The sequence below is a fragment of the Bacillus sp. SH5-2 genome, from assembly GCF_008368905.1.
In the GTDB taxonomy this organism is placed as follows: domain Bacteria; phylum Bacillota; class Bacilli; order Bacillales; family Bacillaceae_G; genus Bacillus_A; species Bacillus_A luti.
The window spans coordinates 572,953-630,623 of sequence record NZ_QOSD01000020.1; the positions used below are offsets into that span (position 1 = coordinate 572,953).

General features: G+C 37.0%; 50 protein-coding genes, 2 pseudogenes and 1 riboswitch (1 of these 53 running past the window's edge). All 52 genes and pseudogenes read left to right on the forward strand.

Annotated elements, in window-relative coordinates; genetic code table 11:
* On the forward strand, window positions 1-469 hold the 3' portion of the coding sequence (gene pyrH / locus DN410_RS18225) for a UMP kinase (RefSeq protein WP_000042663.1). The gene continues 254 nt to the left of window position 1, outside the view; the window shows 469 of its 723 coding nt (coding positions 255-723); the start codon falls outside the window, past its left edge; the stop codon is at window positions 467-469.
* Between the two features lie 2 nt (window positions 470-471).
* Window positions 472-1,029 (forward strand): ribosome recycling factor, encoded by a 558-nt coding sequence (frr, locus tag DN410_RS18230; protein ID WP_000531501.1) that lies wholly within the window; start codon window positions 472-474, stop codon window positions 1,027-1,029.
* An 85-nt stretch (window positions 1,030-1,114) separates the two neighbouring features.
* The gene (gene uppS / locus DN410_RS18235) at window positions 1,115-1,891 is read left to right on the forward strand and encodes an isoprenyl transferase (protein ID WP_149177517.1); all 777 of its coding nucleotides are present in this window, start codon (window positions 1,115-1,117) and stop codon (window positions 1,889-1,891) included.
* A gap of 17 nt (window positions 1,892-1,908) precedes the next feature.
* Window positions 1,909-2,700: a phosphatidate cytidylyltransferase gene (cdsA, locus tag DN410_RS18240; RefSeq protein WP_149177518.1), complete on the forward strand. Its 792-nt coding sequence runs from the start codon at window positions 1,909-1,911 to the stop codon at window positions 2,698-2,700.
* A gap of 23 nt (window positions 2,701-2,723) precedes the next feature.
* Window positions 2,724-3,866: a 1-deoxy-D-xylulose-5-phosphate reductoisomerase gene (dxr, locus tag DN410_RS18245; RefSeq protein WP_149177519.1), complete on the forward strand. Its 1,143-nt coding sequence runs from the start codon at window positions 2,724-2,726 to the stop codon at window positions 3,864-3,866.
* A gap of 16 nt (window positions 3,867-3,882) precedes the next feature.
* Window positions 3,883-5,139: an RIP metalloprotease RseP gene (gene rseP, locus DN410_RS18250; RefSeq protein WP_149177520.1), complete on the forward strand. Its 1,257-nt coding sequence runs from the start codon at window positions 3,883-3,885 to the stop codon at window positions 5,137-5,139.
* Window positions 5,140-5,248: 109 nt separating this feature from the next.
* Window positions 5,249-6,949 (forward strand): proline--tRNA ligase, encoded by a 1,701-nt coding sequence (locus tag DN410_RS18255; protein ID WP_149177521.1) that lies wholly within the window; start codon window positions 5,249-5,251, stop codon window positions 6,947-6,949.
* Window positions 6,950-7,073: 124 nt separating this feature from the next.
* Window positions 7,074-11,375 (forward strand): PolC-type DNA polymerase III, encoded by a 4,302-nt coding sequence (locus DN410_RS18260; RefSeq protein ID WP_149177522.1) that lies wholly within the window; start codon window positions 7,074-7,076, stop codon window positions 11,373-11,375.
* Between the two features lie 336 nt (window positions 11,376-11,711).
* Window positions 11,712-12,182, forward strand: coding sequence for a ribosome maturation factor RimP (rimP, locus tag DN410_RS18265; protein ID WP_000359095.1), 471 nt, complete (start codon window positions 11,712-11,714; stop codon window positions 12,180-12,182).
* A gap of 17 nt (window positions 12,183-12,199) precedes the next feature.
* Window positions 12,200-13,306, forward strand: a complete 1,107-nt coding sequence (nusA, locus tag DN410_RS18270) for a transcription termination factor NusA (RefSeq protein ID WP_000102601.1) — start codon at window positions 12,200-12,202, stop codon at window positions 13,304-13,306.
* A gap of 11 nt (window positions 13,307-13,317) precedes the next feature.
* The gene (gene rnpM, locus DN410_RS18275; RefSeq protein WP_000071127.1) at window positions 13,318-13,590 is read left to right on the forward strand and encodes an RNase P modulator RnpM; all 273 of its coding nucleotides are present in this window, start codon (window positions 13,318-13,320) and stop codon (window positions 13,588-13,590) included.
* Window positions 13,591-13,902: a YlxQ family RNA-binding protein gene (locus DN410_RS18280; RefSeq protein WP_001286523.1), complete on the forward strand. Its 312-nt coding sequence runs from the start codon at window positions 13,591-13,593 to the stop codon at window positions 13,900-13,902.
* 4 nt (window positions 13,903-13,906) lie between these two features.
* The gene (infB, locus tag DN410_RS18285) at window positions 13,907-15,967 is read left to right on the forward strand and encodes a translation initiation factor IF-2 (protein ID WP_149177523.1); all 2,061 of its coding nucleotides are present in this window, start codon (window positions 13,907-13,909) and stop codon (window positions 15,965-15,967) included.
* Entirely contained in the window at window positions 15,964-16,245 is a 282-nt protein-coding gene (locus tag DN410_RS18290) for a DUF503 domain-containing protein (protein ID WP_000582364.1), read from the forward strand. The genes infB and DN410_RS18290 overlap by 4 nt, the downstream gene beginning before the upstream one ends.
* A gap of 15 nt (window positions 16,246-16,260) precedes the next feature.
* Window positions 16,261-16,617 (forward strand): 30S ribosome-binding factor RbfA, encoded by a 357-nt coding sequence (gene rbfA / locus DN410_RS18295; RefSeq protein WP_000776443.1) that lies wholly within the window; start codon window positions 16,261-16,263, stop codon window positions 16,615-16,617.
* A gap of 86 nt (window positions 16,618-16,703) precedes the next feature.
* On the forward strand, window positions 16,704-17,627 hold the full coding sequence (truB, locus tag DN410_RS18300) for a tRNA pseudouridine(55) synthase TruB (protein WP_000399353.1): 924 nt from the start codon (window positions 16,704-16,706) through the stop codon (window positions 17,625-17,627).
* 43 nt (window positions 17,628-17,670) lie between these two features.
* The gene (gene ribF / locus DN410_RS18305; RefSeq protein WP_098662724.1) at window positions 17,671-18,642 is read left to right on the forward strand and encodes a bifunctional riboflavin kinase/FAD synthetase; all 972 of its coding nucleotides are present in this window, start codon (window positions 17,671-17,673) and stop codon (window positions 18,640-18,642) included.
* A 100-nt stretch (window positions 18,643-18,742) separates the two neighbouring features.
* Complete coding sequence (gene rpsO, locus DN410_RS18310) at window positions 18,743-19,012, forward strand: 30S ribosomal protein S15 (protein ID WP_001229392.1); 270 nt, start codon at window positions 18,743-18,745, stop codon at window positions 19,010-19,012.
* Window positions 19,013-19,172: 160 nt separating this feature from the next.
* Window positions 19,173-21,311 carry a polyribonucleotide nucleotidyltransferase gene (gene pnp, locus DN410_RS18315; protein ID WP_000076762.1) on the forward strand — a complete coding sequence of 713 codons (2,139 nt, stop codon included), beginning with the start codon at window positions 19,173-19,175 and terminating at the stop codon, window positions 21,309-21,311.
* A 151-nt stretch (window positions 21,312-21,462) separates the two neighbouring features.
* Window positions 21,463-22,362 (forward strand): polysaccharide deacetylase family protein, encoded by a 900-nt coding sequence (locus tag DN410_RS18320; protein ID WP_149177524.1) that lies wholly within the window; start codon window positions 21,463-21,465, stop codon window positions 22,360-22,362.
* A gap of 86 nt (window positions 22,363-22,448) precedes the next feature.
* Window positions 22,449-23,690, forward strand: coding sequence for a M16 family metallopeptidase (locus DN410_RS18325; protein ID WP_149177525.1), 1,242 nt, complete (start codon window positions 22,449-22,451; stop codon window positions 23,688-23,690).
* Window positions 23,691-23,819: 129 nt separating this feature from the next.
* Window positions 23,820-24,071: a YlmC/YmxH family sporulation protein gene (locus tag DN410_RS18330; protein WP_001239744.1), complete on the forward strand. Its 252-nt coding sequence runs from the start codon at window positions 23,820-23,822 to the stop codon at window positions 24,069-24,071.
* 169 nt (window positions 24,072-24,240) lie between these two features.
* Window positions 24,241-25,143 carry a dipicolinic acid synthetase subunit A gene (gene dpaA / locus DN410_RS18335; RefSeq protein WP_088230108.1) on the forward strand — a complete coding sequence of 301 codons (903 nt, stop codon included), beginning with the start codon at window positions 24,241-24,243 and terminating at the stop codon, window positions 25,141-25,143.
* Window positions 25,140-25,739: a dipicolinate synthase subunit B gene (gene dpaB / locus DN410_RS18340; RefSeq protein ID WP_001049475.1), complete on the forward strand. Its 600-nt coding sequence runs from the start codon at window positions 25,140-25,142 to the stop codon at window positions 25,737-25,739. The genes dpaA and dpaB overlap by 4 nt, the downstream gene beginning before the upstream one ends.
* Before the next feature lie 150 nt (window positions 25,740-25,889).
* On the forward strand, window positions 25,890-26,936 hold the full coding sequence (gene asd, locus DN410_RS18345) for an aspartate-semialdehyde dehydrogenase (protein WP_000414854.1): 1,047 nt from the start codon (window positions 25,890-25,892) through the stop codon (window positions 26,934-26,936).
* A gap of 23 nt (window positions 26,937-26,959) precedes the next feature.
* A complete protein-coding gene (gene dapG, locus DN410_RS18350; protein WP_149177526.1) occupies window positions 26,960-28,192 on the forward strand; it encodes an aspartate kinase in 1,233 nt (410 codons plus the stop codon).
* 11 nt (window positions 28,193-28,203) lie between these two features.
* On the forward strand, window positions 28,204-29,082 hold the full coding sequence (gene dapA, locus DN410_RS18355) for a 4-hydroxy-tetrahydrodipicolinate synthase (RefSeq protein ID WP_149177527.1): 879 nt from the start codon (window positions 28,204-28,206) through the stop codon (window positions 29,080-29,082).
* Window positions 29,083-29,462: 380 nt separating this feature from the next.
* A complete protein-coding gene (locus tag DN410_RS18360) occupies window positions 29,463-31,133 on the forward strand; it encodes a ribonuclease J (protein WP_088230088.1) in 1,671 nt (556 codons plus the stop codon).
* A 103-nt stretch (window positions 31,134-31,236) separates the two neighbouring features.
* Window positions 31,237-31,986, forward strand: a complete 750-nt coding sequence (tepA, locus tag DN410_RS18365; protein WP_149177528.1) for a translocation-enhancing protein TepA — start codon at window positions 31,237-31,239, stop codon at window positions 31,984-31,986.
* Window positions 31,983-32,186 carry a YlzJ-like family protein gene (locus DN410_RS18370; protein ID WP_149177529.1) on the forward strand — a complete coding sequence of 68 codons (204 nt, stop codon included), beginning with the start codon at window positions 31,983-31,985 and terminating at the stop codon, window positions 32,184-32,186. Before tepA ends, DN410_RS18370 begins: the two co-directional genes overlap by 4 nt.
* A gap of 210 nt (window positions 32,187-32,396) precedes the next feature.
* Window positions 32,397-34,778 (forward strand): DNA translocase FtsK, encoded by a 2,382-nt coding sequence (locus tag DN410_RS18375; RefSeq protein WP_149177530.1) that lies wholly within the window; start codon window positions 32,397-32,399, stop codon window positions 34,776-34,778.
* 204 nt (window positions 34,779-34,982) lie between these two features.
* A riboswitch (purine riboswitch) is annotated at window positions 34,983-35,084 on the forward strand.
* Between the two features lie 231 nt (window positions 35,085-35,315).
* Entirely contained in the window at window positions 35,316-36,041 is a 726-nt protein-coding gene (locus DN410_RS18380) for a GntR family transcriptional regulator (protein ID WP_149177531.1), read from the forward strand.
* A 94-nt stretch (window positions 36,042-36,135) separates the two neighbouring features.
* Window positions 36,136-37,212: a BMP family lipoprotein gene (locus tag DN410_RS18385; protein WP_149177532.1), complete on the forward strand. Its 1,077-nt coding sequence runs from the start codon at window positions 36,136-36,138 to the stop codon at window positions 37,210-37,212.
* Window positions 37,213-37,320: 108 nt separating this feature from the next.
* A complete protein-coding gene (locus DN410_RS18390) occupies window positions 37,321-38,853 on the forward strand; it encodes an ABC transporter ATP-binding protein (protein WP_149177533.1) in 1,533 nt (510 codons plus the stop codon).
* Window positions 38,846-39,904, forward strand: coding sequence for an ABC transporter permease (locus tag DN410_RS18395; protein ID WP_149177534.1), 1,059 nt, complete (start codon window positions 38,846-38,848; stop codon window positions 39,902-39,904). Before DN410_RS18390 ends, DN410_RS18395 begins: the two co-directional genes overlap by 8 nt.
* Entirely contained in the window at window positions 39,905-40,864 is a 960-nt protein-coding gene (locus DN410_RS18400) for an ABC transporter permease (protein ID WP_149177535.1), read from the forward strand.
* Between the two features lie 209 nt (window positions 40,865-41,073).
* Complete coding sequence (gene yfmF / locus DN410_RS18405) at window positions 41,074-42,348, forward strand: EF-P 5-aminopentanol modification-associated protein YfmF (RefSeq protein ID WP_149177536.1); 1,275 nt, start codon at window positions 41,074-41,076, stop codon at window positions 42,346-42,348.
* Entirely contained in the window at window positions 42,349-43,635 is a 1,287-nt protein-coding gene (gene yfmH / locus DN410_RS18410; protein ID WP_149177537.1) for an EF-P 5-aminopentanol modification-associated protein YfmH, read from the forward strand.
* 100 nt (window positions 43,636-43,735) lie between these two features.
* A complete protein-coding gene (gene ymfI, locus DN410_RS18415; protein WP_149177538.1) occupies window positions 43,736-44,449 on the forward strand; it encodes an elongation factor P 5-aminopentanone reductase in 714 nt (237 codons plus the stop codon).
* A gap of 75 nt (window positions 44,450-44,524) precedes the next feature.
* Window positions 44,525-44,773: a DUF3243 domain-containing protein gene (locus DN410_RS18420; protein WP_000114444.1), complete on the forward strand. Its 249-nt coding sequence runs from the start codon at window positions 44,525-44,527 to the stop codon at window positions 44,771-44,773.
* A gap of 139 nt (window positions 44,774-44,912) precedes the next feature.
* Entirely contained in the window at window positions 44,913-45,698 is a 786-nt protein-coding gene (locus DN410_RS18425) for a DUF3388 domain-containing protein (protein ID WP_000574107.1), read from the forward strand.
* Between the two features lie 21 nt (window positions 45,699-45,719).
* Window positions 45,720-46,646, forward strand: coding sequence for a helix-turn-helix domain-containing protein (locus tag DN410_RS18430; RefSeq protein WP_149177539.1), 927 nt, complete (start codon window positions 45,720-45,722; stop codon window positions 46,644-46,646).
* Between the two features lie 63 nt (window positions 46,647-46,709).
* Window positions 46,710-47,288 carry a CDP-diacylglycerol--glycerol-3-phosphate 3-phosphatidyltransferase gene (pgsA, locus tag DN410_RS18435; protein WP_088230073.1) on the forward strand — a complete coding sequence of 193 codons (579 nt, stop codon included), beginning with the start codon at window positions 46,710-46,712 and terminating at the stop codon, window positions 47,286-47,288.
* A 20-nt stretch (window positions 47,289-47,308) separates the two neighbouring features.
* Window positions 47,309-48,547: a competence/damage-inducible protein CinA gene (gene cinA, locus DN410_RS18440; RefSeq protein ID WP_149177540.1), complete on the forward strand. Its 1,239-nt coding sequence runs from the start codon at window positions 47,309-47,311 to the stop codon at window positions 48,545-48,547.
* Between the two features lie 144 nt (window positions 48,548-48,691).
* A pseudogene (recA, locus tag DN410_RS18445) lies at window positions 48,692-49,300 on the forward strand (recombinase RecA); the annotation flags it as partial.
* 327 nt (window positions 49,301-49,627) lie between these two features.
* A pseudogene (locus tag DN410_RS18450) lies at window positions 49,628-50,050 on the forward strand (recombinase RecA family protein); the annotation flags it as partial.
* Between the two features lie 481 nt (window positions 50,051-50,531).
* Window positions 50,532-52,094 (forward strand): ribonuclease Y, encoded by a 1,563-nt coding sequence (gene rny, locus DN410_RS18455; protein ID WP_000099774.1) that lies wholly within the window; start codon window positions 50,532-50,534, stop codon window positions 52,092-52,094.
* Between the two features lie 318 nt (window positions 52,095-52,412).
* The gene (locus DN410_RS18460; protein ID WP_003199419.1) at window positions 52,413-53,207 is read left to right on the forward strand and encodes a TIGR00282 family metallophosphoesterase; all 795 of its coding nucleotides are present in this window, start codon (window positions 52,413-52,415) and stop codon (window positions 53,205-53,207) included.
* Window positions 53,208-53,356: 149 nt separating this feature from the next.
* Window positions 53,357-53,617, forward strand: coding sequence for a stage V sporulation protein SpoVS (spoVS, locus tag DN410_RS18465; protein ID WP_000404341.1), 261 nt, complete (start codon window positions 53,357-53,359; stop codon window positions 53,615-53,617).
* Window positions 53,618-53,676: 59 nt separating this feature from the next.
* The gene (locus tag DN410_RS18470; RefSeq protein WP_149177541.1) at window positions 53,677-54,600 is read left to right on the forward strand and encodes a dipeptidase; all 924 of its coding nucleotides are present in this window, start codon (window positions 53,677-53,679) and stop codon (window positions 54,598-54,600) included.
* 226 nt (window positions 54,601-54,826) lie between these two features.
* Window positions 54,827-56,584, forward strand: a complete 1,758-nt coding sequence (locus DN410_RS18475) for a 2-oxoacid:acceptor oxidoreductase subunit alpha (protein WP_071713261.1) — start codon at window positions 54,827-54,829, stop codon at window positions 56,582-56,584.
* Window positions 56,571-57,437, forward strand: a complete 867-nt coding sequence (locus DN410_RS18480) for a 2-oxoacid:ferredoxin oxidoreductase subunit beta (RefSeq protein WP_149177542.1) — start codon at window positions 56,571-56,573, stop codon at window positions 57,435-57,437. The genes DN410_RS18475 and DN410_RS18480 overlap by 14 nt, the downstream gene beginning before the upstream one ends.
* Window positions 57,438-57,671 lie beyond the last annotated feature (234 nt).

Here is a 57,671-nt window from a genome sequence, read left to right on the forward strand (position 1 = left end):
GTTAGCACTTCAAGATAGCTTGGAGAATATCGGAATCCAAACTCGCGTACAAACTTCAATTGAAATGCGTCAAGTGGCAGAACCTTACATTCGTCGTAAAGCAGTTCGTCACTTAGAGAAGAAACGTGTTGTTATCTTTGCAGCAGGTACAGGTAATCCTTACTTCTCTACAGATACAACGGCAGCATTACGCGCAGCTGAAATCGAAGCTGATGTTATTTTAATGGCGAAAAATAATGTGGATGGCGTATATAATGCAGATCCATCTATTGACCCGACAGCTACGAAGTACGAAACACTTACTTACTTAGATGTATTAAAAGAAGGTTTAGGTGTAATGGATTCTACAGCTTCTTCTTTATGTATGGATAACGACATTCCATTAATTGTATTCTCAGTTATGGAAAAAGGTAATATTAAGCGCGCCGTTTTAGGTGAAAATATTGGAACAGTTGTAAGGGGGAAATAAACATGGGACAACAAGTATTGAAGTCTTCGAATGAAAAAATGGAAAAAGCAGTTGCTGCTTATTCTCGTGAATTAGCAACAGTTCGCGCTGGCCGTGCAAACGCGTCTGTATTAGATAAGGTACAAGTTGATTACTATGGTGCACCAACACCAGTTGTGCAATTAGCGAATATTACAGTTCCAGAAGCACGTTTACTTGTAATTCAACCTTATGATAAAACTTCTATCGGTGATATTGAAAAAGCAATTTTAAAAGCAGATTTAGGCTTAAACCCTTCTAATGATGGAACTGTAATCCGTATTGCATTCCCTGCATTAACAGAAGAGCGTCGTCGCGATCTTGTAAAAGTTGTAAAAAAATATGCTGAAGAAGCAAAAGTTGCGGTTCGTAACGTACGTCGTGACGGAAATGATGATCTTAAGAAGCTTGAAAAAGCTGGCGAGATTACAGAAGATGATTTAAGAGGATATACTGAAGATATCCAAAAAGAAACAGATAAATATATTGCAAAAGTTGACGAAATCGCAAAAAACAAAGAAAAAGAAATCATGGAAGTGTAATAGCGATACCTTCGCAAATATGACCCTCTTCTTAAGGGGGTCTTTTTACACTTTTAGGCATACGTCTGCTTGCTGGAGGGTATGAATGATGTTTAAAAACTTTCCTTTTTTTAAAGGTAAAAAGGACACATCGTTTGATCATCTCGTTGAAGAAGTGAAAAAAGGATACATCCCAGAACATATTGCTATCATTATGGATGGTAATGGAAGATGGGCAAAGAGGAGAGCAATGCCTCGTATTGCGGGACATCATGAAGGTATGCAAGTTGTAAAGAAAATTACAAAATTTGCAAGTAAACTTAATGTGAAAGTATTAACTCTCTATGCTTTTTCAACTGAGAACTGGAAAAGACCGAAAAAAGAAGTTGATTATTTAATGAAGCTTCCGGAAGAATTTTTAGGTACATTTTTACCAGAATTGATTGAAGAGAACGTACAAGTCCGAGTAATAGGGCAACAAGATCGTCTTCCTACGCATACACGCAGAGCGATGGAAAAAGCCATGGAAGATACGAAAGAGAATACGGGATTAATTCTTAATTTCGCGTTAAACTATGGAAGTCGAGATGAAATCGTTTCTGCTGTGCAACATATGATGAAAGATCGTGAGGAAGGAAAGGTTCGTGTTGAAGATGTAAGTGAAGAAATGCTTTCTTCCTACTTAATGACAAGTTCTTTACCTGATCCAGAGTTGTTAATCCGTACGAGCGGAGAGTTACGTATTAGTAATTTCATGTTATGGCAAATTGCATATTCGGAGTTTTGGTTTACAGATGTGTATTGGCCAGACTTTACAGAAGAGCATTTGCTAAATGCGATTACAGACTTTCAGCATAGAGGGCGCAGATTCGGAGGCGTGTAGAAAGAGAGGGTTTGGTAGTGAAACAGAGAATTATTACTGGAGTGGTTGCTGCCGCGCTATTCATTCCCATCGTAATTTACGGTGGCGTGCCTTTTACGGTTTTAGTGTATGCACTTGCTTCTATAGGTTTATATGAATTAATTCGTATGAATAAGCTTACGCTTATTTCAGTACCAACAGTTTTAGCTGCAATATTATTATGGATTATTTTAATTCCAAGTAGTGCATCAGAACTGTTTACTTGGATTGGATTAGGTAAATTAGAAATCACATTTGTGATTGTTTTATTACTTTTATCATATACAGTCCTTTCTAAGAATACATTTACTTTTGACAATGCTTCATTTTTACTAATGGCAACAACATATGTTGCAATGGGATTCTTATATTTGAATGAAACGAGAATTTTAGGAATTAAATATGTGTTTTGCGCATTATTTGTTATATGGGCTACTGATTCAGGTGCATATTTCGTAGGAAAAGCATTAGGAAAGAGAAAATTATGGCCAGAAATTAGTCCAAATAAAACGATTGAAGGTTCATTAGGCGGCATCGTTTGTGGAATTATTGTGGCGCTTGTTTATAACATGTTCTTCCCAGTGGAAGCGAATGTAGTAATTTTAATTGTGCTGACAATTATCATTTCTATTTTTGGACAAATTGGTGATTTAGTACAATCTGCATTTAAACGTCATTATGGCGTAAAAGATTCAGGTACAATTTTACCTGGACATGGTGGTATATTAGATCGAACAGATAGTTGGTTATTCGTTTTACCAATTCTCTACTTCTTATTACAATACAATTAATAAATGAACGAGGGGTTGGAGTCATGAAAAACATTAGTTTATTAGGTGCAAGCGGATCAATTGGCACACAAACTTTAGATGTATTACGCTCGCACCCAGACCAATTCCGTCTCGTTGCTTTTTCTGTAGGGAAAAATATTGACTACGCAGTAAAGGTCATTCAAGAATTTTCTCCGCAAATTGTCTCTGTGCAAAGAGAGGAAGATGTTTTAAAATTACAAGCTGTCTCTGGTAATACAAAAATTGTATATGGTAGTGAAGGACTTTTAGAAGTAGCATTACATCCAGATGCGGAGATTGTAGTAAATGCTGTTGTAGGTAGCGTAGGGTTGTTACCAACACTTCGTGCAATTGAGGCGAAAAAAACAATTGGAATTGCAAATAAAGAAACGTTAGTAACTGCAGGGCATCTTGTAATGGAAGCAGCGCGAAAACATAATGTTTCGTTACTTCCAGTAGACAGTGAACATTCAGCTATTTTTCAATGCTTGAATGGTGAAAATGAAAAAAGAATTTCTCGACTAATTATAACGGCTTCTGGTGGAAGTTTCCGTGATAAAACGAGAGATGAATTGCATCATGTGACCGTAGAAGATGCGCTTCGACATCCAAACTGGTCAATGGGTTCGAAAATTACAATTGATTCTGCTACAATGATGAATAAGGGGCTAGAAGTAATTGAAGCACATTGGCTTTTTGGTATCCCTTATGAGCAAATCGATGTTGTTTTACATAAAGAAAGTATTATTCATTCTATGGTTGAATTTGAAGATTGTAGTGTGATGGCACAGCTTGGCTCACCTGATATGCGAGTACCAATTCAATACGCACTTACATATCCTGATCGATTACCTCTTTCAGACACAAAGCAGTTAAATTTATGGGAAATGGGTACATTGCATTTTGAGAAAATGAATCAAGAACGTTTCCGTTGCTTGCGTTTTGCGTATGAAGCTGGAAAAACAGGTGGAAGTATGCCAGCTGTAATGAATGCAGCGAATGAAGTAGCTGTTGAAGCTTTTTTACAAAAGAGAATTGGTTTCTTAACAGTGGAAGACCTCATTGAAAAAGCAATGAACCATCACAATGTCATTGCACGTCCGAGCTTAGAGGAAATTCTGGAAATTGATGCAGCCACAAGACGGTTTGTGATGGAACAAATTTAGCAAAGGTGGTATGGAATTGAATACAGCGATTGCCTTTATATTAATTTTCGGTGCACTCGTATTTTTCCATGAGCTAGGGCATCTATATTTCGCAAAAAGAGCAGGTATTTTATGCCGTGAGTTTGCGATTGGTTTTGGTCCGAAAATATTCTCATTTGAAAAGAATGAAACAGTGTATACGATTCGATTACTGCCCCTTGGTGGCTATGTAAGAATGGCTGGCGAGGATGCGGACACAGTTGAATTAAAGCCTGGGAAAAAGGTTGGCCTTGTATTAAATGAAAAAGACGAAGTTGTGAAATTGGTTTTTGATGGATATGAAAAGTATCCAAATGTTCGCGTTATTGAAGTCGAACAAGCTGAATTAGAACATAATTTAACTATTTCGGGCTATGAAGAGTACGAGGAAGAGCTGCAAACATTCCGAGTGAATGAAAAGGCTCGTATTATTACTGCTGGGGAAGAAATACAAATTGCTCCGTACAATAGGCAGTTCGGCTCTAAAAAATTGGGTCAACGCGCTTTAACGATCTTTGCGGGTCCGGCAATGAACTTCATTTTAGCATTTGTTATTTTTGTGATTCTTGGATTTGTACAAGGTGTTCCTGTTGACAAACCAATGGTCGGAAAAGTGATGGAGAATAGTGCAGCAGAGCAAGCTGGATTAAAAGAAAATGATACAATTCAAGCTATTGATGGGAAAAACACAAGTACATGGAAAGAGGTTGTTACCATTGTACGTGAAAACCCGAATAAAGAAATTACGTTACAAGTAAAGCGTGATAGTGAACAGTTTAATGTGAAAGTAACGCCAACGCTTGATAAAGAAGGTAAAGAAGAAATTGGTAGAATTGGTGTTTACACTCCAGTAGAGAAAACAGTAATGGGCTCTATTAAATCAGGTTTTGAACAAACATACTATTGGACGAAACTAATTTTTGAGTCTCTTGTGAAATTAGTAACTGGTCAATTCTCTATTAATGAGTTGTCAGGTCCAGTAGGAATTTATAATCTTACAGATCAGGTTGTAGATTATGGATTTACGCGTGTATTAAATTTAGCAGCAGTTTTAAGTATTAACCTTGGTTTATTTAATTTATTACCAGTTCCTGCTTTAGACGGTGGACGCTTGTTCTTCTTCTTAATTGAAGCATTGCGTGGGAAACCAATTGATCGCCAAAAAGAAGGAATGGTTCACTTTATTGGTTTTGCATTATTAATGTTACTTATGTTAGTTGTAACTTGGAATGACATTCGTAAGTTTTTCTTGTAAAATAAAGTGAAACTTATAATGAAATAGAGCTCGTAGAATAAAATCCCTCACCTAACTCGAGGTGAGGGGTTTTACTGCGTGTAAGAGTAAAATGAAGAGGTGCGAATAAATGAAACAAAGTATGGTATTCAGTCCTACATTACGTGAAGTTCCAGCTGATGCTGAAATTAAAAGTCATCAATTATTACTTCGCGCAGGTTTTATGCGTCAAAATGCTTCTGGTATTTATAGTTTTCTACCATTCGGTTTAAAAGTACTGCATAAGGTAGAGCGTATCGTTCGAGAAGAAATGGAACGTGCAGGAGCTGTAGAATTATTAATGCCGGCTATGCAAGCAGCAGAATTATGGCAAGAATCAGGCCGTTGGTATTCTTACGGATCTGAATTAATGCGTATGAAAGATCGTAATGCTCGTGAATTTGCATTAGGAGCTACACACGAGGAAGTAATTACTGATCTTGTACGTGATGAAGTAAAATCATATAAAAAATTACCGTTAACATTATATCAAATTCAAACGAAGTTCCGCGATGAACAAAGACCTCGTTTCGGTTTATTACGTGGAAGAGAGTTTCTAATGAAAGATGCATACTCTTTCCATGCTACACAAGAGAGCTTAGATGAAGTATACGATCGCTTATACAAAGCGTACTCTAATATTTTTGCTCGTTGTGGTTTGAATTTCCGTGCAGTCATTGCTGATTCTGGAGCAATGGGCGGAAAAGATACACATGAATTTATGGTATTATCTGAAGTTGGTGAAGATACTATTGCATACTCTGATACATCTGATTATGCAGCGAATATCGAAATGGCTCCTGTTGTAGCTACGTATACGAAGAGTGACGAAGAAGAAAAAGCACTTGAAAAAGTAGCGACACCAGACCAAAAAGCAATTGAAGAAGTATCTGCATTCTTAAACATTGAAGCTGACAAGTGCATTAAGTCTATGGTATTTAAAGTAGATGAGAAATTAGTAGTTGTACTTGTTCGTGGTGATCATGAAGTCAACGATGTAAAAGTGAAAAATGTATACGGCGCTTCAGTTGTTGAGCTTGCTTCTCATGAAGAAGTAAAGGAACTATTAAATTGTGAAGTTGGTTCATTAGGACCGATTGGTGTAACAGGTGATATCGAAATTATCGCTGACCATGCTGTAGCATCAATTGTCAACGGATGTTCAGGAGCAAACGAAGAAGGATTCCATTATGTAAATGTAAATCCAGAACGTGACTTTAAAGTAAGTCAATATACGGATCTACGCTTCATTCAAGAAGGAGACCAATCTCCAGACGGAAACGGAACAATTCTTTTCGCACGCGGAATTGAAGTTGGTCATGTATTCAAATTAGGAACTCGTTATAGTGAAGCAATGAACGCAACATTCCTAGATGAAAACGGGAAAACACAACCACTTATTATGGGTTGTTACGGTATTGGTGTATCTCGTACAGTGGCAGCAATTGCAGAGCAGTTTAATGATGAGAGCGGTTTAGTTTGGCCTAAAGCTGTCGCACCGTTCCATGTGCATGTAATTCCAGTAAACATGAAATCTGATGCACAACGTGAAATGGGTGAAAACATCTACAACTCATTACAAGAGCAAGGTTATGAAGTATTATTAGATGACCGTGCAGAACGTGCAGGTGTTAAATTTGCAGATGCAGATTTATTCGGCCTTCCAGTTCGTGTTACAGTTGGTAAAAAAGCAGACGAAGGCATTGTAGAAGTGAAAGTACGTGCTACAGGCGAGTCTGAAGAAGTGAAAGTAGAAGAACTTCAAACATATATTGCTAATATTTTAAAATAAGAAGAGGTACCTCGTAATGAGGTACCTTCTCTTTCTTTGTAAACGTATTTTGTAAAAGAAGGAGGGAGAAATCTTTCTTTGTAGTACGTTTCAATTTATAATAGCAAATGGAAGGAGAGTGCTTATGTCTTTAACAAATGAACAACAAGAGCGATTTCAAATTTTGCTCCAGCAGTTGCAAATACCAGAAGACCTTATAAATCAATATTTACATGGCGGTGGTATTGAAAAGTTAGTTATCGATAAAGTAAATAAAAGTTGGCATTTTGACTTACAAGTGCCACGTATTTTGCCGACAGAATTATATGAATTGCTAGAAACAAAGCTTAAGCAATCATTTTCGCATATTGCAAGAACAACATTTGCATTAGAAACAGAGAATAAACAATTTACAGAAGAAGAAGTGAGGGCGTATTGGCCACTTTGTACGGAACGAATTACATTCTCACCTATGTTTGCGTACTTAAAAAAACAACTTCCGCAAGTGAATGGCGTGAAGTTGCTAATAAATGTGAATAATGAGCTAGAATCTACTGCTCTAAAGAAAAACGTTGCGAAACCAGTAGGTGAACAATATGAAGCTTTTGGATTTCCACGTTTTCAGTTAGACACACATATAAAACAAAATGTAGAAGAAATGCAAAAGTTTCGTGAGCAAACGCAGCAAGAAGACCGCGAGCGTGTTATACAAGCTATGGAAGAAATGGCGAAGAAGCAAGCTGAAGAAAGCAGCGTTGTGCATGAAGGCCCGATCACACTCGGGTATCTTATTAAGCCAGATGAAGAGATTACACCGATGCGAGAAATTCAGGATGAGGAAAGAAGAAAAACGGTGCAAGGATATGTCTTCCATGTGGAAACAAAAGAGCTTCGTAGTGGACGTACGTTATTAACTTTAAAAATAACGGATTATACAGATTCTATTATGATCAAAATGTTCTCACGTGATAAAGAAGATATTCCAATGCTACAATCCTTGAAAAAAGGAATGTGGGTGAAGGCTCGTGGTTCTGTCCAAAATGATACATTCGTTCGAGATTTAGTAATGATTGCAAATGATATCAATGAAATAACAGGACCGTCTCGTAAAGATAAAGCGCCAGAAGGCGAAAAACGTGTAGAGCTTCACCTTCACACTCCAATGAGTCAAATGGATGCTGTTACGCCTGTTTCCAAGCTTGTTGCCCAAGCAGGGAAATGGGGGCATGAGGCTATTGCGGTTACTGACCATGCTGTAGCTCAGTCTTTCCCGGAAGCATATTCTGCGGGTAAAAAGGCTGGGGTTAAAGTTATATACGGTGTAGAGGCAAATTTAGTTAATGATGGTGTACCGATAGCATATAACGAAGCGCACCGTTTACTGGCAGAGGAAACATATGTTGTTTTCGACGTTGAGACGACAGGTTTATCAGCTGTATACGATACAGTTATTGAGTTGGCGGCTGTAAAAGTAAAAGGTGGCGAAATTATTGACCGCTTTGAATCTTTCGCAAATCCACATCAACCACTATCGGCGACGATTATTGAATTAACAGGTATAACAGATGATATGTTAACAGATGCTCCAGAAGTGGACGAAGTGTTTAAAAAGTTTGAGGAATGGATGGGCGACCATACACTTGTTGCTCATAACGCAAGCTTCGATATGGGCTTCATTAACGTAGGATTTAAAAAGGCGGGGTTAGAAAAAACGAATAACCCAGTTATTGATACGTTAGAACTTGCACGATTCTTATTCCCAGAAATGAAAAATCATCGATTAAATACGATGTGTAAAAAGCTTGATATTGAATTAACACAACATCACCGTGCGATTTATGATACTGAAGCAACGGGATATTTACTTGTGAAAATGTTAAAAGATGTGATTGAAAAAGGATTTGAATATCACGATCAATTAAATGATAGTATGGGACAAGGGGATGCATATAAACGTGGACGTCCAAGTCATATGACATTACTTGCTACATCAGACGTTGGATTGAAAAATTTATACAAACTTGTTTCTTATTCTCATCTTAATTACTTTTACCGTGTACCCCGTGTACCAAGGTCACTATTAAAAAAATACCGTGAAGGAATTTTAGTAGGAACAGCTTGTGATAAAGGTGAAGTGTTTGAAGCAATGATGCAAAAAGCTCCTGAAGAGGTAGAAGAAATTGCACAGTTCTATGATTACATTGAAGTAATGCCTCCAGAAGTGCTACGTCATTTAGTAGAACGTGAACTTGTTCGAGATGAAGGGCAATTAAAAACAATTATTTCTAACTTAGTAAAACTAGGTGAGACGTTAGATAAACCAGTTGTCGCTACAGGAAACGTGCATTACTTAGACCAAGAGGATGCAATGTATCGTAAAATTTTAGTTAGTTCGCAGGGCGGAGCAAATCCGTTAAACCGACATTCGTTACCGCCTGTGCATTTCCGTACAACAGATGAAATGTTAGAGTGTTTCTCATTCTTAGGTGAAGATACAGCGAAAGAAATTGTTGTCACGAATACACAAAAAATCGCATCATTAATTGGCGATGTTCATCCAGTAAAAGATGATCTATACACACCGAAAATTGAAGGTGCAGATGATGAAACGCGTGATATGAGTTATAAAATGGCGCGTAGTATTTATGGTGAAGAGCTACCTGAAATTGTAGAAGCGCGCTTAGAAAAAGAATTGAAAAGTATTATTGGCCACGGATTCGCCGTAATTTATTTAATTTCACATAAGCTTGTGAAAAAATCGTTAGTAGACGGATATTTAGTAGGTTCGCGTGGATCGGTAGGTTCATCATTCGTTGCAACGATGATGGAAATTACAGAGGTAAACCCATTACCACCGCATTATGTATGTCCGAAGTGTAAGCAATCCGAATTCTTTAATGACGGTTCTGTAGGTTCTGGTTTTGACTTGCCAGATAAAAGTTGTCCAACATGTAATGTTCCTTATGTAAAAGATGGACATGACATTCCGTTCGAAACGTTCCTAGGATTTAAAGGAGATAAGGTACCCGATATCGATTTGAACTTCTCCGGGGAATACCAACCACGTGCCCATAACTATACGAAAGTACTGTTCGGTGAAGATTATGTATATCGTGCAGGAACGATTGGTACAGTTGCGGAAAAAACTGCTTATGGATATGTAAAAGGTTATGCAAATGATCATAACTTAACGATTCGAAATGCAGAGATTGACCGCTTAGTAGCAGGATGTACTGGTGTAAAACGTACAACCGGACAGCATCCAGGTGGTATTATCGTTGTGCCAGATTATATGGACATCTTTGATTTCTCACCAATACAGTTTCCGGCAGATTCAATAGGGGCTGAGTGGAGAACGACACACTTTGATTTCCACTCGATTCATGATAATTTATTGAAACTTGATATACTAGGACACGATGATCCGACAGTTATTCGTATGTTACAAGATTTAAGTGGTATTGATCCGAAAACAATCCCAACGGACGATCCAGAAGTAATGAAAATTTTCTCAGGACCAGAATCGTTAGGCGTAACAGAAGAACAAATTAACTGTAAAACAGGTACACTTGGTATACCAGAGTTTGGTACGAAATTCGTAAGGCAGATGTTAGAGGAGACGAAACCGACCACATTCTCAGAGTTAGTCCAAATTTCTGGACTATCACATGGTACGGACGTATGGCTTGGTAATGCAAATGAGTTAATTTATAACGGTACATGTACGCTGAGTGAAGTTATCGGTTGTCGTGATGACATCATGGTATATTTAATCTATCAAGGTTTAGACCCATCATTAGCCTTCAAAATCATGGAGTCGGTACGTAAAGGTAAAGGTGTACCAGAAGAATGGGAAGAGGACATGAAAAGTAATAACGTACCAGGTTGGTATATTGATTCATGTAAGAAAATCAAGTACATGTTCCCTAAAGCCCATGCGGCTGCTTACGTACTTATGGCTGTACGTATTGCATACTTTAAAGTACATTTCGCGCTTCTATTCTATGCGGCTTACTTTACAGTTCGTGCAGATGACTTTGATGTAGAGGCGATGGCGAAAGGCTCGGCATCTATACGTGCGAGAATTGATGAAATTGCGCAAAAGGGACTCGATGCTGCGCCAAAAGAGAAAAGTTTATTAACAGTACTAGAAATGACACTTGAAATGTGTGAACGTGGATACTCATTCCAAAAGGTTGATTTATACCGCTCACATGCAACAGAATTTATTATTGATGGCGATTCTTTAATTCCTCCATTTAATGCGGTGCCTGGTCTAGGTACGAACGCTGCTTTAAGTATTGTAGAAGCACGTAAAAATGGAGACTTCTTATCGAAAGAAGACTTACAGCAACGCAGTAAGGTTTCGAAAACGATAATTGAGTATTTAGATAGTCAAGGTTGCTTAGGAGATTTGCCGGATCAAAACCAGTTATCACTGTTCTAATAGGTAGGAAAAGTCTTTGCAAATCAATATTTCCTATGATATACTATTAACCGAGATAACCATGTCATGTATATTTTGCAAAGAGAAGAGTGGGGAAACCCACTCTTTCGTGTTACTATCTATGTTTTATCTACGTAGGTAGGTGAGACATTTCTGTCGTATATACATATTTTGTTACAAGTTTTACTTCTTAAATTTGGTAATACTAAGACAGATAATCCCTGCTGAACAGCAGGGGCTTTTGTTAGCTAACGAGAAAGAATAAGATAGACCGTTTTTATATGGATGGAGTCTTTTTCTTTTAAATGGTACATGGCGGCAGGAAGGAGGCTGTTTATGGATAAGAAAGTCACAGAAGTTGTAGAAGCATTTGCGCAGCCGATTGTTGAAGAGTTAAATCTTGAACTTGTAGATGTAGAATATGTGAAAGAAGGACAAGACTGGTTCTTACGCGTATTTATCGATTCTGAAAAGGGAGTCGACATTGAAGAATGTGGTGCGGTAAGTGAACGTTTAAGCGAAGCTTTAGATAAAGAGGATCCAATTCCTCATCTTTACTTTTTGGATGTATCATCTCCTGGAGCGGAACGCCCATTAAAGAAAGAGAAAGACTTCCAGCAAGCGGTAGGAAAACAAGTGGCAATTAAAACATATGAGCCAATTGACGGTGAAAAAATGTTTGAAGGCAAACTGCTTTCTTACGATGGTACAACAATAACATTATTATTAACAATTAAAACACGTAAAAAAGAAATCCAAATTCCAATGGATAAAGTTGCAAATGCGCGACTTGCTGTTACGTTTTAGTTAGAAGGGGGATCTTCATGAGCACTGAGTTATTAGATGCTTTGCTCGTATTAGAATCTGAAAAAGGCATTAGCAAAGACATTATTATTGATGCGATTGAAGCAGCTTTAATCTCTGCTTATAAGCGCAATTTTAATCAAGCACAAAACGTTCGTGTGAGCTTTAACCCAGAAGTGGGAACAATTCAAGTTTTAGCACGTAAAGACGTAGTAGATAATGTGTTTGATCCACGTCTTGAAATTTCTGTAGAGGAAGCAAGACAAATTAATCCAAACTACCAAGATGGTGACGTACTAGAAATCGAAGTAACACCAAAAGATTTCGGTCGTATTGCGGCACAAACTGCTAAACAAGTTGTAACACAACGAGTGCGCGAAGCAGAGCGCGGTGTTATTTACTCTGAGTTTAGTGACCGTGAAGAAGATATTATGGTAGGTATTGTGCAACGTCAAGATGCTCGTTTCATCTATGTAAGCTTAGGGAAAGTAGAAGCTTTATTACCTGTAAGTGAGCAAATGCCTAACGAACAATACAAACCACATGATCGTATTCGCGTATTCATTACAAAAGTAGAAAAAACAACAAAAGGCCCACAAATTTACGTATCACGTACACATCCTGGTCTTTTAAAACGTTTATTCGAAATGGAAGTTCCTGAAATTTATGATGGAACGGTAGAGATTCGCTCTGTAGCACGTGAAGCTGGCGATCGTTCTAAAATCTCTGTATATGCAGAGAACATTGATGTGGATCCAGTAGGTTCTTGTGTAGGACCGAAAGGACAACGTGTACAACGCATTGTAGACGAATTAAAAGGTGAAAAAATTGACATCGTTCGCTGGTCAAATGATCCAGTTGAATATGTTGCAAATGCTTTAAGCCCATCACAAGTTGTTAAAGTACTTGTAGATGAAGAAGAAAAAGCGACAACTGTTGTTGTTCCAGACCACCAGCTATCATTAGCTATCGGTAAGCGTGGACAAAATGCGCGTCTTGCGGCTAAATTAACAGGCTGGAAAATTGATATTAAGAGTGAGTCTGATGCGAAACAACTTGGTATTGTAACAGAAGAAGATAGCGTAATCGCATTCGGATTCGATTCTGTTGAAGACGAAATCGAATAGAGGTGATGAGTATGAGCAATCGAAAAGTTCCGTTACGAAAATGTGTTGCGACGCAAGAAATGAAATCAAAACGAGAGCTCGTTCGCATTGTTCGTTCCAAAGAGGGAGAAGTGTCCATTGATTTAACTGGAAAAAAATCAGGACGAGGTGCATACTTGTCAAAAGATAAAGAAAGCATTCTTCAAGCTCAAAAGAAAAATGTTTTGGAACATCATCTAAAAGCGAAAATCGACGGTTCTCTATATGAAGAGCTTCTTGAGCTTGTTGAGAAGGAGTCGAAATAAGTGTCCGATTGGAAATCGTTTTTAGGACTAGCAAACCGGGCTCGAAAAATTATTTCGGGTGAAGAACTCGTTTTAAAAGAAGTACGAAGTGGCAAAGCAAAACTTGTATTGCTATCTGAAGATGCGTCAGTGAATACTACAAAACGCATCACGGATAAAACGACGTACTACAACGTACCAATGAGAAAGGTCGAAAATCGACAACAATTAGGGCATGCGATTGGGAGAGATGAGCGAGTCGTTGTAGCTGTGTTAGATGAAGGCTTTGCGAAAAAGCTGCGTAGCATGCTCGATACAAATTACCGGGGGTGAAGGTATGAGTAAAATTCGAGTGCATGAATATGCAAAACAACATAATATCTCAAGTAAAGATCTTATGACAAAACTAAAAGAAATGAATATCGAGGTTTCGAATCATATGACAATGTTAGACGATGAAGTAGTAAACAAATTAGATAATGAATATCAAGCAGAAAAACCTTCTGTTGCAGATGAGTTTGAAGTAGAAGAAAAGGTTGTTCGTAGTAAAAAGAACAGCAACAAGAAAAAGAAAAAAGGTAAAGGTAACGAAGACAAGCGTCAAGATAACTTTGCTGGAAGACAACAAACACAAACTGTAGAAACACCAGATAAAATTACTTTCTCTGGAAGCCTTACAGTAGGTGAGCTTGCTAAAAAATTAAGCAAAGAGCCATCTGAAATTATTAAGAAACTCTTCATGCTAGGAATTATGGCAACAATTAACCAAGACTTAGATAAAGATACAATTGAGTTAATTGCTACTGATTACGGTATTGAAGTAGAAGAAGAAGTAATTGTCAGCGAGACTGAATTTGAAACATTCATCGATGAGCAAGATGATGAAGAGAACTTAAAAGAACGTCCAGCTGTAGTTACAATCATGGGACACGTTGACCATGGTAAAACAACATTACTTGACTCTATTCGTAACTCAAAAGTAACTGCTGGCGAAGCAGGTGGAATTACTCAGCATATTGGTGCATACCAAGTTGAAGTAAATGATAAGAAGATTACCTTCTTAGATACGCCTGGTCACGCGGCATTTACAACGATGCGTGCTCGTGGTGCGCAAGTAACTGATATTACAATCCTTGTTGTTGCAGCTGATGACGGTGTTATGCCACAAACAGTTGAAGCGATTAGCCATGCGAAAGCAGCTGGAGTACCAATTATTGTAGCTGTGAATAAAATGGATAAACCAGCAGCAAATCCTGATCGCGTAATGCAAGAATTAACAGAATATGAATTAGTTCCAGAAGCATGGGGTGGAGATACGATCTTCGTACCAATCTCTGCGATTCAAGGCGAAGGAATTGACAACTTACTAGAAATGATTCTTCTTGTAAGTGAAGTAGAAGAATATAAAGCAAATCCAAATCGCTATGCAACTGGTACTGTAATTGAAGCACAACTTGATAAAGGTAAAGGAACTATCGCGACATTACTTGTTCAAAACGGTACACTTCGAGTTGGAGACCCAATCGTTGTTGGTACATCATTCGGACGTGTTCGTGCAATGGTAAGTGATATTGGTCGTCGTGTAAAAGTTGCTGGTCCATCAACTCCTGTTGAAATTACAGGTTTAAATGAAGTACCACAGGCTGGAGATCGTTTCATGGCATTCGCTGATGAGAAGAAAGCTCGTCAAATCGGTGAATCACGTGCACAAGAAGCGTTACTTGCACAACGTGGTGAGAAATCTAAATTAAGCCTTGAAGATTTATTCCAACAAATCCAAGAGAGCGATGTAAAAGAAATTAACTTAATTGTAAAAGCAGACGTACAAGGTTCTGTAGAAGCAATGGCAGCATCACTTCGTAAAATTGATGTTGAAGGCGTAAAAGTTAAAATCATTCACACTGGTGTAGGTGCGATTACAGAATCTGATATTATTTTAGCTTCTGCATCTAATGCAATTGTAATTGGATTTAACGTACGTCCAGATGTGAACGCGAAGCGTACAGCTGAATTAGAGAACGTTGATGTTCGCTTACACCGTATTATCTACAAAGTAATCGAAGAAATTGAATTAGCAATGCAAGGTATGCTTGATCCAGAATTCGAAGAAAAAGTAATCGGTCAAGCGGAAGTTCGTCAAACGTTTAAAGTAACAAAAGTTGGAACAATCGCAGGTTGTTACGTAATAGACGGTAAAATTACACGTGATAGTGGCGTTCGTATTATCCGCGATGGTATCGTAATTTTCGAAGGACAACTTGATACGTTAAAACGTTTCAAAGACGACGTAAAAGAAGTTGCACAAAACTATGAGTGTGGTATTACAATTGAGAGATATAATGATCTTAAAGAAGGGGACATTATTGAAGCATACATTATGGAAGAAGTGAAGCGATGATTATCGCTTCACTCTCATTCGAGTGTATGATTTACGATGTGCATTCTTTAAAAGAGAAACGAGCAATTTTGCAACGGGTGCTAACTCGTGTGAAGCAGCGTTATAACGTAGCTGTTTCAGAAGTAGGGCATCAAGATGTATGGCAACGTACGGAAATTGCAATTGTTTCTGTATCCTCCAATCGTGTTATTTGTGAAAAAGAAATGAATCGTGTACTTGAGTACATCGATTCATTTCCTGAAATTGAACGTACGATAACACAATTGGAATGGTATTGAATGAGGTGAAGAGTTATGAAATTACGTGCAAACCGTGTAGGCGAGCAAATGAAAAAAGAATTAGGCGACATCATCAGTCGTAAAATTAAAGATCCACGTGTCGGATTTGTTACTGTAACAGATGTACAAGTGAGTGGAGATTTACAAATTGCTACAGTGTATATTTCTGTTTTAGGTGATGAAGAACAGAAAGAAAGTACGCTAAAAGGTTTAGCGAAGGCAAAAGGCTTCATTCGTTCAGAAATTGGCCAACGTATTCGTCTTCGTAAAACGCCGGAAATTTCCTTTGAGTTTGATGAATCTATCGGATATGGTCATCGAATTGATACACTTTTACATGAAATTAATAAAGAAGGTAAACGTGAAGAATAATGGATAGACATTTGTCTATCCATTTTTTCAATGTAAAATAAGTTTTAGGTAATGATTATGAAAGAATTACGATGAGGTGAACATATATGGAAGGTGTAGTACTATTACATAAGCCAAAGGGCATGACATCACACGATTGTGTATTTAAATTAAGAAAGATACTGCGTGAAAAACGAATTGGTCATACAGGAACATTAGATCCAGATGTAACAGGAGTATTACCTATTTGTGTTGGACGAGCGACGAAGATTGCGCAATTTTTAACAAGTGAAACGAAAACGTATGAAGGTGAAGTGACACTAGGTTTTTCAACAACAACTGAAGATGCTTCGGGTGAAGTTGTGGAAACGAAAAATGTAGATCGTGTTATTACTCGTAAGGAAGTGGAAGAGGTTCTTGCGGCATTAACAGGTACGATTGAGCAAATGCCTCCGATGTTTTCGGCTGTAAAAGTTAACGGAAAAAAATTATATGAATATGCAAGAGCAGGACAAGAGGTTGAACGCCCAGTTCGTACAATTACAATTCATGAATTTGTATTACTAGATGACCGTGAAGTTTTTGAAGGAGAAAATATTTCATTCCGTTTCCGTGTAACGTGTAGTAAAGGAACATATGTAAGAACATTAGCGGTAATGATCGGTGAAAAACTTGGTTTTCCATCACATATGTCTCACCTTGTAAGAACGGCTTCGGGTGAATTTTTATTAGAAGATTGCATATCATTTGAAGAAATTGAAGAAAACGTGCAAAATGGAACAGTAGAGTCTATCTTCATTTCAATTGATGAAGCATTAAGCAAGTTCCCGAAAATGGTTGTAGATGAAAAGCAAGCAGAAAAAATAAAGAATGGTATGTTCTTAAAAAATGAATTGCAAATAACGGCGCCATTTATAACAGTGTTTGATAAAAACGATCGCTGCCTTGCAATTTATGAACACCATCCAAAACACCCTGGTATGCTAAAGCCGATGAAAGTACTTGTGAATAATCAAGAACTAAAGCTATAATGAATTATTGGAAGGATTATTACAGAAAAAGGTGAATTCAAGCGTGAAACTTATTCATTTAACTCATCCACATGAACAAAATAAATTAGAATTACCACCTACTGTAATGGCATTAGGATTTTTTGATGGCATTCATTTAGGACATCAATGTGTGATTCGAACTGCGAAGCAAATAGCAGATGAGCGGGGATATAAAAGTGCAGTGATGACATTTTATCCACATCCATCTGTTGTTTTAGGTAAAAAAGAAGCGCATGCCGAGTATATTACACCAATGTGTGATAAAGAAAAAATAGTCGAGAACTTAGGAATCGATATATTATATGTTGTTAAATTTGATGAATCATTTGCAGGCTTATTGCCACAACAATTTGTAGATGATTATATTATTGGTTTAAATGTAAAGCATGTAGTAGCGGGATTTGATTATTCATATGGACGTTTAGGAAAAGGAAAGATGGAGACTTTACCATTTCATGCAAGAGGGGAGTTTACACAGACTGTGATTGAAAAAGTTGAATTTCAAGAAGAGAAAGTAAGTTCTACAGCATTACGAAAGTTAATTCGAAATGGCGAAATGGAACAAATTCCATCTATTTTAGGTAGAGCGTATACAGTAGGGGGAACGGTTGTACACGGTGACAAACGTGGACGTCAAATTGGTTTCCCGACAGCTAATGTAGGTTTAAGTGATGAGTATCTATTACCACCTGTAGGTGTTTATGCAGTGAGATTAAAAGTTCACGATGAATGGTACGATGGTGTATGTAATATTGGATATAAACCAACCTTTAAAGAAGATGAGCGTCAACTATCTATTGAAGTGCACTTATTTGAATTTAACAAAGACATATATGATCAAAATGTTACAGTAGAGTGGCATATGCGTATAAGAGAAGAGAAGAAATTCAATGGCATCGATGAGTTAGTTGAACAAATCGCAAAAGATAAGAAAACAGCACAAGAATATTTTGCGAACGAAAAGAATATACTTGCTTTTTCAAATGAAAAGTAGTATTCTATGTTATGTACTTTATGACAACCATTGCTTGGCATTGCGACTCACCGACGCTTGCTAGGTAATTGGGGGTTTAATTATTAGGAGGTGAAATAGGATGGCTTTAACACAAGAGCGTAAAAATGAAATCATTGCACAATTTAGAACTCATGAGACTGATACTGGTTCTCCAGAGGTTCAAATTGCTGTCCTAACGGAGCAAATTAACACTCTAAACGAGCACTTACGTACTCACAAGAAAGATCATCATTCACGTCGTGGTCTATTAAAGATGGTTGGTAAACGTCGTAACTTACTAACTTACCTTCGTAATAGCGATATCACACGTTACCGTGAATTAATCACAAAGCTTGGCTTACGTCGATAGTCAGAGAAGCGGGAATATTCCCGCTTTTTTGTTAGGTAAAAATATATCTTCTACTCTTTATAGCTTGCTTCATTTTCGGTAATACTAGAGGTAGAATATTGTGATATACTATCCATTTACATAGAAGAATTGAATACTTTAAATTGAGAGGGGTACTTAAATGAGTCAAGAAAAGCAAGTCTTCTCGATAGATTGGGCTGGTCGTCAGCTAACAGTTGAAACAAGTCAGCTTGCAAAGCAAGCGAACGGAGCAGTATTAGTAAGATATGGCGATACAGCGGTTCTATCTACAGCAACTGCATCAAAAGAAGCTAAAAATGTAGATTTCTTCCCACTTACAGTAAACTATGAAGAGCGTTTATATGCAGTCGGAAAAATCCCTGGCGGTTTCATTAAACGTGAAGGTCGTCCAAGTGAAAAAGCAATTTTGGCAAGTCGTTTAATCGACCGTCCAATTCGTCCACTTTTCGCAGATGGTTTCCGTAACGAAGTACAAGTTGTCAGCATTGTAATGAGTGTTGATCAAGATTGTTCTTCTGAAATGGCAGCTATGCTTGGTTCTTCATTAGCGTTATCGATTTCAGATATTCCATTTGAAGGTCCAATCGCGGGTGCAACAGTTGGTCGTATTAACGGCGAATTCGTTATCAACCCAACAGTAGAACAGCAAGAACAAAGTGATATTCACCTTGTTGTAGCTGGTACGAAAGATGCAATTAACATGGTTGAAGCAGGAGCAGATCAAGTGCCTGAGGAAACGATGTTAGAAGCGATTATGTTTGGTCATGACGAAATTAAACGTCTCATTGCATTCCAAGAAGAGATTGTACAAGCTGTAGGTAAAGAGAAATCAGAAGTGAAACTTTATGAAGTTGACGCTGATCTTAATCAAGCTGTACGTGAAATGTCTGAGAAGGATATGCATTCTGCAATTCAAGTACATGAGAAACATGCACGTGAAGATGCAATTAACGAAGTGAAAAAGCGTGTAATTGAGCATTACGAAGCGCAGGAAGCTGACGCTGATACATTAGGACAAGTAAATGAGATTTTATATAAAATTGTAAAAGAAGAAGTACGTCGTCTTATTACAGTTGAAAAAATCCGCCCAGATGGCCGTAAAGGTGACGAAATCCGTCCATTAGCATCAGAGGTTGGTATTTTATCTCGTACACACGGTTCTGGTTTATTCACACGTGGACAAACACAAGCATTAAGTATTTGTACATTAGGTGCATTAGGCGATGTGCAAATTTTAGATGGTCTTGGTGTAGAAGAATCAAAACGCTTTATGCACCATTACAATTTCCCATCATTTAGTGTTGGTGAAACAAGACCGATGCGTGGACCAGGTCGTCGTGAAATCGGTCACGGTGCACTAGGTGAACGTGCTCTTGAGCCTGTAATTCCATCTGAAAAAGATTTCCCATACACAGTACGTCTTGTATCTGAAGTTTTAGAATCAAATGGTTCTACTTCACAAGCAAGTATTTGTGGTAGTACTTTAGCAATGATGGATGCGGGTGTTCCACTTAAAGCTCCAGTTGCAGGTATTGCAATGGGTCTAGTTAAATCAGGTGAGCATTACACAATTTTATCTGATATTCAAGGTATGGAAGATCATTTAGGTGATATGGACTTTAAAGTAGCAGGTACAGCACAAGGTGTAACTGCACTACAAATGGACATTAAAATCGATGGTCTATCTCGTGAAATTTTAGAAGAGGCATTACAACAAGCGAAAGTTGGTCGTGTGCACATTCTAAATCATATGTTATCTGTTATTGCAGAGCCACGCACTGAATTATCAGCGTACGCTCCAAAGATTATTACAATGACAATTAACCCAGATAAAATCCGTGACGTTATCGGACCAAGCGGTAAACAAATCAATAAAATTATTGAAGAAACTGGCGTTAAAATTGACATCGAGCAAGATGGTACAGTATTCATTTCTTCAATAAATCAAGAAATGAACGACAAAGCTAAGAAAATTATCGAAGATATCGTTCGCGAAGTACAAGTAGGTGAAATCTACGAAGGAAAAGTGAAACGTGTTGAGAAATTCGGTGCTTTCGTTGAATTATTCAGCGGTAAAGATGGATTAGTTCACATTTCTGAACTTGCACTTGAGCGTGTAGGTAAAGTAGAAGACGTTGTGAAAATCGGTGATGTAATTACAGTTAAAGTTATCGAGATTGACAAGCAAGGTCGCGTGAATTTATCTAGAAAAGTATTGCTAAAAGAAGAGCAAGAAAAAGAAGCTGCTAAAGAAGAAAACAAACAAGAGCAGCAATAAGTAAAAGCCAGTATAACTGGCTTTTTTTGTTATGTAAAAATATGATTTACATATATTTTTATGTCAGTATAGGTATAGTTTTCATTATAACGCTCAAATTAACAAAGATAAGAAGAAAATGTTTTTTTATATAGTTAATGGGAGGGTTTATATGAAAGTTCGTATATTGGCATACATATGTATATTCTTTTTATATGTCAGTGTAGGCTCTTATTCCGTTTTTGCACAGGATAACTTATATGAAGAAATTCAAAAGCATGCAAAACAATATGAGATTGCACCGCAAAATGCGATGATTGATAAAATATGGAAAGCAACACCTGGATATAATGGAAGACAGGTGGATATTGAAGCATCGTATAATAATATGAAAAAGCTAAAGAAATTTGATCAAAAACATCTTGAATTCAAGGAAGTATCACCAAGTGTCCATCTAGAAGATCTATCACCGGCCCCAATTTATAGGGGACATCCAAATAAAAAGATGGTGGGATTAACAATAAATGTGGCATGGGGAAATGAGTATTTACCTCGTATATTAGAGATTTTGAAAAAACATGATGTGAAGGCGACTTTCTTTTTAGAAGGACGTTGGGTGAAAGAAAACTTACGATTTGCAAAAATGATTGTTGATGCAAATCAAGAAGTTGGAAATCATTCTTACACACATCCAAATATGAAAACGCTAGCATCGGATGAAATACGAGATCAGTTACAAAAAACAAATCGAATGATAGAAGCCGCTACGAATCAAAAAGTGAGGTGGTTTGCCCCGCCAAGTGGTAGCTTTCGGGATGAAGTAGTGAAAATTGCAGATGATTTTCACATGGGCACCATTATGTGGACAGTAGACACAATCGATTGGAAACGACCAGAACCAGACGTATTATTGCAGAGAGTGATGCGAAAAATACATCCAGGTGCTATTGTATTAATGCATCCTACCTCGTCTACAGCAGAAGCATTAGACACAATGATTACAAAATTGAAGGAACAAGGATATAAAGTAGGGAATATAACAGAATTACTGGATGAAAAACGTGTAGATTAAATACATTTGCATGACATTCATCCTTAAACTTGTTATCATTAAATAATAGCATTTATTTAGAGAAACTGGCAGTAGGAGGAAAGTTTTTGATTAAAAAATATACTTGTAAAAATGGTGTAAGAATAGTTATGGAGAATATACCAACTGTAAGATCGGTTGCTATTGGTATTTGGATCCATGCAGGATCAAGAAATGAAAATGAAAAAAATAATGGGATTTCTCACTTCTTAGAGCACATGTTCTTTAAAGGGACAGAAACACGTAGCGCACGAGAAATTGCAGAATCATTTGATAGCATTGGTGGGCAAGTGAATGCTTTTACTTCAAAAGAATATACATGTTACTATGCGAAGGTGTTAGATGAGCATGCTAAATATGCTTTAGATGTTTTAGCAGATATGTTCTTTAATTCAACATTTGATGAAGAAGAACTGAAAAAAGAGAAGAATGTCGTATGTGAAGAAATTAAAATGTACGAAGATGCTCCAGATGATATTGTACATGATATGTTAACGAAAGCAACATATGAAACGCATCCACTTGGATATCCTATTTTAGGAACAGAAGAAACGCTTGATACGTTTACAGGTGATACGTTACGTCAATATATAAAAGATCATTACACGCCTGAAAATGTAGTTGTATCAATTGCAGGAAATATTGATGAAGCGTTTTTACAAACAGTAGAGCAATATTTCGGTAGTTATGAAGGAACGACAAACCGTGAACAAGTACATAGTCCAATTTTCCATTTTAATAAGGTAGCACGTAAAAAGGAAACAGAACAAGCTCATTTATGTTTAGGATATAAAGGCTTGCAAATGGGACACGAAGATATTTATAACTTAATTGTATTAAATAATATTTTAGGCGGCAGTATGAGTAGTCGTTTATTCCAAGAAGTACGTGAGCAACGCGGATTAGCTTACTCAGTATTTTCTTACCACTCTTCTTATGAAGATACAGGTATGTTAACACTGTATGGTGGAACAGGTAGTCAACAATTAGATACGCTGTATGATACAATGCAAGAAACGTTAGAGACATTGAAAAATACAGGTATTACAGAAAAAGAGCTTATCAATAGTAAAGAGCAATTAAAAGGAAACTTAATGTTAAGTTTAGAAAGTACGAATAGTCGTATGAGCCGTAATGGTAAAAATGAATTGCTTCTTCGTAAGCATCGTTCACTTGATGAGATTATTGAAAGTGTTAACACTGTAACAAAAGAAAATGTAGACGGTTTAATTCGTAACATGTTTACAGATGAGTTTTCTGCGGCGCTGATTAGTCCGGATGGAAAACTTCCAAAAGGAATTAAACTATAATTGTTTTTCATAATATATTCGAAAATAACCGTACCTCTTTTAAAAGAGGTACGGTTATTTTTTTTAGCCATACAGAATAGGTACTAAATATAGATAGCTTACATGAAAAATTCGATAGGAGGAGAGTATATGCGATTAAGTGAATTAAGTGGTAAAGAGATTGTAGATTTAGAAAGAGCAGAAAAAATGGGGGTTTTAGGCTATGTGGATTTAGAGATTAATGAGGGAGATGGACAAATAGAAGCGCTTATTATACCTGCTGGAAAATGGGGAGGTTTTAAAAAGGAACCACAAGAAATAAGGGTAGCGTGGAGGCAAATTAAGAAAGTGGGACATGATATGATCCTTTGTGATATTACAGATCATTCAAATTCGAAATGAATGACGGCCATTATGGTCGTCTTTTTTATATCTACATATAAAGCTGATAAATCATATGTGCTTTTCGTTTTTCAATCACCTAAAACTCGTACATTACATATGATGTGGAGGAAAAAGAAAAAGTAGGCACTTTTCTTATAAATGACAGAAAAAGAAGGTGAATTAGGGAATGTTGACTGAGATGCATATTGCTATCATAGGAGGAGATGCAAGACAGCTAGAAGTAATTCGCAAGCTAGTCGAATTGGATGCAAAACTTTCATTGATAGGGTTTGATCAGTTAGATCATGGTTTCACAGGGGCAGCAAAAGAAAGTATACAAAATTTAGATTTCACTTCTGTAGATGCAATTATTTTGCCAGTTGCAGGTACAAATGCCAAGGGAGAAGTCGATACTATTTTTTCAAATGAAAAAGTTTCTATAACGAAAGAACAAATTGAAAATACACCAGAGCACTTTACTATATATTCAGGTATTGGTACGCCTTATTTGGAAAATCTCGTATCTACTACGAACCGAAAGCTTGTTAAATTATTTGATCGTGATGATGTGGCAATCTACAATTCTATTCCGACTGTAGAAGGTACATTAATGATGGTAATTCAACATACCGACTATACAATTCATGGGTCCAATGTAATGGTTTTAGGATTTGGTAGAACAGGGATGAGTGTTGCCAGAGCATTTCAATCATTAGGAGCCCACGTCAAAGTTGGAGCAAGACGATCTGAACATATTGCACGTATTACAGAAATGATGTTTTCTCCTTTCCATATGCAAGATATTGAGAAAGAAGTAGGAAATATCGATATTGTGATTAACACAATTCCGCATCTCGTTGTGACAGCGAATGTTATTTCAAAAATGCCAGCTCATACGTTAGTAATTGATTTAGCTTCTAAACCAGGTGGTACCGACTTTAGATATGCGGAAAAAAGAGGAGTTAAAGCGTTGTTAGCACCTGGTTTGCCGGGCATTGTTGCTCCGAAAACGGCAGGGCAAATTTTAGCGAACGTTCTTTCTCAGTTATTAACAGCAGACGCAATCGCAAAGGGGGAGGAAAAGAAATGAATTTGAAAGGGAAACGAATCGGTTTCGGATTTACAGGTTCACATTGTACGTACGAGGAAGTTATGCCGCACCTAGAAAAATTAATTGCCGAAGGGGCGGAAGTACGCCCTGTTGTTTCTTACACTGTTCAATCAACAAATACGAGATTTGGAGAAGGAGCAGAGTGGATTAAAAAGATTGAAGAAATAACAGGTTTTAAGGCGATTAATTCAATCGTTGGAGCAGAACCACTTGGGCCTAAAATTCCATTAGATTGCATGGTAATTGCTCCTTTAACAGGAAACTCTATGAGTAAATTTGCGAATGCAATGACAGATTCTCCTGTACTAATGGCAGCAAAAGCGACGCTTAGAAATGGCAAACCTGTCGTACTGGCTGTTTCGACGAATGATGCGTTAGGATTAAATGGCGTCAACTTAATGCGCCTAATGGCAACCAAAAACATCTACTTCGTCCCATTTGGCCAAGATGCACCAGAGAAAAAACCGAACTCAATGGTAGCTCGTATGGAGCTGCTTGAAGATACAGTATTAGAAGCACTGCAAGGAAAGCAATTGCAACCAGTTGTCGTAGAAAAATTCAGATATATGAATTAAAAAACGAAAAAAAACGGACAATTTTTGATGAAACCATCATTCTTACTGTAGAATATGATAAAATTAACGTTATTAAGATTAGAAGGGGTATTGTATACTCCTTCTGATTCTAAGTTATAGAAGGATTGGTATCTAGAAAGGGGCATAGTGATGGAAAAGCAAAAAACTTTTCATGTCGCTGTAGTTGGAGCAACCGGCGCAGTTGGTGAACAAATGTTAAATACTTTAGAGAAACGAGAATTTCCAATCGGGAAATTAACGTTACTTTCATCTAAACGATCTGCAGGTAAGAAACTTGTATTTAAAGGTGAAGAATTTACAGTTCAAGAGGCAACTCCTGAAAGTTTTGAAGGAGTAGATATCGCACTATTTAGTGCTGGTGGATCTGTATCGAAACAATTAGCGCCAGAAGCAGCAAAACGCGGTGCGATTGTTGTTGATAATACAAGTGCATTCCGTATGACAGAAAACGTGCCACTTGTTGTACCTGAAGTAAATGAAAACGACTTAAAAGAACATAATGGTATTATTGCAAATCCAAACTGTTCTACGATTCAAATGGTAGTAGCTCTTGAACCAGTTCGTCAGCAATATGGTTTAAAACGAGTAATCGTTTCCACATACCAAGCTGTATCAGGTGCTGGTGCGGCAGCGATTGAAGAACTTCATGAACAATCACAAGCAATCTTAAATGGGGAAGAAGTTAAAGCGAATGTTTTACCTGTATCAGGTGACAAGAAGCATTTCCAAATCGCTTTTAATGCGATTCCACAGATTGATAAATTCCAAGATAATGGATTTACATTTGAAGAAATGAAAATGATTAATGAAACGAAAAAAATTATGCATATGCCAGAACTGGAAGTAGCTGCGACATGTGTACGTTTACCAGTCGTATCAGGACATTCTGAGTCTGTTTACATCGAAGTAGAAAAAGAAGGCGTAACAGTAGAAGAATTTAAGAGCTTACTTGCAAATGCGGAAGGTATTGTTCTGCAAGATAACCCAGAAGAGCAATTATATCCAATGCCAGCTACTGCAGTAGGTAAAAACGAAGTATTCGTTGGAAGAATCCGTAAAGATTTAAATAACGATAAAGGGTTCCATCTTTGGGTCGTATCTGATAACTTATTAAAAGGCGCTGCATGGAATTCTGTTCAAATTGCAGAGCGCTTAGTAAAATTACAATTAGTGTAAACGGCTAAGAGAAGGTGCAAAATATGAAAATAATTGTTCAAAAATTTGGTGGCACGTCAGTACGTGATGAAAATGGACGTAAGCATGCGCTTCATCATATAAAAAAATCGTTAGATGCAGGTTATAAAGTAGTTACTGTCGTATCTGCTATGGGCCGTAAAGGTGAACCATATGCTACTGATACTTTGTTAAATCTTGTAAATCAAGAGGAATCTACTATTTCTAAACGTGAGCAAGATTTATTACTATCATGCGGAGAATTAATCTCAGCAATCGTTTTCTCTAACATGTTAAATGAGAACGGTATAAAAGCAGCAGCATTAAATGGTGCACAAGCTGGTTTTGTAACAAATGATGATTTTACAAATGCTAAAATTATTGAAATGAACTGCGATCGTGTACATGAAGAGTTACAAAATGTAGATGTAATCGTTGTTACAGGATTCCAAGGACAAACGAAAAAAGGTGATACGACAACACTTGGACGCGGCGGTAGCGATACTTCAGCTTCAGCATTAGGTGTTGCGCTTCATGCTGAATATATCGATATCTTCACAGATGTAGAAGGTGTGATGACTGCGGATCCTCGTATTGTAAAAGATGCACGTCATCTTCAAACTGTAACGTACAATGAAATTTGTAACATGGCTTATCAAGGTGCAAAGGTCGTTCATCCACGTGCAGTTGAAATTGCAATGCATGCAAAAGTACCGCTTCGTGTACGTTCTACGTATTCTGATAGTGAAGGTACTCTCATTTCAGCATCTGATGGTGCTACAAAAGGCCGTGATGTAGAAGAACGTCCTGTTACAGGTATCGCTCATGTATCTAATGTGACGCAAATTAAAGTGCTTGCAAAAGAAACGGCATACGATTTGCAGCAGCATGTGTTTAAAGAAATGGCGAACGAAGGAATCAGTGTCGATTTAATTAACATTTCACCTACTGGTGTAGCTTATACAGTGAGTGATAATGTATCAAATCGTGCAGTTGAATTATTAAAAAAACTTGGATATGAGCCGATTGTGACAGAGCATTGTGCAAAAGTATCTATTGTAGGAGCTGGAATGGCAGGGTACCCAGGGGTTACTGCGAAAATCGTTACAGCTTTAGCGGAAAAAGGTATTCAAATTCTGCAATCAGCAGATAGTCATACAACAATTTGGGTTCTTGTAAAAGAAGTCGATTTAGTGGAGGCTGTAAATGCATTACATAGTGCATTTGAGCTTTCAAAAGAAAAGCAACTGGAACAGTAAGGAGTGAGACCATGATAGATTTTGGGACAATTGCAACCGCGATGGTAACACCGTTTGATATAAACGGCAATATCGATTTTGCAAAGACAACGAAATTGGTAAATTATTTAATAGATAACGGTACAACAGCAATCGTGGTAGGAGGAACGACAGGAGAATCTCCTACATTAACTTCAGAAGAAAAAGTAGCGTTATATCGCCATGTCGTATCTGTTGTCGATAAAAGGGTGCCCGTAATCGCTGGAACAGGTAGTAATAATACGCATGCTTCTATTGACTTAACTAAAAAGGCAACAGAGGTTGGTGTTGATGCAGTAATGCTAGTAGCACCGTATTATAACAAACCGAGTCAAGAAGGAATGTATCAGCACTTTAAAGCAATTGCTGAAAGCACGCCGCTTCCGGTTATGCTATATAACGTTCCAGGGCGATCTATTGTACAAATCTCTGTTGATACAGTTGTTCGTTTATCAGAAATAGAAAACATTGTTGCGATTAAAGATGCAGGCGGCGATGTGTTAACAATGACAGAAATCATTGAAAAAACAGCGGACGACTTTGCAGTATACAGCGGTGATGACGGTTTAACGTTACCGGCTATGGCAGTTGGAGCGAAAGGTATCGTTTCTGTAGCATCTCATGTTATTGGAAATGAAATGCAAGAAATGATTGCAGCATTCCAAGCAGGTGAGTTTAAGAAAGCGCAAAAATTACATCAATTACTTGTTAGAGTAACTGATTCATTATTTATGGCGCCAAGCCCAACTCCAGTAAAAACAGCGTTACAAATGGTAGGATTAGATGTAGGTTCTGTACGTTTACCACTTCTTCCGTTAACAGAAGAAGAAAGAATAACGTTACAATCTGTCATGCAATCTATTCCTCGCTAATAAAAAATGACCTAGTTGTGAAGCTAGGTCATTTTTTATTGGCACGAAAATGTTTGCCTCTCCTTTCTCACGATTTAACTTGTGTTCTATTTCTTGTATCAGGTATAATATGGCTAAGTAGCTTAGTACGGGTATGCTTAGCAAAATTGGTAAAAATTATAATTTGGTTAAATTTTCATATCATATCGAATAAGATATTTGATTTATATAATGAAAGAGAGGTGAAACCTGGTTTAAAAAATAAACAAGGACATGATATCGCATAACGGTAAGGACATTCGTCTTGGACGGTGAATATATGGTGGTTGCAGAGTTTCCCCTGGTGTCTCTGCAATTTTAGTGAAATCAGTGTTTGCAAGATTTTTAAACCAGGCAACAACATGAAGAGAAAAGAGAATGAGTCTGTTAAAGTATTTGCTCTTGGTGGAGTAGGTGAAATCGGGAAAAACATGTACTGTGTGGAAATTGATTCTGAAATTTTTATTGTAGATGCAGGATTAATGTTCCCAGGAGATGAAATGTTTGGGATTGATATCGTTATTCCTGATATTACATATTTAGTGGAAAATCAAGAGCGAGTAAAAGGTTTATTTATTACTCACGGTCATGAAGATCATATTGGTGGAATTGTCTACGTACTTCGTAAATTATCCATTCCAGTGTATGCAACGAAATTAACGGTAGGACTTATACAAGAAAAACTTGGTGAAGCGGGCATGTTAGGCCGTGTAGACTTAAAAACAATTGACGCAAATTCAACAGTAGAATTTAATACTACAACAGTGTCATTCTTTGGAACGACACATAGTATTCCAGATTCTGTTGGCGTTTGTTTCCATACATCAAAAGGTGCTGTCGTATATACGGGAGACTTTAAATTCGATCAAACTCCAATTGGAAATAGTGGAGCAGACCTTGGAAAAATGGCGCAAATTGGAAATGAAGGCGTACTTTGCTTATTATCTGATAGTACAAATGCTGAGCGTCCAGGCTATACAGGTTCGGAAAAAGAAGTTGGTGTAGAAATTTCTAAAGTGTTCTATGGCGCAGAAGGCCGAATTATTGTTGCTTCATTTGCATCGAATGTACACCGTATTCAACAAGTGTTTGATGCGGCTGCTGAAACGGGCAGAAAAGTAGCAGTAGTGGGACGTAGTATGGTAAAAGTAGTAGACATTGCTAGACGTCTTGGTTATTTAGATGTTCCAGAGGGTATGGTTATTTCGCTACAAGAAGTAGATAACTTCCCAGAGAAAAAGGTAGCTATTTTGACGACAGGTAGTCAAGGTGAGCCAATGGCAGCCCTTTCTAGAATGGCGAAGCAAGCGCATAAACAAATTTCAATTCGTAAAGGTGATACTGTTATTATTGCGGCTTCTCCAATTCCAGGTAATGAAATTTCTGTCTCAAAAATTATTGACTTATTATTTAGAGCTGGAGCGGAAGTTGTTTATTACGGCGAAAGAAAAGTACACGTTTCAGGTCATGGTAGTCAAGAAGAATTAAAATTAATGTTAAATTTAATGAAACCGAAGTATTTTGTACCCGTACATGGTGAGTTCCGTATGCAAAAAGCACATGCATATTTAGCTGAAGATGTAGGTATTGCAAGAGAAAATATCTTTATTGTAGAAAAAGGCGATGTAATTGCTTTTGGTGACGATGAAGCAAACTTAGTTGGCAAAGTACAAGCTGGTAATGTATTAATTGATGGATTAGGTGTAGGTGACGTTGGTAATATTGTACTTCGAGATAGAAAGATGCTATCTCAAGATGGAATATTAGTAGTTGTTGTAACACTTGGTAAAGATGAAAAGAAAATAATCTCTGGTCCAGAAATTATTTCACGTGGCTTTGTATATGTTCGTGAATCAGAGGCGTTAATCGACAGATCTACAGAGATTGTACGCATGATTGTTGAGCAATCAATTAAAGAGTATTCGATTGAATGGTCTATGTTAAAACAAAATATTCGTGAATTATTAGGACAGTTCTTGTACGAAGAGACAAAGAGAAAACCTATGATTTTACCGATTATTATGGAAGTATAAAAAAGGTCACCTTGACGGGTGATCTTTTTTCTTTTCCAACTCCATCGAATGAAATTTATAACTTAAGAAATAATAGTGATATACGAGTGAAAGGGGATGCGATATGACAGAACGTGAACGTAATGCAAATGAAGAGAAAGAAGCTGAGCCAAAAGAAACGGGGAAAGAAGCTTCGATAGTAGAGAAAATTCAACAGCTTGGACAAACGAATGTGCCACAAATGAACGAATCACGTATTCATTGTTTAACAATCGTTGGGCAAGTGGAAGGTCATGTTCAGTTGCCTCCGCAAAATAAAACAACAAAATATGAGCATATCATTCCGCAAATTGTTGCGATTGAACAAAATCCGAAAATTGAAGGTTTGCTTTTAATATTGAACACAGTTGGAGGTGACGTTGAAGCTGGGCTAGCAATTTCTGAAATGGTAGCTTCGCTTTCAAAGCCAACGGTATCTCTTGTTTTAGGTGGGGGGCACTCTATTGGTGTGCCAATCGCTGTTTCTACTGATTATTCATTTATTGCGGAAACTGCGACGATGACGATTCATCCAATTCGTCTAACCGGTCTTGTTATAGGCGTGCCACAAACATTTGAGTATTTGGATAAAATGCAAGAAAGAGTCATTCGATTTGTGACGAAGCATTCGAAAGTAACGGAAGATCGTTTTAAAGAGCTGATGTTTGCAAAGGGTAATTTAACGCGGGATATTGGGACGAATGTAATTGGTGGAGATGCAGTGAAATATGGCCTTATAGATGATGTCGGTGGTATTGGCAGTGCGCTTCGAAAATTAAATGAATTAATAGATGTACGCATGGATAATGATGCAGAAGGGACAATGCTACAATGATTTTATATACAATTATGCCAGAGCAACTTGTGTATCCAGCCGATTATTCACAGTGTGAAATCCAAAAAATTGTAAATATAAATGGTGTAGAATTAATGGTTTCTGAAGAGGAACATGGGTGCTATTCTATTGTACGTGTGTTAAGTACGAATCCTTTTGATTACTTAGATTATGAGCCTGGACAGAAAATAACCTTTTAGCAAAAAGAAGGATTTTGCTTAGAAGCTATGGTATAATATAAAAAACAAGACGGTTGAGCAGCCATGAGTAGGCTGCTTTCTTCTGTTTATTTAGCATTTTACAGGAAGTGTAAAAATAGAAGATATAAAGACCTGAAAAAATAGAGAAAACAGACATATAAGGCTTTTTAGAAGGAAGTTTTTCTTATATGTAGAACGTGAGGTGAAGAAATGGCAAAACAAAAGCAAAGAGGGACGAAGGCGAAAGCAAGACGTACGATAAAGCCAACTTTGTATTATGAAATCGTTGGTTTAACTCTTTTTGCACTTTCAATCATTACGATATTACAGCTAGGTGTTGTAGGAAAATCGTTTGTGTTGTTTTTTCGCTTCTTCTTTGGTGAGTGGTACATAATTGGTGTGTTAGGTGTAATAGCTTTATCTGTTTCGTTTGTTATAAAACGTGGATGGCCAAACCTTTTAAATAAAAGGTTAATTGGATTTTATTTAATTGTATTGGCGATATTAATGTTTAGTCATATTACATTATTTAACCTACTTACGAAAGATGGAGCAGTGCAAAATACTTCTGTTATTGTGAGTACGAAAGATAACTTCTTTCTTGAAATGAAAAAGGGGCCAGATAGTGTTCATTTAGGTGGAGGTATGTTTGGTGCGCTTATGTTCGCAACATGTTACTTCTTATTTGATGAAGTAGGAGCCTATATTATTGGGATTATATTGGTTATTCTTGGAATACTCTGTATAACCAATAAACATATTGGAGAAGTACTAGCTCCGGTTGGTAGAATTCTTAGAAGTCAATTTGAAGTGGTGCAAGGGGATTATAAAGATTGGAGATCCAAAAGAGCCGCTGAACAAACAGAAAAGAAAAAAACAACAAGAAGTACACGGAGTAGACGTGCTGCAGAACAAGAAGAAATTATTGAGCCAGTGGAAGAAATCCAAATTGATCCTCCGATTATTTCAAATTTCACTGAGAATTATCCTGTAAATGAAGAAGAGGATAAACGAATTGAAGTAGAACAAGAAGAGTTGATTACTTCTCCATTTATCGAAGAAGCTCCACCTGTTGAGGAGCCGAAGAAAAAGCGTGGAGAAAAAATCGTTGAATCGCTAGAGGGGGAAACGCAAGCACCTCCTATGCAATTTTCAAATGTGGAAAATAAAGACTATAAGCTTCCTTCTCTTGATATATTGAAATTCCCCAAAAATAAACAAGTGACAAATGAAAATGCGGAGATTTATGAAAATGCTCGTAAATTAGAACGGACATTCCAAAGTTTTGGTGTGAAAGCGAAAGTAACCAAAGTACATAGAGGTCCGGCAGTTACGAAGTATGAAGTATATCCGGATATGGGAGTGAAGGTAAGTAAAATTGTTAGTTTAAGTGATGATTTAGCGCTTGCATTAGCGGCGAAAGATATTCGTATTGAAGCACCTATTCCCGGGAAATCAGCTGTAGGGATTGAGGTTCCGAATTCGGAGGTTTCTATGGTAACACTTAGAGAAGTTCTGGATTCAAAGGCTAATAATCATCCGGAAGAAAAACTATTAATTGGTCTTGGACGAGATATTACAGGGGAAGCGGTATTAGCTCGTTTAAATAAAATGCCCCATTTACTAGTAGCTGGTGCGACTGGTAGTGGGAAAAGTGTATGTATTAACGGTATTATTGTTAGTATTTTAATGCGTGCAAAACCACATGAAGTAAAATTAATGATGATTGATCCGAAAATGGTAGAGTTAAATGTATATAATGGTGTTCCGCACTTGTTAACGCCAGTTGTAACTGATCCGAAAAAGGCGTCACAGGCTTTGAAAAAAGTTGTAAGTGAGATGGAGCGTCGTTACGAATTATTTGCTCATAGTGGAACACGTAACATTGAAGGATACAATGACTATATTAAAGAGCACAACGGTCAATCAGAAGCAAAACAACCTGAATTACCGTATATTGTAGTAATTGTGGACGAGCTGGCAGACTTAATGATGGTTGCTTCTTCAGATGTAGAGGATGCAATTATGCGTTTAGCACAAATGGCACGTGCTGCTGGTATTCATTTGATTATCGCGACGCAACGTCCGTCAGTTGATGTTATTACCGGTGTTATTAAAGCGAATATTCCATCGCGTATTGCATTCGCTGTATCTTCTCAAACAGATTCTCGTACAATTCTTGACGGTGGTGGTGCAGAGAAGCTGCTAGGTCGAGGGGATATGTTGTTCATACCAATTGGTGCATCGAAGCCTGTGCGTGTACAAGGCGCATTTTTATCAGACGATGAAGTTGAAAGAGTTGTAGAATATGTTATTGGGCAACAAAAAGCACAATATCAAGAAGATATGATTCCGCAAGATGTTCCTGATACAAAACAGGAAGTAGAAGATGAATTATATGATGAAGCAGTACAACTCGTAGTGGAAATGCAAACAGCCTCTGTTTCTATGCTGCAACGTAGGTTTAGAGTAGGGTATACGCGAGCGGCTCGTTTAATTGACGCAATGGAAATGAATGGTGTAGTAGGTCCTTATGAAGGTAGTAAACCGAGAGAAGTACTCATTAATGACGTGCAAGAAAAAAGTTCTTAAAAAAAAGCCTAATTGTTTTTACAATTAGGCTTTTTTATATGCTGTTTTTGTTATATACTATAGTCAGTAATAAAGAAAGGGCTTACATTTAGGTAATTTCTTTAGAATGCGAATACTATGAGTATGATTTTTATAAACGTTCGATATTCAATGTAGAAAAATGTTAAATTTTGTTGACACGTATGGGAGCAAGTGGTAAGATTACTTCGAAAAGAATCACTGCCTCATATAATCTTGGAGATAAGGTCCATAAGTTTCTACCTGGCAACCGTGAATTGCTGGACTATGAGGGGAAAAGTGTGTAACAAAGGATGTAAGGAATCTTTGTGCCGAACTTTTTCTCGATATGAGGAATGTTTATGGTACAAAGTTTTTTTTATGGAGTAAAGAGTGAAAATTTATTCTTGAAAAATTATTAATATTTATTCGACAATTATGCTTATTTTTAGTATTTAGTAATTTACTATGTTGTAAGTTGAAAAAAGAGAAAAGAAGTCTTACATCAGAGGTCGAATAATTGAAATGCGGGGGAGTCTTATGTCAGTAAAATCCGATAGTCGTCACCTATATTTACGGGTGATAGATCACATCAAAGAAAAAATTAAAGATGGAGCTTACAAAGAAAGACAAAAGTTACCATCAGAGTTTGATTTAGCGAAAGAACTTGGCGTAAGTAGAGCAACTTTAAGGGAAGCACTGCGTATTTTAGAGGAAGAAAATGTTGTTATTCGTAGACATGGTGTGGGGACATTTGTAAATGCGAAACCGCTATTTTCTTCTGGAATTGAGCAACTTTCTAGTATTACAGATATGATTTCTAGTGTGGGGAAAACACCGGGAACAATCTTTTTATCATCATCTACAACAACTTTAACAGAAGAAGAAAAAGAGAAATTTAATTGTGAAGATGGATTTAATGCAGTAATGATTGAGCGTGTGCGTACAGCAGATGGGGAACCAGTTGTATATTGCGTTGATAAACTGGCAAAAGAGATTTTACCAGATTTATCTGGATACAATGAGGAATCGTTGCTTACTGTTATACATAATAATACGCACAAACGTATTACGTACGCGGTTGCTCACATTGAGCCAATAGGTTATCATCCGAAAGTTTCACCGATTTTAGAATGTGAACCTGAAACGGCGCTGCTAGTTTTAAAGCAAATGCATTATGATCAAAATGATGAACCAATTTTGTATTCTATCAATTACTTTAGAGCTGATAAGTTTAGCTTTCACGTATTAAGAAAGCGCATGTAGGCAAGTTCCATTTTAGGGAGGTGACAGCAAGAAGTTAGGGACAGCAGCGTAAGAATAAAGAGATATATTTATTATTTTAGGAGGGGTTTCTAGTATGAAGAAAAAAACAGGTCTATTATTATCGTTAACGTTAGCAGCAAGTACAGTGTTAGGTGCATGTGGTAATTCGGATAAAGCGGATAGCGGCAAAAAAGGTGATAAAGAGTTTAAAGTTGGTATGGTTACAGACGTTGGGGGCGTTGATGATAAATCATTTAACCAATCAGCTTGGGAAGGTTTAACGAAATTTGGTAAAGAAAACGATTTAAAGAAAAATGAAGGATATCGTTACCTTCAATCAAGTAAAGATGCAGACTATATTCCAAACTTAACAAAATTTGCGAAAGATCACTATAACACAACATTTGGTATTGGATTTTTAATGCAAGACTCAATTGAAAAGGTTGCAAAACAATATCCGAAAGAGCAATTTGCAATTGTAGATACTGTTGTAAAAGAACCGAATGTAACAAGTATTACATTTAAAGATCATGAAGGTTCATTCTTAGTTGGTGCTGTAGCAGCAATGACAACAAAATCAAATAAAGTTGGTTTTATTGGTGGTGTGAAGAGCCCATTAATTACAAAGTTTGAATCAGGTTTTAAAGCGGGAGCGAAAGCAGTAAATCCAAATATCGAAATTGTAGCGCAATATGCAGATGCATTTGACAAACCAGAAAAAGGATCTGTATTAGCTTCAGCAATGTACGGTGGTGGAGTTGACGTAATTTATCATGCTTCAGGTGCAACTGGTAACGGTGTATTCACAGAAGCGAAAAACCGTAAGAAAAAAGGTGAAAACGTTTGGGTAATCGGTGTTGACCGTGACCAAAATCAAGAGGGTATGCCTGAAAACGTAACTTTAACTTCTATGGTAAAACGTGTTGATATTGCAGTAGCTAAAGTAGCACAAGAAGCGAAAGATGGTAAATTAAAAGGCGGTAAAGTAGAAGAGTTTGGATTAAAAGATGACGGTGTTGGTATTGCGAAAACTACTGATAATGTGAAAAAAGTAAATCCAGAAATCTTAACAAAAGTAGAAGAGTTTGAGAAGAAAATCACTGACGGTGAAATTAAAGTACCTGCAACTGACGAAGAATATAAAGCATATGAAGCTTCTCTAAAGAAATAATAATAGAGAGATAGCAAAGGTTAGTTCTTAGAACTAACCTTTGTATATATAAAAATACCTTTAATAGACTGCAATTGGGGAGTGTTCCCTGCTAGAAGGAGGAGCAAAATGGAATACGTAATTGAGATGAACAATATTACAAAAGTATTCCCAGGCATTGTAGCGAATGATGATATTACGCTACAAGTAAAACAGGGAGAGATACACGCTTTACTTGGAGAAAATGGCGCAGGGAAATCAACGTTGATGAATGTACTGTTTGGTTTGTATCAACCAGAACAGGGAGAAATTAAAATTAAAGGAAACCCTGTGAAAATTACAAATCCGAATATAGCAAATGACCTTGGTATTGGGATGGTCCATCAGCATTTTATGCTTGTTCATAATTTTACAGTTACAGAGAATATTATTCTTGGAAATGAGCCGAAGAAAAAAGGAAGAATTGCTGTTGAAGAGGCTGCGAAAGAAATTAAACAATTATCTGAACAGTACGGTTTAGCGGTTGATCCAAATGCAAAGATTGAAGATATTTCAGTTGGGATGCAGCAAAGGGTTGAAATATTAAAAACGCTTTATCGTGGCGCGGAGATTTTAATATTTGATGAACCAACTGCGGTGTTAACTCCTCAAGAAATTCATGAGTTGATTCAAATTATGAAAAAACTTGTACAAGAAGGAAAATCTATCATTCTTATTACACATAAGTTGAAAGAAATTATGGAAGTTTGCGACCGTTGCACAATTATTCGTAAAGGTAAAGGAATTGGTACAGTTGACGTTGCAGAAATGAATGAACATAAACTTGCAGAGTTAATGGTCGGACGTCAAGTGAATTTCAAAACAGAAAAAATAGAGGCTAAACCGAAAGAAGAGGTTCTATCTGTTTCGAATATTGTCGTTCATGATGCACGCCAATTACCTGCTGTAAAAGGCCTTGACTTAACTGTTCGTGCAGGAGAAATCGTTGGTATTGCAGGGATTGATGGAAATGGACAAAGTGAATTAATAGAGGCAATTACTGGTTTACGAAAAGTTGAGTCAGGTTCTATTGCAATTAAAGGGAAAGAAATTACGAATTGGCCTGTTCGAAGAATTACAGAGGAAGGAATTGGTCATATTCCAGAAGATCGTCATAAACACGGCCTTGTGCTTGATTTCTCTGTTAGAGATAATATAGTTTTGCAAACATACTATAAAAATCCGTTCTCAAAGAAAGGGATTTTAAACTTTAGTCAAATCACACAAAAAGCAAAAGCGCTTATTGAACAGTTTGATGTGCGTACACCCGGTGAACATACGTTAACTCGCGCACTATCTGGTGGAAACCAGCAAAAGGCAATTATCGCACGTGAAGTGGATCGTAATCCAGATTTATTAATTGCAGCACAGCCAACACGTGGTTTAGATGTGGGTGCAATTGAATTTATTCATAAAAAATTAATCGAGCAAAGAGATAAGGGGAAAGCGGTATTGCTTCTATCGCTAGAACTGGATGAAATTTTAAATGTAAGTGATCGAGTTGCAGTTATATATGAAGGGAAAATTGTAGCAATTGTTGATGCAAAAGAAACAAATGAACAACAGCTTGGTTTGTTGATGGCTGGCGGAACGGAGAAAGAGAAGGTGAATACAAATGGCTAAAAAATTTTTAACGGAGCGAACAATTAATATTTTAGTTCCTGTATTATCCGTTATTTTTGGTTTACTTGTTGGTGCCATTGTAATGTTGGTTAGTGGATATGATCCAATTGTTGGGTATGTAGCGCTTTGGGAAGGAATGGTTGGAAGTCCGCAAGCAATTGGAGAAACATTACGTACGATGATTCCGCTTGTATTAGCAGGACTATCTGTAGCATTTGCATTCCGTACAGGTCTTTTTAACATCGGAGTAGAAGGGCAGTTATTAGTTGGTTGGCTTGCTGCTGTTTGGTTTGGATATGCAGTATCATTACCGGCAATTTTACATATTCCGTTGTCAATTTTAGTAGCGGCAATAGCTGGTGGGCTATGGGGGTTTATCCCGGGATATTTGAAAGGGAAATTTAAAGTAAATGAAGTAATCGTAACGATTATGATGAATTATATTGCACTTTACGTGACGTATGATTTAATTAAGCGCTTTTTACATGAGGCGAATGAGAAGTCATATGATATAAAATCTAGTGCTTCTTTATCTTCTGAATGGTTATCTTCTTTAACAGATGGTTCTCGTTTGCACTGGGGAATTATCGTAGCGATATTAGTTGCAATTATTATGTGGTTCTTATTGGACAGAACGACATTGGGATACGAATTGAAATCTGTTGGATTTAATCAACATGCTTCTCAGTATGCGGGTATGAAAGTTTCTCGAAATGTTGTGCTATCTATGACGATTGCAGGTGCATTTGCAGGGATTGGTGGTGCTATGGAAGGGCTTGGTACATTCCAAAACATGACGGCGATGTCTTCGTTTACTGGTATTGGATTTGATGGGATTGCGGTAGCGCTTCTAGGAGGAAATAATCCATTTGGCATATTATTATCAGCTTTACTGTTCGGTGGTTTGAAAAGTGCAGCCCCACAAATGAATTTTGAAGCAGATGTACCTTCTGAGTTAATTAACGTTATTATTGCATGTATTATTTTCTTTGTAGCGTGCAGTTATGTTTTACGCTGGGCACTTACACGTATGAGCAAGGAGGGGAAATAAATGAGCTTTTTAGATATTTTAGCCATTCTTGTGACGGGTACGTTATATACGGCAGCGCCACTTATTTTTACGGCGTTAGGTGGAGTGTTCAGTGAACGTTCTGGTGTTGTAAACATAGCGTTAGAAGGTTTGATGTTATTTGGTGCATTTACTGGTGTTGTTACAACGTTATTAATGGGGGATACGTGGGGAGCAATGACTCCTTGGATCGCGCTATTATTTGCAGCGATTGGTAGTGGGTTATTTGCACTTCTTCATGCAGTAGCATCCATTACATTCCGTGCGGATCAAGTAGTGAGCGGGGTAGCGATTAACTTCTTAGCTCTTGGTTTAACAGTATTTGCGATTAAGAAAATCTTTGGCAAAGGACAAACTGATTTCATTCAATATCGTATTGAAAAAATCGATGTTCCGGGTCTTTCTGATATTCCGGTAATCGGAAAAATCTTTTTCTCAAATGTACCGTTAACATCATATATTGCTATTATTTTAGCGTTTGTCGTTTGGTATATTATTTATAAAACGCCATTCGGTCTTCGTTTACGTGCTGTTGGTGAGCATCCAATGGCAGCAGATACGATGGGAATTAATGTATATAAAATGCGTTATATTGCAGTTTGTATATCTGGAATGTTTGCAGGGGTTGGTGGCGCGGTCTTCGCTATGTCGATCTCTGGTAACTTCTCAGGTGCTACAATTACGGGACAAGGTTTCTTAGCATTAGCAGCCATGATTTTTGGTAAATGGAATCCACTCGGTGCTCTTGGAGCGGCTCTGTTCTTCGGATTTGCTCAATCACTAGGAATAACAGGTGGTACAATTCCAGTACTAAAAGAAATTCCAAGTGTATTCTTAACGATATTACCATATGTATTCACAATATTAGCACTTGTTGGTTTTGTTGGTCGTTCGGAAGCGCCGAAAGCATTAGGAACACCTTATGAAAAAGGAAAACGATAAGAATTTTGTAAGCATAAAAAAGCTCGCACATTAGTGCGGGCTTTTTTACATAGAATATGTTTAATACGGAATTTTTCCATATTCCTTACATACTAAAGTTTTTAGAAAGGATCATATGTAAGCATAATAAGGAAGAAAAGTTGATTTTTCATTTCTAAAAACTGTATATTGAAGAGGAATATTCCTACATACGTAAAGGAGGGCTATAAATGAAACTGATGGAACAACAGTTACATGAGTTAGGTGGTTTACGCGTACATATTATTCCAACTGATAAATATAAAACAAATACATTTGTATTTCGTTTTAAAGCACCTTTAAATGAGGAGACGGTGACAGAGCGTGCCCTATTGCCATATGTATTGCAAAGTGCGACAGAAAAACTACCTTCTGTAATTCGTCTTCGTCAATATTTAGAAGAATTATATGGATCTTCTTTGGCGGTAGATGTAAGCAAAAAAGGGGAAGATCACATCATCTCCATTTATGTAGACATTGCAAATGAAGTATATTTACATGATGCACCACCGTTATTTGAAAAAGCGCTTTCTATGTTGTCGGATATTGTTTTACATCCAGCAACAGAGGGGAACAGTTTTCTACCTTCTATCGTAGAAAGTGAAAAGAGGGCGCTCTTGCAACGAATTGAAGCTACTTATGATGATAAAATGCGCTATGCAAACGAGCGGTTAATCGAAGAAATGTGTAAAGTAGAACCATATCGTTTAAGTGCAAATGGAAAAAAAGAGAGTGTTTCTTCTATTACAAATGAAAGTCTGTATCAATATTATCAAAAAGTGTTAGCGGAAGATGAAATGGATCTTTATATTATTGGTGATATTTCAGAAAACGCAGTTGATCTTGTAAGTAAGTATTTTTCTGTTTCGGCGCGTCCTGTGAAAGAAAGAAATGTACTCCTTCATAAGCGAAATAATGAAGAAAAAGAAGTTGTTGAAAAACAAGAATTAAAACAAAGTAAATTAAACATTGGCTATCGTACGTTTGTCACATATAAAGATGAAGATTATTTTGCACTGCAATTGTTCAACGGATTATTTGGAGGATTCTCTCACTCGAAATTATTTGTAAATGTCCGTGAAAAAAATAGTTTAGCGTACTATGCAGCATCGCGCTTTGAGAGTCATAAAGGCTTATTGTTTGTTATGTCTGGAATTGAAGCGAAAAATTATGAAAAAGCAGTTGAAATTATTAAAGAACAAATGCTGGCGATGCAAAACGGAGAGTTTTCTGAAGAAGAGATGCATCAAACAAAAAGCGTCATTCAAAATCAAATATTAGAAGCGATTGATACACCGCGCGGGTTTGTGGAAATGCTTTATCATGGTATTATTTCAGATCGTACGCGTCCAGTTGAAGAGTGGCTTACGGGTATTGAAAGTGTAACGAAAGAAGAGATTGTGAAAGTGGCAAAAAATATTGAACTAGATACAATTTACTTTTTACATGGAACGGAGGGAGAATAAATGGAGAAGATTGTTTATGAGCAATTAAAAGAGACGCTCTATTATGAAAAACTTCCTAACGGATTAGATGTATATATTTTACCGAAGCAAGGCTTTAATAAGACATTTGCAACGTTTACGACAAAATATGGTTCTATGGATAATACATTTGTACCATTAGGTAAAGAAGAAATGATTCGTGTACCTGATGGGATTGCTCATTTTCTTGAGCATAAATTATTTGAAAAAGAAGATCACGATGCTTTCCAATTGTTTAGTAAACAAGGAGCATCGGCAAACGCTTTTACATCTTTTACACGAACAGCTTACCTTTTTTCATGCACATCAAATGTAGAACGAAATTTAAATACATTGTTAAACTTCGTGCAAGAGCCTTACTTCTCTGAAAAAACAGTTGAAAAAGAGAAGGGGATTATTGGGCAGGAAATTCAAATGTATCAAGATAATCCAGATTGGCGCTTATACTTTGGGTTAATTGATAGTTTGTTTGTAAAGCACCCAATTAAAATTGATATTGCAGGGACAATTGAGTCTATTAGTAAAATTACGAAAGATCTATTATATGAATGCTATGAAACATTTTATCATCCGAGTAATATGTTACTATTTGTTGTTGGTGCAATTGATCCAGAGAAAACTATGGATTTAGTACGTGAAAATCAAGCGAAAAAAGATTATAAAAATCAGCCGGAAATTGTACGTTCATTTGAAGAAGAGCCAGATGAAGTAAATGAAAAGAAGAAAATTATTTCAATGCCTGTCCAAACACCTAAATGTTTAGTAGGTATTAAAGCGACAAATTTAAAAGAAAAAGGAAATGCTCTTTTAAAACAAGAAATCGCGCTTACTTTACTTTTAGATTATTTATTCGGAAAAAGTTCTGTTCATTACGAAACTTTATATAATGAAGGGCTTATTGATGATTCGTTCTCGTATGATTATACGGAAGAAAATAACTTTGGTTTTGCAATGGTTGGCGGCGATACGAAGCGTCCAGATGAATTGGCAGAGCGTTTGAAAGATATTTTATTAAAAACAAATTATGATCAATTAGATGAGTCGGCATTAGAGCGAGTGAAGAAAAAGAAAATTGGTGGTTTTTTACGCTCGTTAAATTCACCAGAGTATATTGCAAATCAGTTTACACGATATGCGTTTAATGAATCTAGCTTATTCGATGCATTGACTGTATTAGAAGGGCTGACGGTTCAAGACTTACAAGAAGTAGCGAAATTATTATTATCAGAAGAAAAAATGAGCGTTTGTCAAGTTTTACCGAAAAAATAAAATTTAAAAGATACCCTCATCTTATTATTGAAAAATTGTAAGATGAGGGTATTATTTAGTTGTGTGAAAATTGAACTTGTAGAGATAAGAGAGGGAATTTATGAAAAAGTATGCACTAGTAACTGGAGGGAGCGGAGGAATTGGCTCTGCTATTTCAAAACAATTAATTCAGGATGGATATACAGTATATGTTCATTACAATAGCAGTGAAAAGAAGGTAACAGAGTTACAAAAGGAATGGGAGGAAGTAATCCCTGTAAAAGCGAATTTAGCCTCTTGTGATGGGGCAGAGCAATTGTGGAAACAAATTGAACATCCTATTGATGTTATCGTATACGCAGCTGGGAAGAGTATCTTTGGACTTGTAACAGATGTAACGAACGAGGAATTGGATTATATGGTGGAACTGCAAGTGAAAAGTGTCTATAAGCTACTATCAATGGCACTTCCGCCAATGATTGGACGAAGAGATGGTAATATTGTAATTGTTTCGTCTATATGGGGGCAAATAGGTGCTTCTTGTGAAGTACTATATTCCATGGTAAAGGGAGCCCAAAATTCATACGTAAAAGCTTTAGCGAAAGAGGTTTCTTTAAGTGAATTACGTGTAAATGCAGTAGCACCAGGTGCAATTGAAACGGAAATGTTAAGTGTTTTTTCTGAAGAGGATAAAATTGGCATTGCTGAGGACATACCATTAGGTAGAATCGGTTTACCAGAAGAAGTAGCAAAAACAGTGTCATTTCTTGTATCGCCAGGGGCATCTTACATAACTGGGCAAATTATCGGAGTGAATGGCGGTTGGCATTGCTAAAAAATTCTTACATAAAAAATGAGAAATTGTATAAATTAAGCATGATTTTATAATTCAATAGTGAGGTGCTTAATTATGTCAGTATTAGATAATTTCGATCAGTGGAAGAGTTTCTTAGGAGACCGTTTAGAGCAAGCGCAAGGAAAAGGTTTAGATGGTGGCGCGGTGTCAGATATGGCATTCCGTGTTGGTGATTACCTTGCTAATGAAGTAGAAGGACGTAATGACCAAGAAAAATTATTAGCCGAGCTTTGGAAAGTTGCTGATGAACAAGAGCAACATACAATCGCAAATTTAATGGTTAAGTTTGTGCAACATAAGTAAAAGTAGAGAGGAGAAATCTCCTCTCTACTTTTTTTGTATAATAATTACGCGGGTTAGATTATACATTTAGCTTCCCTATTAAGGTGAAATCATATAATATAGTACGTAGGTGTAAAGTAAGCAAGGGGAGTGATCTTGGATGATTGAATGGTATTTTGAATATGAAATACATAAAAACCGACCTGGCTTGCTTGGTGACGTTTCTTCGTTAATCGGTATGCTCGGCATTAATATTGTCACAATTAATGGTGTGGATAATGCACGACGTGGTTTACTCCTTATGTGTGATAATCAAGAGCAAATCTCTAGACTTGAATCAATTTTAAATACGATGGATAACATAACGGTAACGAAATATCGTCCGCCAAAGCTAAGAGATAAGCTAGCGGTTAGACATGGTAGGTATATACAACGAGATGCAGATGATAAGAAAACATTTCGATTTGTACGTGATGAATTAGGATTACTTGTTGACTTTATGGCGGAGATAATGAAAAAAGAAGGCCATAAACTAATTGGGATACGAGGAATGCCTCGTGTTGGAAAAACCGAATCCATTGTTGCTGCAAGTGTTTGTGCAAATAAAAGATGGTTGTTTGTATCATCTACTCTTATTAAGCAAACTGTTCGTAGTCAATTGATTGAAGATGAGTATAGCGACGACAATATTTTCATCCTAGATGGAATTGTGTCAACAAAGCGTGCAAATGAAAGACATTGGCAGCTTGTTCGTGAAATTATGAGATTGCCTGCAACAAAAGTTGTGGAACATCCTGATGTATTTGTGAGTCAGTCAGAATATACATTGGATGATTTTGATTATATTATCGAGTTACGTAACGATTATGATGAAGAAATTCAATATAATTTAGTAGATGAAATTGAGCAAGGTACGCAAAATAATTTCTCTATGTTCGACTTTTAAAGAAATATTGAGGTGTTAGTAGTGACAGAATTAGGACAAAAGCTGAAAGAAGCAAGAGAAGCGAAAGGCTTGTCTATCGATCAGTTGCATGAGATTACAAAAATTCAAAAACGTCATTTAGTAGCGATTGAAGAAGGCAATTATGATGTATTGCCGGGAGCTTTTTATGCGCGTGCATTCATTAAACAATATGCAGATGCGGTTGGATTAAATGGAGAGGAACTGCTTGTAGAATATCAGAGTACGATACCACAATCTGAGAAACGTGAAGTCCCGCAAGTATCAACTGGACAAAAAACACAAGAAACAATGCAAAAATCTTCATCATGGCCAATTGCAGATCATATGCCGAAAATCTTAGTTGCGCTGTTAGTAATCGCATGTGGAGTGGTAATTTGGTTTGTGTTTCAAGCGTTAACTGGAAAAGGTGATGAGAAAGTTCCGAGTGCTCAAAGCGAGAAAATTGAAGTTAAAAAAGCGGAAAACTCTCCGTTAGATACGAAGAAAGAAGAAGCGAAAGCGGAAGAGCCGAAAAAAGAGGAACCAAAGAAAGAAGAGCCGAAAAAAGAAGAACCAAAGAAAGAGGAACAACCAGCACAACCAACTGGACAACAAGAGATAAAAGTAGTTGGAACAACTGGGAAGGAATCTACTTTGGAAATTCGTAATAATAAAACGTTAGAACTAGAAATTACAACAAAAGGCGCAAGTTATGTAGGTATTAAAAATGAGGCAGGAAATGATATCTTTAGTGGTACAATAGAGGAAGGCCAGACGCAAAAATATGATTTATCAACAGCGAAAGAGGTAAACCTTAATATAGGAAGTGCACCGAATGTTGAATTTAAATTGAATGGCCAAGTTGTTACATTCCCGTTGAATCCAGAAGAGAACTATCATCAAAAATTCTTGATTAAAAATCTAGGGATAGAGCAACCTGCACAATAACAGTCATCGCTTCGATGACTTTTTTCAATGAACAAATGTTTTTGATATGATGGAGGAATAGCTGTGAATTTACCAAATAAAATTACAATATCTAGAATCTTCTTAATTCCAATTTTTATGGTAATTATGTTAGCGCCCTTTAATTGGGGTTCATACACAATTGGTGATGTTGATTTACCAATTCAACATTTAGTAGGAGCACTTATCTTTATTGTTGCTTCAGCTACAGATTGGATCGATGGACATTACGCAAGAAAGTATAATCTTGTAACGAATTTAGGGAAATTTCTTGACCCGTTAGCGGATAAATTACTTGTTTCAGCGGCACTTATTACGTTAGTAGAGATGCAATATGTACCTGCTTGGATTGTTATTGTAATTATAAGCCGTGAGTTTGCAGTAACAGGTTTACGCCTTGTACTTGCTGGAACAGGAGAAGTAGTTGCAGCAAATCAGCTAGGGAAAATTAAGACTTGGACACAAATTATCGCGATTGCAGCATATTTATTACACGATGTACCTTTAAATCTAATCCATATTCCGGTTGCTGATATTTTTATATGGATTGCATTATTCTTTACTGTTATTTCAGGATGGGATTATTTCTGGAAAAATAGAGCTGCTTTTGTAAACTCAAAATAGAGGTTTATGGGGGAATTGGGATGAATGCTGAGATTATTGCGGTTGGAACTGAATTATTACTTGGACAAATTGCAAATACAAATGCCCAGTTTTTATCTGAAAAGTTAGCTTCAATCGGAATTAACGTGTACTACCATACTGTAGTTGGAGATAATAACAAACGATTACAGCAGGCGATTGAAGTTGCGGAAGAACGCGCGGACATGCTTATTTTTACAGGTGGATTAGGCCCGACAAAAGATGATTTGACGAAGGAAACAATTGCGTCTAGCTTAGGAGAAAAGCTCGTATATGATGAAAAGGCATTAGTATCAATAAGCGATTATTTTAAGCGTACAGGTCGTGAGTTCACTGAAAATAATAAAAAGCAGGCACTCGTTTTGAATGGAGCAACTGTATTTGCCAATGATCACGGTATGGCGCCTGGTATGGGATTAAATAAGAACGGAAAAGTTTATATTTTGTTACCAGGACCACCGAAAGAAATGAAGCCGATGTATGTAAGTTATGTAGAGCCTTTTTTACGTAACTTTACAACGGGAGAAAACATTTATTCTCGTGTGCTTCGCTTCTTCGGGATTGGGGAATCTCAATTAGAGGTGAAAGTTCAAGATTTAATTGATGGACAAACGAACCCGACAATCGCCCCACTCGCAAATGATGGAGAAGTGACATTACGTTTAACTGCCAAGCATCAAAATGCTGAGGAAGCGGAGAAACTCATTCAGCGTATAGAAGATTTGATTTTAGAAAGAGTAGGAGAATTTTTCTACGGATATGACCAAGAATTTCTGCATTATAAGGCAATAGAGTTATTGAAGAAAAAAGAATTAACTTTAGCTTGTGCGGAAAGTTTAACAGGTGGTCTCTTCGGAAATCAAGTAACAGAAATTTCGGGTGTATCTTCCGTATTTAAAGGCGGTGTCATTTGCTATCATAATGATGTGAAGCAGCATGTTTTGCATGTGCCTGAAGAAATATTGCATATGGATGGTGTGGTTAGTAAAGAATGTGCTCGTTATCTTGCTGAAAATGTTAAAGAATTATTAAAAGCAGATATCGGAATTAGTTTCACTGGGGTAGCAGGACCAGATGCTTCAGAACAGAAAGAGCCGGGAACAGTATTTGTTGGATTGGCGATTAAGGATGAACAAACTGTAGTCTTTCCACTTAATTTAAGCGGAAGTCGTCAGCAAATTAGGGAACGCTCAGCAAAATATGGATTTTATCATTTGTATAAAAAGCTAGAAGAGATATAAATCTCTTTTAGCTTTTTTTAATGGTTAAATGCAGTTTTATTAAATGGAAAATAAAAAAATCGAATAAATGTTCGATTTTTGTTGGCAAATTGAATTGAAAATAGGTATAATAAGATTAGCAATTCAGTTAAGGAGGAATTTTGAATGAGTGATCGTCAAGCGGCATTAGATATGGCGTTAAAACAAATAGAGAAGCAATTCGGTAAAGGTTCAATTATGAAATTAGGAGAACAAGCGGAGCGTAGAGTTTCTACGGTTTCTAGTGGTTCTTTAGCACTTGATGTGGCACTAGGGGTAGGCGGATACCCACGCGGCCGTATTATCGAAATTTACGGACCTGAAAGTTCAGGTAAAACAACTGTTTCATTACATGCAATTGCAGAAGTACAGCGTCAAGGTGGACAAGCAGCATTCATCGATGCGGAGCACGCAATGGATCCTGTATATGCACAAAAATTAGGTGTTAACATCGATGAATTACTATTATCACAACCTGATACAGGGGAGCAAGGATTAGAAATCGCAGAAGCACTTGTACGAAGTGGCGCGGTTGATATTATCGTAATTGACTCTGTAGCAGCTCTTGTACCGAAAGCAGAGATTGAAGGAGACATGGGTGACTCACACGTAGGTTTACAAGCACGTTTAATGTCACAAGCACTTCGTAAGCTATCAGGTGCAATCAATAAATCAAAAACAATCGCAATCTTTATTAACCAAATTCGTGAAAAAGTTGGGGTTATGTTTGGAAATCAACTACAAGTTGCTTAATCGTAAAGATTAAGGAGTTTACCATGGGTTTCCCTTGCTAGTGATAGCATGTTAAAAAACCTTGTGAACCTTATTGCCTAAGGGTGTAACTATTCATATAGTTGCTAACGGTGAAGCCCACCATTATTTAGGGTAATACCGTGCCAAGCTCCATAGTGATATGGGGAAGGTGTAGAGACTACCGAAAAGGACTTTTAGTTAACTGAGTAGGGTACGGCAGATGATAGGCTACTGCTGGAAGTGCAAGGCTCTCTGTAAAGAGATGAAGAGATAGTCCGGACTATAGAGATGGAAAATCTATAGATAGTGCCAGAAACAACTCCAGGTGGTCGTGCGTTGAAATTCTATTCAACTGTCCGTCTTGAAGTGCGTCGTGCGGAGCAATTAAAGCAAGGTAACGACATCGTTGGTAATAAAACAAAAGTAAAAGTAGTTAAAAATAAAGTGGCACCACCATTCCGTGTTGCTGAAGTTGATATTATGTACGGAGAAGGTATTTCAAGAGAAGGTGAAATCTTAGATATGGCTTCTGAACTTGATATCGTTCAAAAGAGTGGTGCTTGGTACTCTTATAATGAAGAGCGCTTAGGACAAGGTCGTGAAAATTCGAAGCAGTTCTTAAAAGAAAATACGGATTTAAGAGAAGAAATTGCCTTCTTTATTCGTGAGCATCACGGAATTGGTGAAGATTCTGGTGCTGAAGGCACGGAAGATTCAAATCTTCTTGATTAAAAATAAAAGACACGCTCTCGTGTCTTTTATTTTTAATTCATTATGAAAGCGTTGTATATCGTTGGAGATAAAATATTTAATTTACCTAAAAGGCTATGTGTAAAGAAGAATATATGCACGTTTTATATGAAAAAACTGGGATTTACTAAGGTTTTCCAGCATAATATGCGGTCTGCTTTTTAAATCCGTATAGGAATTAGGGCTGAAGGTAAAGAAAGTAAAAGTAGACAACGCTTGACAATGAAAATTGCGATAGATACAATGAGAATGTATATTTTTTCTTATATACGAAACACTCTTCTCAAGAAGAGAAGTAATATTCGGAGTAAGACTGAAATCTTGCCGAAATAATAATATGACATTTTAATTGTGAAATGAAGAAAGTCCCTTAAAAAAGCGGGACGACGGTCTTTGCTGTATGTTGGTATTCAATGTACATGCCGACAGTCTTTTTTCATTCATAGCAAGGGGAGGTGAAATCATGAGTAGTACAGTTTGGATACTCATCTCCATTTTGCTTGCAACAGTCGGTGCAGTTGTTGGCTTTTTTGTTCGAAAGTCTATTGCTGAAGCGAAGATTAATGGTGCAGCTAATGAAGCGAAACGTATTCTAGACGAAGCGAATCGTGAGGCTGAAGCACTTAAGAAAGAAGCGCTTTTAGAAGCAAAGGATGAAATTCATACACTTCGTACAGAAGCTGAATTAGAAATTCGTGACCGTAGAAGCGAATTACAAAAACAAGAAAATCGTTTAATGCAAAAAGAAGAGAACCTTGATCGTAAAGACGAAACGCTCGATAAACGCGAGCAACAGTTAGAAAAGAAAGAGGATTCTCTTGTAGCGAGACAACAACAGATTGAAGAGTTGGAAAGCAAAGTGGGAGAGTTAGTTCAAAAGCAACAAACGGAATTAGAGCGCATTTCCAATCTGACACGCGAACAAGCGAAAGCAATTATTCTTGGTAAAGTAGAAAGTGAAGTTTCTCATGAAATTGCCGTTATGGTAAAAGAAAGTGAAGTTCGCGCGAAAGAAGAAGCGGATAAGAAGGCAAAAGAGATTTTATCTCTTGCTATGCAAAGATGTGCAGCTGATCATGTTGCTGAAACAACCGTTTCGGTTGTAAATCTTCCAAATGACGAAATGAAGGGCCGTATCATCGGACGTGAAGGTCGTAATATTCGTACGTTAGAAACGTTAACAGGTATTGACCTTATTATTGATGATACACCAGAAGCGGTTATCCTTTCTGGATTCGATCCAATTCGTCGTGAAACAGCTCGTATCGCTCTTGATAAACTTGTACAGGACGGACGTATTCACCCAGCGCGTATTGAAGAGATGGTCGAAAAATCAAGACGTGAAGTGGACGAGTATATTCGCGAAGTCGGAGAGCAAACAACGTTTGAAGTGGGTGTTCACGGATTACATCCAGATTTAATTAAGATTTTAGGCCGCTTAAAATACCGTACAAGTTACGGACAAAACGTCTTAAAACACTCTATGGAAGTTGCATATTTAACGGGACTTATGGCAGCAGAGCTTGGCGAGGATGAAAAACTAGCAAGACGTGCTGGTCTATTACATGATATCGGTAAAGCGATTGACCATGAAGTAGAAGGTAGCCACGTTGAAATTGGTGTTGAACTCGCAACGAAATACAAAGAGCATCCTGTAGTTATAAACAGTATTGCATCTCACCATGGGGACACAGAACCAACTTCTATCATTGCAGTTTTAGTTGCAGCAGCGGATGCATTATCAGCTGCAAGACCAGGAGCTCGTAGTGAAACGCTTGAGAACTACATTCGTCGTCTTGAAAAGTTAGAAGAAATTTCAGAGTCTTATGAAGGCGTAGAAAAATCTTTCGCAATTCAAGCGGGACGTGAAGTTCGTATTCTGGTAAAACCAGATACAATCGATGACTTAGAAGCTCATCGTTTAGCTCGTGATATTCGAAAACGTATTGAAAATGAACTGGATTATCCAGGACATATTAAAGTAACTGTTATTCGTGAAACACGTGCAGTGGAATACGCAAAATAAAGTGGTGAAACACCACTTTATTTTTTTGTGTTGGAATTGGTTAAAATAAAGAAAATTAGTTATCCCGCTATTTGCGGGCATTAAGACTCCCGCCTCAAAATTCAGCGAAAGCAAAGAAGTTAGGCGGGGGATCGGGCTGCCCGTAAATGTCCGATTGGTGAGGGCTAATAATCAGTAGGGATGAAGAAAACCCCAACTGATTAAAGTTTCAATTTATACCTAGTATATAAGTGAAACAAATCTATAATAAATATATTGTAAGGAAGTCACTTGAAGCTATAGTAATAAAAAATGTAGTACATAGAAAGGGTAAGACATATGAGAATATTATTTGTTGGGGATGTAGTAGGATCTCCTGGTAGAGGTATGATTCAACAATACGTACCGGCATTAAAGAAAAAATATACACCTACAGTAACAATCATTAATGGAGAAAACGCTGCGGGTGGACGTGGTATTACAGAAAAAATATATCGAAACTTTTTAGAGTGCGGAGCACAAGCGGTGACGCTTGGAAACCATGCTTGGGATAATCGTGAAGTATTTGAATTTATTGATGACGCAAAATACCTTGCAAGACCAGCTAACTTCCCAGAAGGAACTCCAGGAAAAGGGCTTATCTTTGTGAACTGTAATGGAACAGAAGTTGCAGTTATTAACTTACAAGGACGTACTTTCCTTCCTCCGATTGATTGTCCATTCCGTAAAGTGGATGAATTAATTAACATTGCAAAAAAACGTACAAATATTATCTTTATTGATTTCCATGCGGAAACGACAAGTGAAAAACAAGCGTTAGGTTGGTATGTAGATGGTCGTGCTACCGCGGTAGTAGGTACACATACGCATGTTCCTACAGCGGATAATCGTATTTTACCAAGTGGAACGGCATATATTACAGATGTTGGTATGACAGGACCATACGATGGAATTTTAGGTATGGATCGAGAAGCAGTATTGAAGAAATTTTTGACAAACTTACCAGTACGATTTGAAGTGACAAACGGTAGAACACAATTAAGTGCAGTATTAATTGATGTGGATCCGAATACAGGAAAAGCTAAGAAAATTGAGCGTATCTTAATCAATGACGATCAACCGTTTTTTGAGTAAGTTCAGATTAAAATTTAGATAAGTCATTATTTTTTAATTTTTTAGAAAAATTACAGAAATTTAGCAGGAATACGCGTCATTCCTCGTGAATATAAGTTAAAGTGAAATAATTGCTAATACTTTTTAAAGAAACGAGGAGGAAACGCGGAATGGAAATATTAAAAGTTAAAGCAACGTCGGTCCCTAATTCTGTAGCTGGTGCACTTGCAGGTGTTATTCGCGAACGCGGAACAGCAGAAATTCAAGCCATTGGTGCAGGTGCATTGAACCAAGCGGTAAAGGCAGTAGCAATTGCAAGAGGATTTGTAGCGCCTAGTGGTTTGGACCTAATTTGTATCCCAGCGTTTACAGATATTATGATTGATGGGGAAGAACGTACAGCAATAAAATTAATTGTAGAACCTCGTTAAGTTTGAACAACCTGTTTGCATCTATGCAAACAGGTTGTTTTTATAATGGAGGAATGGAAATGAAAATTTTTGATGCCCATTGTGATGTGCTCTTTCAGTTATGGAGTGCAAAGGGTAAGAAAGACTTTCGAAATGATCCACAATTACATATTACTTTTGAACAATTAAAGAAAAGAAAAGGAAGTATACAATGTTTTGCTATATATGTACCAGAAACAGTAGCGTACGAAAATCGTTTTGAAGTTGCGCTACAAATGATAGATATTTTTCATAGTGAAATTCTATCGCTAGCAGGAATGAAGTTTATTCAAACAAAAGATGATATTAACATGTTAAAACAGGACGAGATTGGAGCGCTGTTAACATTAGAAGGTTGCGAAGCAATTGGAAAGGATGCAATGAAATTACGGCTATTTTATCGATTAGGAGTACGTTCTTTTGGACTGACATGGAACTATGCCAATTTATTAGCCGACGGTGCGTTAGAGACGCGTGGAGCGGGTTTAACAACCTTTGGGAAACATATTGTACAAGAACTGAATATGTTACATTTATGGATCGACGTGTCTCACTTGAATGAAAGAAGCTTTTGGGATGTTATAGAAATTGCTAAAAACCCAATTGCATCTCATTCAAACTGCTATAAATTTTGTCAACATCCGCGTAATTTAAATGATGAACAAATTAGAGCACTCATAAAGCAAAATAGCGTGATTGGCGTTACGTTTGTACCGCAATTTTTAACAAGCGAAAGACAGGCGAATATAACAGATATAGTAAGACATATTGAATATATTTGTTCATTAGGTGGAGAAAAGAATATAGGCTTTGGTTCAGACTTTGATGGGATTTTGGAGACGGTTGTAGATTTAACTGCATATAGAGAGTATGAAAATGTAGTTAATGAGCTTTACAAACACTATGATGCATCTACGGTCGAGCGATTTTTATACGATAATTTTGTTGAACGTATAAGTTTTTGAGTTTTTGTTTTAAAAATTCAGAAAAGTTAAAATAAATTCATTTGATATTATTGATTTTTTTAAGACCTAATACTAGAATGAAAAACGAAATAGCTTTATACTAAAGATTCAGGGAAATCAGAAGAGGCATAATTTGCGTCCGTTGTAGTTTATTTGCATAAAAAATGCTAAACTATTACTGTAAAAAAATACACTACAATGAATGCAGCCAAAAGGGGTGTAGGAGATGATTAGTCAACTTTCATGGAAAGTTGGAGGCCAACAAGGTGAAGGAATTGAAAGTACAGGAGAAATCTTCTGTATTGCATTAAACCGATTAGGATATTACCTATACGGTTACCGCCACTTCTCATCACGTATTAAAGGCGGCCATACAAATAATAAAATTCGTGTAAGTACAACAGAAGTACGCGCGATCTCAGATGATTTAGACATTTTAATTGCTTTTGATCAAGAAACAATTGATTTTAATTTCCATGAACTACGTCCGGGTGGGATTGTAGTTGCCGATGCGAAATTTAATCCAACAATACCTGACAACACAGATGTGAATCTATATGTGATACCGTTTACAGACATTGCTTCAGAATTAGGCACATCATTAATGAAAAACATGGTTGCAGTTGGGGCGTCAAGTGCGGTATTAGGACTAGATGAAACAGCTTATTTAGATGTTGTTGAAGAAATCTTTGGTCGTAAAGGAGAGCAAGTCGTTCAAAAAAATATGGACGCAATTAAACGCGGCTCTCAATATATGAAAGAATTGCTAGGTGAGAAAGTAAACATGATGCAGCTTGAAAAAGCTGATGGTCAGAAACGTATGTTTATGATTGGAAACGATGCAATCGCATTTGGTGCGGTAGCTGGTGGTGCTCGTTTTATGTCAGCATATCCAATCACACCTGCATCTGAAATTATGGAATACTTAATTAAAAAATTGCCGAAAGTTGGCGGAACAGTAATCCAAACTGAGGATGAAATCGCAGCTTGTACAATGGCAATCGGTGCAAACTATGCTGGTGTTCGTACGTTAACAGCATCTGCTGGTCCTGGTCTTTCTTTAATGATGGAAGCCATTGGTTTAGCGGGTATTACAGAAACACCATTAGTAATTGTTGATACACAACGTGGTGGTCCAAGTACGGGATTACCAACGAAACAAGAGCAGTCTGATTTAATGGCGATGATTTACGGTACGCATGGTGAGATTCCAAAAATCGTAATGGCACCAAGTACAGTTGAAGAAGCTTTCTATGATATTGTAGAAGCGTTTAACTTAGCTGAAGAATATCAAGTTCCTGTTATCTTCTTAACAGATTTACAGCTTTCTTTAGGGAAACAAACTGTAGAACCACTTAAGTTAGATAAAGTGGAAATTCGCCGTGGTAAGCTTGATTTAGACATAGAAATACCAGAACGTGAGAATAAAGCATACTTCAAGCGTTATGAAGTAACAGAAGATGGCGTTTCACCACGTGTTTTACCGGGTATGAAAAATGGTATTCACCATGTTACAGGTGTAGAACATGATGAAATGGGTAAACCTTCTGAATCAGCAATAAACCGTAAAGATCAAATGGACAAACGTTTCCGTAAAATGGATAACTTGAAGTTTAATACCCCTGTTTATAAAAATGTTAAGCATGACGAAGCAGACGTATTGCTTGTTGGATTTAATTCAACTCGTGGTGCGATCGAAGAGGCAATGGAGCGTTTAGAACAAGAGGGTATGAAAGTAAACCATGCTCATGTGCGTTTAATTCACCCGTTCCCTACAGCTGAAATCGATCCACTTGTGAAAAATGCGAAGCGCGTTGTAGTTGTAGAAAACAATGCGACAGGTCAGCTTGCTAACATTATGAAAATGAATCTTGGTAATGGTGAGAAAATTTCTAGTCTTTTAAAATATGATGGAAACCCATTCTTGCCAAAAGAGATTTACAACGAATGCAAAAAAGGGGTTGTACTAAATGGCAACATTTAAGGACTTTCGTAACAGTGTAAAACCAAACTGGTGCCCAGGTTGCGGAGACTTCTCGGTGCAAGCTGCAATTCAACGTGCGGCAGCTAACGTTGGCTTAAACCCAGATGAACTTGCTGTTATTTCTGGTATCGGCTGTTCAGGTCGTATTTCAGGTTATATTAATTCATATGGTTTGCATAGTATTCATGGTCGTGCCCTTCCAATTGCACAAGGTGTGAAAATGGCAAATCGTGATTTAACAGTTATCGCATCAGGTGGTGACGGTGATGGATTTGCAATCGGTATGGGACATACAATCCATTCTATTCGTCGTAATATCGACATTACGTACATCGTAATGGATAACCAAATTTACGGATTAACAAAAGGGCAAACTTCACCACGTAGTGAAGCTGGATTTAAAACGAAAAGTACACCACAAGGTTCAATTGAACCGTCACTAAATGTTATGGAAATGGCTTTAACAGCTGGTGCAACATTTGTGGCGCAAAGCTTTTCAAGTGATTTAAAAGAATTAACACAAATTATTGAAGCTGGTATTAATCATAAAGGATTTTCATTAATTAACGTGTTTAGCCCATGTGTTACTTACAATAAAGTAAATACTTACGATTGGTTTAAAGAGAATTTAACAAAACTAAGTACAGTAGAGGGATATGATCCGTCTAATCGCATGATGGCTATGCAAACGTTAATGGAAAATAACGGATTAGTAACAGGTTTAATTTATCAAAATACAGCGCAACCTTCATACCAAGAACTTGTAAAAGGCTATAGTGAGAAGCCTTTAGTGCAATCTGATTTAAATATGGATCAGAAAATGTTTGATGAACTTGTTGCTGAATTTATGTAATGTAAGAAGAGGAGGTTGCCATTTGGCAACCTTTTTTAATGAATAAAAATATAAGGTAGTTATATTTACTTAGAAAATTCAGAATGGTAAAATAATATATAAATCGTTGTATGAAAATTGCATGTTCATTAACTAGGAAATGTAATAATAGGATAAGCCTTCTTCTTTGTAAAAATTGGCGAAACGCTTCATACTATGGTAATGTGTATAGGGATAAAGCAATATGCTTTTGGA

Coding starts and splice junctions, on each gene's coding strand:
- DN410_RS18395 (WP_149177534.1), top strand. CDS start 38,846: ATGGCTAAAAAATTTTTAACGGAGCGAACAATTAATATTTTAGTTCCT.
- DN410_RS18360 (WP_088230088.1), top strand. CDS start 29,463: ATGAAGAGAAAAGAGAATGAGTCTGTTAAAGTATTTGCTCTTGGTGGA.
- asd (WP_000414854.1), top strand. CDS start 25,890: ATGGAAAAGCAAAAAACTTTTCATGTCGCTGTAGTTGGAGCAACCGGC.
- DN410_RS18420 (WP_000114444.1), top strand. CDS start 44,525: ATGTCAGTATTAGATAATTTCGATCAGTGGAAGAGTTTCTTAGGAGAC.
- dxr (WP_149177519.1), top strand. CDS start 2,724: ATGAAAAACATTAGTTTATTAGGTGCAAGCGGATCAATTGGCACACAA.
- yfmH (WP_149177537.1), top strand. CDS start 42,349: ATGGAGAAGATTGTTTATGAGCAATTAAAAGAGACGCTCTATTATGAA.
- DN410_RS18330 (WP_001239744.1), top strand. CDS start 23,820: ATGCGATTAAGTGAATTAAGTGGTAAAGAGATTGTAGATTTAGAAAGA.
- spoVS (WP_000404341.1), top strand. CDS start 53,357: ATGGAAATATTAAAAGTTAAAGCAACGTCGGTCCCTAATTCTGTAGCT.
- rnpM (WP_000071127.1), top strand. CDS start 13,318: ATGAGCAATCGAAAAGTTCCGTTACGAAAATGTGTTGCGACGCAAGAA.
- DN410_RS18475 (WP_071713261.1), top strand. CDS start 54,827: ATGATTAGTCAACTTTCATGGAAAGTTGGAGGCCAACAAGGTGAAGGA.
- infB (WP_149177523.1), top strand. CDS start 13,907: ATGAGTAAAATTCGAGTGCATGAATATGCAAAACAACATAATATCTCA.
- DN410_RS18385 (WP_149177532.1), top strand. CDS start 36,136: ATGAAGAAAAAAACAGGTCTATTATTATCGTTAACGTTAGCAGCAAGT.
- rny (WP_000099774.1), top strand. CDS start 50,532: ATGAGTAGTACAGTTTGGATACTCATCTCCATTTTGCTTGCAACAGTC.
- DN410_RS18290 (WP_000582364.1), top strand. CDS start 15,964: ATGATTATCGCTTCACTCTCATTCGAGTGTATGATTTACGATGTGCAT.
- DN410_RS18400 (WP_149177535.1), top strand. CDS start 39,905: ATGAGCTTTTTAGATATTTTAGCCATTCTTGTGACGGGTACGTTATAT.
- DN410_RS18380 (WP_149177531.1), top strand. CDS start 35,316: ATGTCAGTAAAATCCGATAGTCGTCACCTATATTTACGGGTGATAGAT.
- DN410_RS18460 (WP_003199419.1), top strand. CDS start 52,413: ATGAGAATATTATTTGTTGGGGATGTAGTAGGATCTCCTGGTAGAGGT.
- uppS (WP_149177517.1), top strand. CDS start 1,115: ATGATGTTTAAAAACTTTCCTTTTTTTAAAGGTAAAAAGGACACATCG.
- DN410_RS18480 (WP_149177542.1), top strand. CDS start 56,571: ATGGCAACATTTAAGGACTTTCGTAACAGTGTAAAACCAAACTGGTGC.
- rpsO (WP_001229392.1), top strand. CDS start 18,743: ATGGCTTTAACACAAGAGCGTAAAAATGAAATCATTGCACAATTTAGA.
- rimP (WP_000359095.1), top strand. CDS start 11,712: ATGGATAAGAAAGTCACAGAAGTTGTAGAAGCATTTGCGCAGCCGATT.
- tepA (WP_149177528.1), top strand. CDS start 31,237: ATGACAGAACGTGAACGTAATGCAAATGAAGAGAAAGAAGCTGAGCCA.
- DN410_RS18470 (WP_149177541.1), top strand. CDS start 53,677: ATGAAAATTTTTGATGCCCATTGTGATGTGCTCTTTCAGTTATGGAGT.
- DN410_RS18425 (WP_000574107.1), top strand. CDS start 44,913: ATGATTGAATGGTATTTTGAATATGAAATACATAAAAACCGACCTGGC.
- dpaB (WP_001049475.1), top strand. CDS start 25,140: ATGAATTTGAAAGGGAAACGAATCGGTTTCGGATTTACAGGTTCACAT.
- dapA (WP_149177527.1), top strand. CDS start 28,204: ATGATAGATTTTGGGACAATTGCAACCGCGATGGTAACACCGTTTGAT.
- truB (WP_000399353.1), top strand. CDS start 16,704: ATGGAAGGTGTAGTACTATTACATAAGCCAAAGGGCATGACATCACAC.
- dapG (WP_149177526.1), top strand. CDS start 26,960: ATGAAAATAATTGTTCAAAAATTTGGTGGCACGTCAGTACGTGATGAA.
- rbfA (WP_000776443.1), top strand. CDS start 16,261: ATGAAATTACGTGCAAACCGTGTAGGCGAGCAAATGAAAAAAGAATTA.
- DN410_RS18320 (WP_149177524.1), top strand. CDS start 21,463: ATGAAAGTTCGTATATTGGCATACATATGTATATTCTTTTTATATGTC.
- DN410_RS18255 (WP_149177521.1), top strand. CDS start 5,249: ATGAAACAAAGTATGGTATTCAGTCCTACATTACGTGAAGTTCCAGCT.
- dpaA (WP_088230108.1), top strand. CDS start 24,241: ATGTTGACTGAGATGCATATTGCTATCATAGGAGGAGATGCAAGACAG.
- yfmF (WP_149177536.1), top strand. CDS start 41,074: ATGAAACTGATGGAACAACAGTTACATGAGTTAGGTGGTTTACGCGTA.
- DN410_RS18370 (WP_149177529.1), top strand. CDS start 31,983: ATGATTTTATATACAATTATGCCAGAGCAACTTGTGTATCCAGCCGAT.
- DN410_RS18260 (WP_149177522.1), top strand. CDS start 7,074: ATGTCTTTAACAAATGAACAACAAGAGCGATTTCAAATTTTGCTCCAG.
- ymfI (WP_149177538.1), top strand. CDS start 43,736: ATGAAAAAGTATGCACTAGTAACTGGAGGGAGCGGAGGAATTGGCTCT.
- pnp (WP_000076762.1), top strand. CDS start 19,173: ATGAGTCAAGAAAAGCAAGTCTTCTCGATAGATTGGGCTGGTCGTCAG.
- frr (WP_000531501.1), top strand. CDS start 472: ATGGGACAACAAGTATTGAAGTCTTCGAATGAAAAAATGGAAAAAGCA.
- nusA (WP_000102601.1), top strand. CDS start 12,200: ATGAGCACTGAGTTATTAGATGCTTTGCTCGTATTAGAATCTGAAAAA.
- cinA (WP_149177540.1), top strand. CDS start 47,309: ATGAATGCTGAGATTATTGCGGTTGGAACTGAATTATTACTTGGACAA.
- DN410_RS18390 (WP_149177533.1), top strand. CDS start 37,321: ATGGAATACGTAATTGAGATGAACAATATTACAAAAGTATTCCCAGGC.
- DN410_RS18375 (WP_149177530.1), top strand. CDS start 32,397: ATGGCAAAACAAAAGCAAAGAGGGACGAAGGCGAAAGCAAGACGTACG.